Source organism: Qipengyuania triglochinis (genome assembly GCF_054655615.1).
Map to the genome: position 1 here is coordinate 56,904 of NZ_BAAHND010000001.1, position 53,559 is coordinate 110,462.

General features: G+C 61.2%; 60 protein-coding genes and 2 tRNA genes (1 of these 62 cut by a window edge). 33 read left to right on the plus strand and 29 right to left on the minus strand.

Annotation, left to right across the window (positions count from 1 at the left end; genetic code table 11):
- The 7 genes from thrC to ACYQ0G_RS00300 all read left to right on the plus strand — a co-directional run.
- Nucleotides 1-46, plus strand: the final stretch of a protein-coding gene (gene thrC, locus ACYQ0G_RS00270) for a threonine synthase (protein ID WP_460098147.1). Its footprint begins 1,346 nt before the window's first position; only the last 46 of its 1,392 coding nucleotides appear in the window; the start codon falls outside the window, past its left edge; the stop codon is at nt 44-46.
- Nucleotides 46-933: a class I SAM-dependent methyltransferase gene (locus tag ACYQ0G_RS00275; protein WP_460098149.1), complete on the plus strand. Its 888-nt coding sequence runs from the start codon at nt 46-48 to the stop codon at nt 931-933. Before thrC ends, ACYQ0G_RS00275 begins: the two co-directional genes overlap by 1 nt.
- 10 nt (nt 934-943) lie before the next feature.
- Nucleotides 944-1,315, plus strand: a complete 372-nt coding sequence (locus tag ACYQ0G_RS00280; RefSeq protein ID WP_460098150.1) for a dihydroneopterin aldolase — start codon at nt 944-946, stop codon at nt 1,313-1,315.
- Nucleotides 1,315-1,620, plus strand: coding sequence for a Rossmann fold domain-containing protein (locus tag ACYQ0G_RS00285; protein WP_460098152.1), 306 nt, complete (start codon nt 1,315-1,317; stop codon nt 1,618-1,620). The genes ACYQ0G_RS00280 and ACYQ0G_RS00285 overlap by 1 nt, the downstream gene beginning before the upstream one ends.
- Entirely contained in the window at nt 1,617-1,859 is a 243-nt protein-coding gene (locus tag ACYQ0G_RS00290) for a MoaD/ThiS family protein (RefSeq protein ID WP_460098154.1), read from the plus strand. The genes ACYQ0G_RS00285 and ACYQ0G_RS00290 overlap by 4 nt, the downstream gene beginning before the upstream one ends.
- A 46-nt stretch (nt 1,860-1,905) precedes the next feature.
- Complete coding sequence (locus ACYQ0G_RS00295; protein ID WP_460100566.1) at nt 1,906-2,319, plus strand: molybdenum cofactor biosynthesis protein MoaE; 414 nt, start codon at nt 1,906-1,908, stop codon at nt 2,317-2,319.
- A 76-nt stretch (nt 2,320-2,395) separates the two neighbouring features.
- Nucleotides 2,396-2,821, plus strand: a complete 426-nt coding sequence (locus tag ACYQ0G_RS00300; RefSeq protein ID WP_460098156.1) for a hypothetical protein — start codon at nt 2,396-2,398, stop codon at nt 2,819-2,821.
- Between the two features lie 7 nt (nt 2,822-2,828).
- Here ACYQ0G_RS00300 and ACYQ0G_RS00305 read toward each other — a convergent pair whose 3' ends face one another.
- Together ACYQ0G_RS00305 and ACYQ0G_RS00310 are read right to left on the minus strand one after the other, a co-directional pair.
- On the minus strand, nt 2,829-3,509 hold the full coding sequence (locus tag ACYQ0G_RS00305) for a Crp/Fnr family transcriptional regulator (protein WP_460098159.1): 681 nt from the start codon (nt 3,507-3,509) through the stop codon (nt 2,829-2,831).
- A complete protein-coding gene (locus ACYQ0G_RS00310; protein ID WP_460098161.1) occupies nt 3,506-4,024 on the minus strand; it encodes a hypothetical protein in 519 nt (172 codons plus the stop codon). Before ACYQ0G_RS00310 ends, ACYQ0G_RS00305 begins: the two co-directional genes overlap by 4 nt.
- 190 nt (nt 4,025-4,214) lie before the next feature.
- Between ACYQ0G_RS00310 and rplU the strand changes: the two genes are divergently transcribed.
- The 3 genes from rplU (at nt 4,215) to ACYQ0G_RS00325 (ending at nt 5,715) form a co-directional block, all read left to right on the plus strand.
- Entirely contained in the window at nt 4,215-4,685 is a 471-nt protein-coding gene (rplU, locus tag ACYQ0G_RS00315; protein ID WP_460098162.1) for a 50S ribosomal protein L21, read from the plus strand.
- 12 nt (nt 4,686-4,697) lie between these two features.
- A complete protein-coding gene (gene rpmA / locus ACYQ0G_RS00320) occupies nt 4,698-4,967 on the plus strand; it encodes a 50S ribosomal protein L27 (RefSeq protein WP_460098164.1) in 270 nt (89 codons plus the stop codon).
- Between the two features lie 208 nt (nt 4,968-5,175).
- Nucleotides 5,176-5,715 (plus strand): GNAT family N-acetyltransferase, encoded by a 540-nt coding sequence (locus ACYQ0G_RS00325; protein WP_460098165.1) that lies wholly within the window; start codon nt 5,176-5,178, stop codon nt 5,713-5,715.
- Nucleotides 5,716-5,780: 65 nt separating this feature from the next.
- Here the strand turns inward: ACYQ0G_RS00325 and ACYQ0G_RS00330 are convergent, their stop codons facing one another.
- On the minus strand, nt 5,781-6,665 hold the full coding sequence (locus ACYQ0G_RS00330) for a metal-dependent hydrolase (RefSeq protein ID WP_460098167.1): 885 nt from the start codon (nt 6,663-6,665) through the stop codon (nt 5,781-5,783).
- A gap of 99 nt (nt 6,666-6,764) precedes the next feature.
- Here ACYQ0G_RS00330 and ACYQ0G_RS00335 point away from each other — a divergent pair, with 99 nt between their 5' ends.
- Complete coding sequence (locus ACYQ0G_RS00335) at nt 6,765-7,355, plus strand: TetR/AcrR family transcriptional regulator (protein ID WP_460098168.1); 591 nt, start codon at nt 6,765-6,767, stop codon at nt 7,353-7,355.
- Nucleotides 7,356-7,366: 11 nt separating this feature from the next.
- Here the strand turns inward: ACYQ0G_RS00335 and ygfZ are convergent, their stop codons facing one another.
- Nucleotides 7,367-8,101 (minus strand): CAF17-like 4Fe-4S cluster assembly/insertion protein YgfZ, encoded by a 735-nt coding sequence (ygfZ, locus tag ACYQ0G_RS00340; RefSeq protein ID WP_460098169.1) that lies wholly within the window; start codon nt 8,099-8,101, stop codon nt 7,367-7,369.
- Between the two features lie 39 nt (nt 8,102-8,140).
- Here ygfZ and pyrC point away from each other — a divergent pair, with 39 nt between their 5' ends.
- Nucleotides 8,141-9,187: a dihydroorotase gene (pyrC, locus tag ACYQ0G_RS00345; RefSeq protein WP_460098171.1), complete on the plus strand. Its 1,047-nt coding sequence runs from the start codon at nt 8,141-8,143 to the stop codon at nt 9,185-9,187.
- Here the strand turns inward: pyrC and rarD are convergent.
- Nucleotides 9,165-10,073 (minus strand): EamA family transporter RarD, encoded by a 909-nt coding sequence (gene rarD / locus ACYQ0G_RS00350; RefSeq protein ID WP_460098173.1) that lies wholly within the window; start codon nt 10,071-10,073, stop codon nt 9,165-9,167. The genes pyrC and rarD overlap by 23 nt on opposite strands.
- A 180-nt stretch (nt 10,074-10,253) precedes the next feature.
- On the opposite strand from rarD, the gene ACYQ0G_RS00355 reads away from it, so the two are divergent.
- Nucleotides 10,254-10,715: a glycine zipper 2TM domain-containing protein gene (locus ACYQ0G_RS00355; protein WP_460098175.1), complete on the plus strand. Its 462-nt coding sequence runs from the start codon at nt 10,254-10,256 to the stop codon at nt 10,713-10,715.
- Nucleotides 10,716-10,826: 111 nt separating this feature from the next.
- On the opposite strand, the gene astD is transcribed toward ACYQ0G_RS00355, so the two are convergent.
- Together astD and ACYQ0G_RS00365 are read right to left on the minus strand one after the other, a co-directional pair.
- On the minus strand, nt 10,827-12,275 hold the full coding sequence (gene astD, locus ACYQ0G_RS00360) for a succinylglutamate-semialdehyde dehydrogenase (protein WP_460098177.1): 1,449 nt from the start codon (nt 12,273-12,275) through the stop codon (nt 10,827-10,829).
- Nucleotides 12,276-12,356: 81 nt separating this feature from the next.
- Complete coding sequence (locus ACYQ0G_RS00365) at nt 12,357-13,754, minus strand: protein adenylyltransferase SelO (protein ID WP_460100568.1); 1,398 nt, start codon at nt 13,752-13,754, stop codon at nt 12,357-12,359.
- Nucleotides 13,755-13,833: 79 nt separating this feature from the next.
- Here ACYQ0G_RS00365 and ACYQ0G_RS00370 point away from each other — a divergent pair, with 79 nt between their 5' ends.
- From ACYQ0G_RS00370 to ACYQ0G_RS00385, 4 genes are all read left to right on the plus strand, one after another.
- Nucleotides 13,834-14,703 (plus strand): alpha/beta fold hydrolase, encoded by an 870-nt coding sequence (locus tag ACYQ0G_RS00370; RefSeq protein ID WP_460098178.1) that lies wholly within the window; start codon nt 13,834-13,836, stop codon nt 14,701-14,703.
- Nucleotides 14,700-15,803 (plus strand): glycosyltransferase family 4 protein, encoded by a 1,104-nt coding sequence (locus ACYQ0G_RS00375; protein ID WP_460098180.1) that lies wholly within the window; start codon nt 14,700-14,702, stop codon nt 15,801-15,803. The genes ACYQ0G_RS00370 and ACYQ0G_RS00375 overlap by 4 nt, the downstream gene beginning before the upstream one ends.
- Nucleotides 15,804-15,939: 136 nt before the next feature.
- Nucleotides 15,940-16,713, plus strand: a complete 774-nt coding sequence (locus tag ACYQ0G_RS00380) for a tetratricopeptide repeat protein (protein WP_460098182.1) — start codon at nt 15,940-15,942, stop codon at nt 16,711-16,713.
- A gap of 17 nt (nt 16,714-16,730) precedes the next feature.
- Nucleotides 16,731-18,083 carry a PQQ-binding-like beta-propeller repeat protein gene (locus tag ACYQ0G_RS00385; RefSeq protein WP_460098183.1) on the plus strand — a complete coding sequence of 451 codons (1,353 nt, stop codon included), beginning with the start codon at nt 16,731-16,733 and terminating at the stop codon, nt 18,081-18,083.
- 18 nt (nt 18,084-18,101) lie between these two features.
- Here ACYQ0G_RS00385 and ACYQ0G_RS00390 read toward each other — a convergent pair whose 3' ends face one another.
- From ACYQ0G_RS00390 to ACYQ0G_RS00400, 3 genes are read right to left on the minus strand one after another with little or no spacing between them, the layout of a single operon-like run.
- The gene (locus ACYQ0G_RS00390; RefSeq protein WP_460098184.1) at nt 18,102-18,404 is read right to left on the minus strand and encodes a putative quinol monooxygenase; all 303 of its coding nucleotides are present in this window, start codon (nt 18,402-18,404) and stop codon (nt 18,102-18,104) included.
- 22 nt (nt 18,405-18,426) lie between these two features.
- Nucleotides 18,427-19,797, minus strand: a complete 1,371-nt coding sequence (locus ACYQ0G_RS00395; protein WP_460098185.1) for a glutamate--cysteine ligase — start codon at nt 19,795-19,797, stop codon at nt 18,427-18,429.
- 41 nt (nt 19,798-19,838) lie between these two features.
- Nucleotides 19,839-20,594, minus strand: coding sequence for a 16S rRNA (uracil(1498)-N(3))-methyltransferase (locus ACYQ0G_RS00400; protein WP_460098186.1), 756 nt, complete (start codon nt 20,592-20,594; stop codon nt 19,839-19,841).
- A 113-nt stretch (nt 20,595-20,707) separates the two neighbouring features.
- On the opposite strand from ACYQ0G_RS00400, the gene ubiA reads away from it, so the two are divergent.
- From ubiA to ACYQ0G_RS00415, 3 genes are read left to right on the plus strand one after another with little or no spacing between them, the layout of a single operon-like run.
- On the plus strand, nt 20,708-21,625 hold the full coding sequence (ubiA, locus tag ACYQ0G_RS00405) for a 4-hydroxybenzoate octaprenyltransferase (protein WP_460098187.1): 918 nt from the start codon (nt 20,708-20,710) through the stop codon (nt 21,623-21,625).
- Nucleotides 21,625-22,245 carry an SOS response-associated peptidase family protein gene (locus tag ACYQ0G_RS00410; RefSeq protein ID WP_460098188.1) on the plus strand — a complete coding sequence of 207 codons (621 nt, stop codon included), beginning with the start codon at nt 21,625-21,627 and terminating at the stop codon, nt 22,243-22,245. The genes ubiA and ACYQ0G_RS00410 overlap by 1 nt, the downstream gene beginning before the upstream one ends.
- A 1-nt stretch (nt 22,246) precedes the next feature.
- On the plus strand, nt 22,247-22,699 hold the full coding sequence (locus ACYQ0G_RS00415; RefSeq protein WP_460098189.1) for a tRNA (cytidine(34)-2'-O)-methyltransferase: 453 nt from the start codon (nt 22,247-22,249) through the stop codon (nt 22,697-22,699).
- A 59-nt stretch (nt 22,700-22,758) separates the two neighbouring features.
- Here ACYQ0G_RS00415 and ACYQ0G_RS00420 read toward each other — a convergent pair whose 3' ends face one another.
- The gene (locus tag ACYQ0G_RS00420; protein ID WP_460098191.1) at nt 22,759-23,130 is read right to left on the minus strand and encodes a VOC family protein; all 372 of its coding nucleotides are present in this window, start codon (nt 23,128-23,130) and stop codon (nt 22,759-22,761) included.
- Nucleotides 23,131-23,257: 127 nt separating this feature from the next.
- Between ACYQ0G_RS00420 and soxR the strand changes: the two genes are divergently transcribed.
- Together soxR and ACYQ0G_RS00430 are read left to right on the plus strand one after the other, a co-directional pair.
- The gene (gene soxR / locus ACYQ0G_RS00425; protein ID WP_460098193.1) at nt 23,258-23,695 is read left to right on the plus strand and encodes a redox-sensitive transcriptional activator SoxR; all 438 of its coding nucleotides are present in this window, start codon (nt 23,258-23,260) and stop codon (nt 23,693-23,695) included.
- A 48-nt stretch (nt 23,696-23,743) separates the two neighbouring features.
- Complete coding sequence (locus tag ACYQ0G_RS00430) at nt 23,744-24,328, plus strand: protein-methionine-sulfoxide reductase heme-binding subunit MsrQ (protein WP_460098195.1); 585 nt, start codon at nt 23,744-23,746, stop codon at nt 24,326-24,328.
- Here ACYQ0G_RS00430 and ACYQ0G_RS00435 read toward each other — a convergent pair.
- From ACYQ0G_RS00435 to ACYQ0G_RS00445, 3 genes are all read right to left on the minus strand, one after another.
- A complete protein-coding gene (locus tag ACYQ0G_RS00435) occupies nt 24,313-24,819 on the minus strand; it encodes a ComEA family DNA-binding protein (RefSeq protein ID WP_460098197.1) in 507 nt (168 codons plus the stop codon). The genes ACYQ0G_RS00430 and ACYQ0G_RS00435 overlap by 16 nt on opposite strands.
- A gap of 83 nt (nt 24,820-24,902) precedes the next feature.
- The gene (locus ACYQ0G_RS00440) at nt 24,903-25,430 is read right to left on the minus strand and encodes a SixA phosphatase family protein (RefSeq protein ID WP_460098198.1); all 528 of its coding nucleotides are present in this window, start codon (nt 25,428-25,430) and stop codon (nt 24,903-24,905) included.
- Nucleotides 25,427-28,177, minus strand: a complete 2,751-nt coding sequence (locus ACYQ0G_RS00445; protein WP_460098199.1) for an ATP-dependent DNA helicase — start codon at nt 28,175-28,177, stop codon at nt 25,427-25,429. Before ACYQ0G_RS00445 ends, ACYQ0G_RS00440 begins: the two co-directional genes overlap by 4 nt.
- Before the next feature lie 100 nt (nt 28,178-28,277).
- On the opposite strand from ACYQ0G_RS00445, the gene ACYQ0G_RS00450 reads away from it, so the two are divergent.
- Entirely contained in the window at nt 28,278-29,384 is a 1,107-nt protein-coding gene (locus ACYQ0G_RS00450) for a mechanosensitive ion channel family protein (RefSeq protein WP_460098201.1), read from the plus strand.
- 14 nt (nt 29,385-29,398) lie between these two features.
- On the opposite strand, the gene ACYQ0G_RS00455 is transcribed toward ACYQ0G_RS00450, so the two are convergent.
- Entirely contained in the window at nt 29,399-30,100 is a 702-nt protein-coding gene (locus tag ACYQ0G_RS00455; RefSeq protein ID WP_460098202.1) for a TetR/AcrR family transcriptional regulator, read from the minus strand.
- A 101-nt stretch (nt 30,101-30,201) separates the two neighbouring features.
- On the opposite strand from ACYQ0G_RS00455, the gene ACYQ0G_RS00460 reads away from it, so the two are divergent.
- From ACYQ0G_RS00460 to ACYQ0G_RS00470, 3 genes are all read left to right on the plus strand, one after another.
- Nucleotides 30,202-31,077 (plus strand): NmrA family NAD(P)-binding protein, encoded by an 876-nt coding sequence (locus ACYQ0G_RS00460; RefSeq protein ID WP_460098203.1) that lies wholly within the window; start codon nt 30,202-30,204, stop codon nt 31,075-31,077.
- 11 nt (nt 31,078-31,088) lie between these two features.
- Nucleotides 31,089-31,973: an oxidoreductase gene (locus ACYQ0G_RS00465; RefSeq protein WP_460098205.1), complete on the plus strand. Its 885-nt coding sequence runs from the start codon at nt 31,089-31,091 to the stop codon at nt 31,971-31,973.
- A gap of 355 nt (nt 31,974-32,328) precedes the next feature.
- Complete coding sequence (locus ACYQ0G_RS00470) at nt 32,329-33,957, plus strand: lysine--tRNA ligase (RefSeq protein WP_460098207.1); 1,629 nt, start codon at nt 32,329-32,331, stop codon at nt 33,955-33,957.
- A 27-nt stretch (nt 33,958-33,984) separates the two neighbouring features.
- Here the strand turns inward: ACYQ0G_RS00470 and ACYQ0G_RS00475 are convergent, their stop codons facing one another.
- The gene (locus ACYQ0G_RS00475; RefSeq protein WP_460098208.1) at nt 33,985-34,653 is read right to left on the minus strand and encodes a prolyl hydroxylase family protein; all 669 of its coding nucleotides are present in this window, start codon (nt 34,651-34,653) and stop codon (nt 33,985-33,987) included.
- 103 nt (nt 34,654-34,756) lie between these two features.
- On the opposite strand from ACYQ0G_RS00475, the gene ACYQ0G_RS00480 reads away from it, so the two are divergent.
- On the plus strand, nt 34,757-35,311 hold the full coding sequence (locus ACYQ0G_RS00480; RefSeq protein ID WP_460098210.1) for a cytochrome b: 555 nt from the start codon (nt 34,757-34,759) through the stop codon (nt 35,309-35,311).
- 63 nt (nt 35,312-35,374) lie between these two features.
- Here the strand turns inward: ACYQ0G_RS00480 and ACYQ0G_RS00485 are convergent, their stop codons facing one another.
- A complete protein-coding gene (locus tag ACYQ0G_RS00485; protein ID WP_460098212.1) occupies nt 35,375-36,247 on the minus strand; it encodes an RcnB family protein in 873 nt (290 codons plus the stop codon).
- Nucleotides 36,248-36,419: 172 nt separating this feature from the next.
- Here ACYQ0G_RS00485 and ACYQ0G_RS00490 point away from each other — a divergent pair, with 172 nt between their 5' ends.
- Nucleotides 36,420-36,989: a pyridoxamine 5'-phosphate oxidase family protein gene (locus tag ACYQ0G_RS00490; protein ID WP_460098213.1), complete on the plus strand. Its 570-nt coding sequence runs from the start codon at nt 36,420-36,422 to the stop codon at nt 36,987-36,989.
- A gap of 72 nt (nt 36,990-37,061) precedes the next feature.
- Complete coding sequence (locus tag ACYQ0G_RS00495) at nt 37,062-37,889, plus strand: substrate-binding domain-containing protein (protein ID WP_460098215.1); 828 nt, start codon at nt 37,062-37,064, stop codon at nt 37,887-37,889.
- A gap of 82 nt (nt 37,890-37,971) precedes the next feature.
- On the opposite strand, the gene ACYQ0G_RS00500 is transcribed toward ACYQ0G_RS00495, so the two are convergent.
- From ACYQ0G_RS00500 to ettA, 5 genes are all read right to left on the minus strand, one after another.
- Nucleotides 37,972-38,409 carry an FKBP-type peptidyl-prolyl cis-trans isomerase gene (locus ACYQ0G_RS00500; protein WP_460098217.1) on the minus strand — a complete coding sequence of 146 codons (438 nt, stop codon included), beginning with the start codon at nt 38,407-38,409 and terminating at the stop codon, nt 37,972-37,974.
- Between the two features lie 155 nt (nt 38,410-38,564).
- Nucleotides 38,565-38,831 carry an acylphosphatase gene (locus ACYQ0G_RS00505; RefSeq protein WP_460098218.1) on the minus strand — a complete coding sequence of 89 codons (267 nt, stop codon included), beginning with the start codon at nt 38,829-38,831 and terminating at the stop codon, nt 38,565-38,567.
- 74 nt (nt 38,832-38,905) lie between these two features.
- Nucleotides 38,906-40,669, minus strand: a complete 1,764-nt coding sequence (locus ACYQ0G_RS00510) for a methyl-accepting chemotaxis protein (protein ID WP_460098221.1) — start codon at nt 40,667-40,669, stop codon at nt 38,906-38,908.
- A 253-nt stretch (nt 40,670-40,922) separates the two neighbouring features.
- The gene (locus ACYQ0G_RS00515) at nt 40,923-41,879 is read right to left on the minus strand and encodes a hypothetical protein (protein WP_460098224.1); all 957 of its coding nucleotides are present in this window, start codon (nt 41,877-41,879) and stop codon (nt 40,923-40,925) included.
- A 193-nt stretch (nt 41,880-42,072) separates the two neighbouring features.
- Entirely contained in the window at nt 42,073-43,746 is a 1,674-nt protein-coding gene (gene ettA, locus ACYQ0G_RS00520) for an energy-dependent translational throttle protein EttA (protein ID WP_460098227.1), read from the minus strand.
- Nucleotides 43,747-43,883: 137 nt separating this feature from the next.
- Here ettA and ACYQ0G_RS00525 point away from each other — a divergent pair, with 137 nt between their 5' ends.
- On the plus strand, nt 43,884-45,245 hold the full coding sequence (locus ACYQ0G_RS00525; RefSeq protein ID WP_460098230.1) for a M20/M25/M40 family metallo-hydrolase: 1,362 nt from the start codon (nt 43,884-43,886) through the stop codon (nt 45,243-45,245).
- Between the two features lie 22 nt (nt 45,246-45,267).
- On the opposite strand, the gene ACYQ0G_RS00530 is transcribed toward ACYQ0G_RS00525, so the two are convergent.
- From ACYQ0G_RS00530 to ACYQ0G_RS00545, 4 genes are all read right to left on the minus strand, one after another.
- The gene (locus ACYQ0G_RS00530) at nt 45,268-46,536 is read right to left on the minus strand and encodes an MATE family efflux transporter (RefSeq protein ID WP_460098233.1); all 1,269 of its coding nucleotides are present in this window, start codon (nt 46,534-46,536) and stop codon (nt 45,268-45,270) included.
- Nucleotides 46,537-46,642: 106 nt separating this feature from the next.
- Nucleotides 46,643-46,719, minus strand: a tRNA-Pro gene (locus ACYQ0G_RS00535).
- A gap of 29 nt (nt 46,720-46,748) precedes the next feature.
- Nucleotides 46,749-46,825 (minus strand) — tRNA-Ile (locus tag ACYQ0G_RS00540).
- A gap of 80 nt (nt 46,826-46,905) precedes the next feature.
- Nucleotides 46,906-48,567, minus strand: coding sequence for a sensor histidine kinase (locus ACYQ0G_RS00545; RefSeq protein WP_460098236.1), 1,662 nt, complete (start codon nt 48,565-48,567; stop codon nt 46,906-46,908).
- Between the two features lie 237 nt (nt 48,568-48,804).
- Between ACYQ0G_RS00545 and ACYQ0G_RS00550 the strand changes: the two genes are divergently transcribed.
- Together ACYQ0G_RS00550 and ACYQ0G_RS00555 are read left to right on the plus strand one after the other, a co-directional pair.
- The gene (locus ACYQ0G_RS00550) at nt 48,805-49,266 is read left to right on the plus strand and encodes an Lrp/AsnC family transcriptional regulator (protein ID WP_221541934.1); all 462 of its coding nucleotides are present in this window, start codon (nt 48,805-48,807) and stop codon (nt 49,264-49,266) included.
- Nucleotides 49,263-49,691: a GFA family protein gene (locus ACYQ0G_RS00555; protein ID WP_460098239.1), complete on the plus strand. Its 429-nt coding sequence runs from the start codon at nt 49,263-49,265 to the stop codon at nt 49,689-49,691. Before ACYQ0G_RS00550 ends, ACYQ0G_RS00555 begins: the two co-directional genes overlap by 4 nt.
- 35 nt (nt 49,692-49,726) lie before the next feature.
- Here the strand turns inward: ACYQ0G_RS00555 and accC are convergent, their stop codons facing one another.
- The 3 genes from accC to aroQ all read right to left on the minus strand — a co-directional run bounded on the left by accC (nt 49,727) and on the right by aroQ (nt 52,079).
- Nucleotides 49,727-51,076, minus strand: coding sequence for an acetyl-CoA carboxylase biotin carboxylase subunit (accC, locus tag ACYQ0G_RS00560; protein ID WP_460098242.1), 1,350 nt, complete (start codon nt 51,074-51,076; stop codon nt 49,727-49,729).
- Nucleotides 51,077-51,086: 10 nt separating this feature from the next.
- Entirely contained in the window at nt 51,087-51,569 is a 483-nt protein-coding gene (gene accB, locus ACYQ0G_RS00565) for an acetyl-CoA carboxylase biotin carboxyl carrier protein (RefSeq protein WP_460098245.1), read from the minus strand.
- Nucleotides 51,570-51,644: 75 nt separating this feature from the next.
- Nucleotides 51,645-52,079, minus strand: a complete 435-nt coding sequence (aroQ, locus tag ACYQ0G_RS00570) for a type II 3-dehydroquinate dehydratase (protein WP_460098247.1) — start codon at nt 52,077-52,079, stop codon at nt 51,645-51,647.
- 276 nt (nt 52,080-52,355) lie between these two features.
- Here aroQ and ACYQ0G_RS00575 point away from each other — a divergent pair, with 276 nt between their 5' ends.
- Nucleotides 52,356-53,312: a DUF2268 domain-containing putative Zn-dependent protease gene (locus ACYQ0G_RS00575; protein ID WP_460098248.1), complete on the plus strand. Its 957-nt coding sequence runs from the start codon at nt 52,356-52,358 to the stop codon at nt 53,310-53,312.
- The last annotated feature ends 247 nt before the right edge of the window (nt 53,313-53,559 follow it).

Sequence of the window (53,559 nt, forward strand, 5' to 3'; positions counted from 1 at the left end):
AACGTACGAAGCAGTTCGCGATCACATTCTCGAAAAGGCCAGCTGATGGCCAGCCTCGAGCGAAATCCTGTCCTGATGGTCGGCGAGGGCTGGGACAGCTATCGCCTGCTCGACAGCGGGAATGGCCGTAAGTTCGAAGCCTATGGCGACTATCGTTTCGTCCGCCCCGAACCACAGGCGATGTGGTCGCCCCGGTTGGAGCATTGGGATGCACACGGCGAATTCGTTCCGGGGAGCGATGAGGATGGTGGCGGACGTTGGCATTTTGCCCAAGATGTTCCCGAGGCTGGCTGGGAACTGAGTTGGGGTGACGAAGTCCGCTTTACGGCTCAGTGCACGCCTTTCCGCCATCTTGGTTTCTTCCCCGACATGGCTCCGGTATGGAGCTGGATGGGCGAGCAGCTCGAAGGCCGGACCGATGCCGAGACGATGAACCTTTTCGGATATACCGGCGTCGGCACGCAAGCTCTCTCCAACTACGGCCGCGTCACCCACGTCGATGCCAGTAAGAAGTCGGTTGCCCAAGCCCGCGAGAACGCGGCGCTTGCAGCGCTGGACAACCGTCCGGTTCGCTGGCTGGTTGAAGATGCGATGAAATACACCGCGCGTGAAGTCCGGCGCGGACGGCGGTACGACGGTATCATTCTCGATCCACCCAAATTCGGCCGTGGTCCAGATGGAGAGGTATGGCGGCTGGAACAAGGATTGCCCGATCTTGTCTCCGACTGCCGCCAATTATTGGATGCGGAGAGCAATTTCCTTTTCCTGACAGTTTACGCTGTACGGATGAGCAGCCTGGCGCTGGGCGGTCTGTTAGAAGAGGTGTTCGCCGGGTTACCCGGCAAGATCGAGCATGGCGATCTCGCTGTTCAGGAGGATAGCGGGCGTTTGCTGCCTACAGCCATCTTCGCCCGTTGGTCGAATCCGCGCTAGGACGCAAATCATGAACGATTCGCTGATTCTCGAAGTTGCCGATTTCGAACACGATGTCCTGACCGGCATTTATTCCGAAGAGACGGGTAAGCCTCAGCCGTTGCGCTTCACGATCCAGGTGAGGATGAAACCGCTTCGCCGTTACGATGCGGATACGTCGCTGGACGATTCTAAGAATTACATGGATTTGAAGTTTGCTGCGTCGGAAGCGTTGCCCGCTGGGGTGCACTTCAAATTGATCGAAGCCGTTGCCGATCATGTTTGCGAAACGCTGTTTGTTCAGGACCAGCGCATCGAAGCAGTGACTGTGAAAATTGTGAAGCTGGCTATTGCCGAGGCAGGCGAGAAAATCGGCATTACGCTCCACCGCGAGCGTCGCTGATGCAGCGGATCACGGTAGAAGGGCTGCCGGATGATCCGCTTGCGGCAGCGGGAATGTTTCACCGGGACTGGGCGGAGCCGATTGAAAGAGCACTTTCCAGAGGGGAGGGCCTGATCATATCTATCACCCCTGCTGATCACACGCATCGCGAATGGCGCAGGGCAGCGGTCGCAATGCTGGCGCGGCGGCATACCCCGCTCAGGATCAATATGGTGGCTGGCGAAGTTAACCACGCCGGCGCGCTGTTCGATTATCTTGTTTCTGCGGCGGGCGTTACCGGCCAATATCTTGAGGCTGCAGCGTGAGCGCAACGGTCATTTTCCTCGGCCCTTTGTCCGACCTTGCGAGCGGCCCGGAGCTTGAGGTGGCAGCCCCTCTCGACTGGGCCGGTTTGTTAGAAGCGGTGGGGGAGGAGATTGCGCAGGAAATACGGGAAGACCGGGTAAACGTGGCCTGCAACGGACGCGTGCTGACCGACAAGAAGAGTCTTTTCGCTGAAGATGGGGATGAAGTTGCCCTATTACCTCCGGTGAGCGGTGGTTAGGCTCACTCTCTCTACACCGTTGGATGTGAGGGTTCTCACCAAGGGGATGTCAGTCGGCGAGGCGACGGCGGCCTTTAACGCGGCCTATCCGGAGGCGGGCGGTATTGCGTCCTTTTTGGGGAAGGTACGGCCCGGGAACGACGTACGAGCATTGGAGCTCACACATTATGAGCCGCTCACGAAGACCGGAATGGGAGATCTTGCGCGGTCTGCACTCGAACGTTTTACCCTCGATGGTATTCTGGCGTGGCATCGGGTCGGGGTCATGGTCCCCGGGGAATCGATCGTGCTGGTCGCCGCCGCAGCCCGCCATAGACGGGATGCTTTCGAAGCCGCCGATTTCCTGATGGATCATCTCAAATCCGCGGCATGGTTCTGGAAGCGCGAGCGCCGGAGCGACGGCTGGCACTGGATACAGCCCCGTTCTTCCGATCATCAGGACAGGGAAAGGTGGAAATAATCCTGCCCATTTGATCTCGATCAAGGATGCCGACTACCCAAACTCGCATACGGATCTCCGACAAAGGAGACCCGCAATGTCCAAGCATTTTACCCGCGAACTCGTCGAACAGCAGGCGATCATCGTTGCCGAGCCTCGGCCTCGCCACGAAGTGGACCGGTCGTTTGAATTGCCAAAGGGCCTCTACGCTGCGACCGTGTCGCTTTATCTCGGCTTTCTCTTGGTGATGGCAAGCGGGCTTTCTTCGCCTGGCCTGGTCATCCCGATGGCGATCTTCGCCCTGTTCATCATCGCAGGTTTCGGTGTTCCGGCGCTCTGGGCCAAGGTTGGTCCGCCCACTAAATCGAAGCAAATGAATTTCGCTAGACTTCGGCGCGAAGGCATCGCCACCTTGACCGGACGCCTTTCGGCGCGCGATGCGAGCGTGCAGATGCTGATCCTGCCGGTCATTATTTTCTGCTGGGGAGTATCGACGGTCCTTATCGCGTCCTTCGTACGCTAAGGGATACTCAGGGGAGAGGGAGAAGCGCGGGGTCGACGAGTTCGATCCCGCGCTTCCTGATCTTGCGGATAGCCCCGGCCCGCTCGAATCGGGTGAGCATGCGACTTACCGTCTCAATCGTGAGGCCAAGCATGTCTGCCAGCTCGCCACGTGATAATGGCAGTTCGAAGTAGGTGGCCGGATGACAGGGGGAATCGCTTGCTGCCCTGGCCATAGACAAGAGCATCCCTGCGACGCGCTCCCCCGCCGATGCATTGCCGGTAAGCGCGAGCAGCTCGCGACTGGCGAAGAGATCTTCCTGAGTGCGCCTCAGGAGAGCTTGGCCGAGCCTAGGGTAACGATCGATCGCCTGCGAAAAGGCTGGTCCGGCGAATACGCAAAGCTCGCTTTCGGCCAGCGCAACGACGTCGTGATGAACATAAGGCCCGAACATCTCGCCGACGAAACCGCTGGGATGCACTAGCGACAGAATGCGCTCACGTCCTTCCGCACTGGTGGAGGTGATCTTGAGCGCACCGCTTTTCAGCGTGGCGCAGGCCATTTCGCCGGTGCCAGCTGCAAATAGAACCTCGCCAGGGGCAAGGGTTCTGATCCGGCCGGCCTTGGCAAGCTCGTCTCGCTCATCCTCGCTCAATACGGCGCAGGCGGCGCGATCGCGCACTGGACATGTAGCACAGGCTAGACTCATCGGATTCGCGCGCGCAAGTCTTCCAGAATTGCGTCTTCTTCGCCAACCATCTCGATAACGCGCGCGCGAATCGTTTCGATGGCGGTCGCATCTTCTGCCCCCACTTTTGCTGAGGCGTAGAGCGTATCGAGTTCGCCAAGCGGAATTGCAGCACGGCTGCGTGCCGAATCGAGCTCTGCCAGAACCACCTGTGCCGCAGCCCAGCTGTCGCTGCCGACGCTGCTGCCGCGCGCAGCGGATACGGTTCGCGTGGCACGCGGACGGACTGCAAGAAAGTCACCATGTGCCTCGTCAGCCGCTACCAGTAGCGACTGGAGTCGCGCAGATAGGCCGCCGGTAAGATTTACCTCGACTGGGGGAACGTCGATCCGTGCTGGTTCGCCTGTATCGAACTGGCCCTTGGCTCGCTCGACATCTCGTACGGCGAGTGAGGGGTAGTCACCATTGCCGGTGGCGCATGCGCCGAGCATTAAAGTGAGGATAGCTAAAGGAGCTGCAGTTGCATATCGCGGCATGCGCGCCACATAGCATGCGACAGGCAGCGTGCCAGAGCGAAAGGCAAAAAAGGCGATGCTCCGGCGTTGACTTGGGCCAGCCTTTCGCTTAACGGCACGCTTCTTTCCGGGCCCACTAACAAGTGGGTCGACGGGCGCGCCGTAATTTCGCAAGGATGCGGCACAGCAATTTGAACGAGAGACACGTACCATGTTCGCAGTAGTGCGCACGGGCGGCAAGCAATACCGGGTTGCCGCCGGAGACAAGATCGCAGTTGAAAAACTGGCTGGCGAAGCCGGCGAAACCATCACGCTGGGCGACGTTCTGCTCGCTGGCGAAGGCGACAAGCTGGCTGACGCAGCGAAGACTGTCGTCTCGGCAGAGATCATTGCGCAAGCGAAGAGCGAAAAGGTTCTCGTCTTCAAGAAGCGGCGTCGTCACAACTATCGTCGCAAGAACGGCCACCGTCAGCAGATGACGCTTCTGCGCATCACTGCGGTCGGCGATTCGAAGGCTGAAAAAAAGGCTGCTCCCAAGAAGGAAGCAGCCAAGGCCGACGAGACGCCCAAGGCTGAAGCGAAAAAAGCCGCTCCCAAGAAGGATGCGGCTCCGAAGAAGGCTCCTGCCAAGAAGGCTCCTGCCAAGAAGGCAGACGCCAAGAAGACCGAAGCCAAGAAGTAAGGATACCGGACCATGGCACATAAAAAAGCAGGCGGTTCGTCGCGTAACGGTCGTGATTCGGCCGGTCGTCGTCTTGGTGTGAAGAAGTTCGGCAGCGAAAACGTTGTCGCTGGCAACATTATCGTGCGTCAGCGCGGCACGAAGTTCTACCCGGCCGTAAACGTCGGCATGGGCAAGGACCACACGCTGTTCGCGCTGACCGACGGCACTGTTCGATTCCACTCGGGCAAACTCGGCCGCAAATATGTATCCGTCGATCAAATGGCGGAAGCAGCCGAATAACCGGACGTTCCGATAACGGGATCGTCCAAGCGGGACGGTCCCAGTCGGTTTAACGAACCGGCAGACGAAGAGGGAGATGGGGCCGACCCGTCTCCCTCTTGTCGTTTCTCCCTCTTCACCATCGCAGGCGAAATAGCTTTTCGCCGCCACGCAATTGTCACGTGTCCGGCCTAGGAGCCCGGAGCGTGGATGAACCGGGAGAATACCGATGTTCCATGTTACTAAGCGGCTGCTGTTGCGGCCGGCCTGGCCAGAAGATGCTGAAGCGCTGTTTGGGGGGATCGCCGATAAAGGCGTCGTCCGTAACCTCGCACGCGCGCCTTGGCCTTACCTGCCGGAACATGCGCGTCAATTCGTGGCGATGGATCAAAATCCCCAGATGCCAAGCTTCCTGATCACCCTTCCGGGAGATGGCGGCTCGCGCATTATCGGCGGAGCGGGTCTTGGTAATTCGGGCGACGGCATCGAGCTTGGTTATTGGGTTGCGCGCCCCTTCTGGGGGCAAGGCTACGCTACCGAAGCAGCACGGGGCGTACTTGAAGTTGCCCGGCTCCTTGGTCACGACCGGATCGAAGGTGGTCATTTTGTCGATAATCCCGCGTCGGGCAGGGTTCTGCGCAAACTGGGGTTCCGACCAACCGGCAAAACGGTGAGGCGGCATAGCTGCGGGCGCGGTGAGGAAGCGGAATGCCTTACCTATGTCTTAGAATTGGCAGCTGACGCCGGGCCAAGCTTACAAGCAGCTTGAGCAGAAACGAAATAGCCCCCGCGACTCCGAGTCGTGGGGGCTTTTCGAAACCGGGCCGCTTTGTATTATTCGGCAGGGATGAGTGCGGCTTCGAACTCACCTTCATACCTGCCGATCAACGCACGATCATCATGGTCCCACGGATGAAACCCAGGCCTAAAATAGGCGAGCCATGCAGGGAAGATACGGCGGACGACACCGGGCGAAATGGTAAGGTACTTAAACAGGCCCCATCTTGCCTTCCAGCCGGTGATACCGTCCTGAGCAAGCAGTTCGAGCGAATCGGTCCAGCGATTACGGAAGAAATGATAGCTGACGATCAGCATCATCAGCGTCCGCAACTTATAGCGCTTCACCTTGGACCAATTCCTGGTCGCATGATTCCACGTGTCGAAAGCGACGCCCTTGTGCTCGATCTCTTCCACGGCATGCCATTCCCACATCGCGCGCACTTCAGGATCGGCATCATCGAAATGAGCAGGGTTGGCCAGAAATTCTGCGGCCATCATCGCGGTGTAATGTTCGAGCGCCATCGTGCTGGCCAGATTGAAGATGACCGGACGGTCTTTCGTCATGGCGAGCAATTCTTCCACGCGCTTGTCGATCACCTTGATATCGTAGCCATGGTCGGCAGCCAGTCGATTGAAGGCGATGTGTTCACGGGTGTGATTGATTTCCTGACGGACGAAAGCGCGAATTTCCGCTTCCAGCCGTGGTTCTGCTCCATCGCGGTGGGCTTTTACGGCTTCGATGAAGAAGGCTTCTCCACGCGGGAATGTAGCAGAGAGCGCATTGTGCCAAGCGGTGCCAAACGCGTCGCCGGCCCACCAGCGATCGGGCTTGGTCGCCCGATTGAAGCGCTCGTCACGCACGGTGATGGTCAAATCAGCGGGGGTGGGCGCGGAGGAAATCGGTTTGTTGGATGCCAGAGTGTTCAAGGCAATCTCCATGATCACTTACAGCAAAGTAAATAGTGCTTACTGACATTGGTGTCAATAATTCGGCCCGTAGGGTTGCGAAAGCGCGCCAATGCGATAACGATTCAGCGAATGGCCACTCGCAAGCGTCTGTCCCCCGAAGAATCACGTCTCGCCGCCCTTGAGGCTGCTCGCATTCTTCTCATCGAAACGGGGCCGCAGTCTGTCACGTTAAAAGCTGTGGCTTCGCGGATCGGGCGGACTCACGCCAATCTGCTGCACCATTTCGGTTCGGCAGCAGGGCTACAGAAAGAGCTCGCCCGCCATCTGGCAGAGACCGTCTGTTCGACGATTGCGGATGCCGTACGCGCAAGCAGAGCGGGGCTGGGCCATCCACGTGAAGTGGTCGATCTTGCTTTCGACGCGTTCGACAAGGAAGGAGCAGGGGCGCTCGCTAGCTGGATGATCCTGACCGGAAACGAAGATGCTTTGACGCCAATCGTGGAAACCATTCACGAATTGGTCGACGAAATTGCTCCCGAAGAGGCCTTACATTTGGACAAACCCCTCCAGGTGCACGAGGAAACACTCGGACTGGTTTTGATGGCGCTAGGCGATGCGCTGATCGGTACTGCTCTTTCGCGCTCGCTCGGTCTTCCGGATACCGCGGCTCGGGACCGGGCAGAACGAATGCTTACAGGGGCTTTGGAACCGCAAGCGTGACGGCGGCGCGATCAGTCTGACAACGAGTTAGCCAGCCATTCCGGTGCTCTATCGGGACCAATATCGGCAATGCGCAGATGGTCGACGGCGAGCCCAAGGTCATCGTATCCCACCTTGCGGCGCTTTTCGTCCGACTGATTGAGTGGAACGACAATAAGCCGCCGATTTACCTTGCTGCGCCAGTTCATGCGCGCAGTATTTTCCTGACCGATATAACAGCCTTTATCGAACGCGACTCCGTGCAGCTCGACTGCATTGGTTTCCAGCCAAAGGATGTCCGCCAGTTCGCCCCGGCCTTCTGGTACTCCCAAGGACAAGCGATGAGCACGATAGGCATCGTCGGCAGATTCGTCTTCGTTACTCGCCGGGGCGAGCCAGCGCTGACCGAGCGCTGCCAACCGAGGATCAGGTGCACCTCCATCGCCTGGGTGGTCCTGCCAGTGAACCGCAACACTCTCGTCCACCTTGATGTCGATCTTGCGGCGCAGCCGATATAGCGACAGTCTTTTCGCCAGTTCTTCTGCATGGTCGGCTTCGCAATCGAGTAGAAGCGCCCCTTCGGCAGCAGGCCAGACGATCATGTCGAACATCGCCTTGCCCTGGGGGGTCAGCAATCCGGCATATACCGGCAGTGCCTTGGTCACGTCATTCGTAAGAAGACCTTGGAGGAAAGCTGGCACATCCTCGCCTTCGCCCTGAGGGCTGACACGGATCACGGCGCGGTTCATCAGGCGTGTTGCTGTCATGGGTGACAGATAGGTCCCCTGCGGCCATAGGCAACCATCATGACCAAGCCTGCCGACTCGCTAACCATTCGCCGCCCTGACGATTGGCACCTGCATTTTCGCGATGGCGCTACTATGCGCGCCGTGGTTCCGCACACTGCGCGGCAGTTTGCTCGTGCGATTGTGATGCCCAATCTTGCGCCTCCTGTCACGACGACCAAGCTGGCAGAGAGTTATCGCGAGCGAATTTTGGAAGCCGTCCCGGATGGTGTGGACTTTACGCCACTAATGACGGCGTATCTTACCGATGAAACGGTTGCCGATGACCTCGCTGCTGGTTTTGCCGGCGGAGTGCTGACCGCGGCGAAACTGTATCCGGCAGGCGCCACAACCAACTCGTCACACGGCGTAACCGATATCGCCAAGATCGAAGCGGTTCTGGAACGCATGGCTGCGATCGGTATGCCACTATGCGTGCATGGCGAAGTCACTCACCCCGATATCGATATCTTCGATCGCGAGGCGGTTTTCATAGAGCGCATCTTGGCTCCGTTGATCGATCGTATGCCCGACCTGAAGGTTATCTTCGAACATATAACCACCAGGCAGGCAGTCGATTTCGTCGATGCGGCAGGCCCGAACGTGGGAGCTACCATCACTCCCCAGCATCTGCATATCAATCGGAACGCGATCCTTGTCGGCGGCATCCGACCACACATGTTCTGCCTGCCTGTGGCCAAGCGCGAGGAGCATCGGCTGGCGCTACGTAAGGCTGCAACGTCGGGTTCGCAAAAATACTTCCTGGGCACTGATAGCGCGCCCCATCACCGCCATGCGAAGGAAAGCGATTGTGGCTGTGCGGGGATATTCAATGCACCCTACGCCTTGGAAAGCTATGTCACGGTTTTTGATGAAGAAGAGGCGCTCCAGCACTTCGAGGGCTTTGCCAGCCTGAATGGACCTGCATTCTACGGCCTTCCAGTAAACGAAGAGACGATTACGCTGGAAAAGGTGGATGTTACCGTGCCTGCCGAAGTCGATGGCGGCGAGGCGCCCGTGGTACCCTTCCATGCTGGCGAGATGCTCAAATGGCGGTTGGCTTCCTGACCCGGGAGCGGGACCACAGGTCCCAAACGAAGATGGCCGCCGCAGCCCAAATGCATGCGAAGCACGCGGCCTGAGCAGGTTTCAAATCTTCGCCGAACACGGTGAGACCGAGAACGAAGACGATGCTGGGTGCCAGGAACTGGATGAAGCCCAGCGTTGAATAAGGAAGACGTCTTGCGGCAATGGCGAACATCAACAGCGGGATCGCGGTCAATACGCCACCCAGCATGATTGCAAGGCTTAAGCCGATACTCTGTGCGAAGCCGGACCCCGCCGGAAGACCAGCATAGTACCAGGTCACACCTGCTGCCGGGATAAGCAGAAGCAATGATTCGATCGTAAGTCCAGGCAGCGCCCCCACATCAAGCTGCTTGCGGATCAAGCCATAGGTTCCGAAGCTGAGCGCCAGCGTCAGACTGATCCATAGCGTGGTGAGCGCGCCGCCCATGAGCAAAGACACACCGACCCCGGCAAGTCCCACTGCCAGCCATTGCAGCCGGGAAAGCTTTTCCTTGAGCAGGAGCGTGCCAAGAAGAACATTGACGAGCGGATTGATGTAGTAGCCCAGGCTTGCTGCGTAGACATTGCCGTTTTGGATCGCCCAGACATAGACCACCCAGTTTACCGCGATGAGCGTCGCAGAAACGAGCAGCCATCCCATCGTTTTTGGGCTGCCAAGTGCCTCACGCAATTGCGGAAGCTGTTTGCGGACGAGAACGATCACGATGCAGAGCGGGAGTGTCCAGATGATCCGCCAGCCTACGAATTCTAGCGCTGGAACCTGTCGCACCAGAATGAGGTAAAGCGGCAGAAATCCCCAGATGACATAGGCGCCAATTGCTGCGCCGAGGCCGGTCTTTGGGTGCTCTTTTGCTGTCGGTTCCATGAATTGGTGGCGAGTAGGCCCGCTGCCATATTGCCGCAAGCTTCATCTCGCCCCGGCTAGATGCACGGCTCAACGAAAAATCGATTTTCTTCAGGTTGGTTGCTTTCCGTTCAGAAAAGGACGCCTAATCATGAACGTCAGACAGGGAAACGAGTCGAACACGGCCGAAAGGAATTACCAATGCCAAAACTCATTAAGACCATCTCAATCGCCCTAGCCGCCACCGGCCTTTCCTTGGGCGTTCCGGCAGCCGCGGCGGTACCGACGCATTCTTCTCCTCAGGCGCATGCTGCCGTTACCGGAAATATGGTCTATGAGCATGGCAGGAAATGGAAACGCCACCGCGACTATCGGGGCGACCGCCGTTATGGCGAGCGCCGCCCCTATTATTCAGGTTACGATCGCAATTGGGGTCAGCCGGTTCGCCGCGATACCCGTATCTGGCGTGGCCGGGACGATCGCTACTATTGTCGCAAGGATGACGGCACGACCGGCCTCCTTGTCGGTGCCGGAGTAGGCGCCTTGCTTGGCCACGAAGTCGCGGGCCAGAATGGCGACCGTACCCTCGGCGCTATCCTCGGCGGAGCCGCCGGTGCGCTTCTTGGCCGCACTATCGATAGATCCAGCACGCGCTGCGGTTGATTTAGACGAGCTTCAGGCTGTGCCCACCCGCAGCCTGGAGGCGGCCTTCGGGTCGCAGTGGGCGTCGTCCGAACCCTTGCAAAAAGGGGCGGGCGGCGCCCTTTCTATTGCCTAGGTGTGAGCGTCCTTCGATTTGCGAACCGGCTGGTTGGTATCCTTCAATCCCACACCAATGCTGGCGCGCGGTTGTTCCATTTCGGTGCTCGCCACCGGGTAGGCACAATAGTCGGCTGCATAGAATGCGGCTGGGCGGTGATTACCGGAGAGTCCGATTCCGCCGAACGGAGCCGCGGAGGATGCCCCGTTTGTCGGCTTGTTCCAGTTAACGATGCCAGCCCGGATCTCTGCCCAGAACCGATCGAAGTCCTGAGGGTTTCCGCCGATTAAGGATGCCGACAGGCCATAGCGAGTGTTGTTGGCTTCGGCGATCGCCGCGTCGAAATCCGGCACCCGGATAACCTGCAGAAGCGGACCGAACAATTCGACATCGGGCCGGTCGGCGATTGCGGTCACATCGATTATCCCCGGGGTGAGGAAAGGCAGATCGGACTGCGGGCGGGTCATAGCAAGAATGTCCTGACCCCCATGCTCAAGCAGAGCCTCGCGACTCTCGACCAGTAGTTCGGCAGCCTCGTTATCGATGACGGTGCCCATGAATGGCTGGGGATCGGCGAAGGGTTCATCCACCAGCAAGCGCTCTGCCAAGATTTTTACTGCGGGAATGATCTGGTCGTAAAAACTGTCAGGGACAATTAGCCGCCGCGCCGCGGTGCACCGTTGGCCGGCAGTGGTGAAAGCGGACTGGATTATCGTAACCGCAGCATCCTCGATCTTCGGCGTTTCAAGCATTACAATGGGATTGTTGCCGCCCATCTCGAGGGCAACGATCTTGCCTGGGTCGCTCGCCAGCTTCTTGTTGATCGCAATCCCCGCCGGGGCGGAGCCCGTGAACAACAGCCCATCAATTGCAGGATGGGCAACCAGCGCCTTGCCGATATCCGCCCCGCCGTGAACACATTGGACCACGTCTTCCGGTATCCCGGCCTCGTGGAACAGCTTGGTTAGAAATTCGCCGACGGCCGGCGTCTTTTCGCTCGGCTTGAACACCACAACATTGCCTGCAATCAGGGCTGGTACGATATGGCCGTTGGGAAGATGTGCGGGGAAGTTATAGGGGCCAAGGACGGCCATCACGCCGTGAGGCTTGTGGCGTAAGGCGGCACTGCCCTGTAGCGCGCTGTCGAGTTTCTTCTGCCCGGTACGCTCCGCGAAAGCTGTGATTGAAATCTCGATCTTGTTCTTCACCGCCTCGACCTCGGTGCGAGCTTCCCACAAAGGCTTGCCCGTCTCACGCGCAATCAATTCGGCGAAGGGGTCTGCGTGTTTCAGGACTTCATTGGCAAAGCGGCGTAATAACTCCATCCGCCGAGCAGTGGATTCCCGCGCCCAGGCTGTCTTTGCCGCAAGAGCGCGTTCCATCGCTTGTTCGACATTGCCTACCTTGCCGCGCCAGATCTGATTGCCGGTTGCCGGTTCGGTCGAAATCATTTTGTCTGACACTGGAATATCCTGTCCTTAAACCCGTTATCTTGCTTTTACTGGCCTATGTGCTTCCACATAGGCGGCGTCAAATCGCGAACGCTAGCTGTTTGCTGCCGGTTCCGGAGCAGGGCCATGGGCGTCTCCCATCCGGCGAAGCCTGGCCACCTTACCATGCAGCGGCTGCCAATCGTCACGCTGATCGATCGCGGACCAGATCGCTTCGACCTCCTCGACAAGCATGCTCTCGGGATCAGCTTGCGACCAATAGGCGTGCTCGCTTTTTACCGAACGATAGCGTGCGAGAATTTCTCCGAGCTCACCCGTCGCATTCCGGCCTCCGCGATGACGATGGAAGAAGGCATCTGGCTGTTCGCCATTCTGAGAAAGCAGTGCCTCGCATGCCCCGACCAGCTTGCCATCCTCTTCGACCCCACGGCTTTCGACGCCAAGACGCCAGCACCAGCGCTTTCCAACGGCGGCCATGTAGAGTGGCCCAAACCGCTCCATCGCGGCGATTAGCGGCGGCGCGTCCGTGATAAGGCGCAGCGCAATCGCAAGCTGGCCGCAATTCCAGTGCAGCGCTTCAGGCTGGCGGCCAAATGCATAAAGCCCGGTGTGGTCGAAATATGCGGCTGTGAAGCCCGGGTCCCATTTAGGCAGAAAGCGCCACGGCCCATAGTCGAAGCTTTCGCCCGAGACATTCATATTGTCCGTGTTGAGGACGCCATGAACAAAGCCGGCCACCATCCAGCTGGCAGCAAGGTCGGCAAGCCGTTCCACTACGAGATGCATCAGCCTGACAGCAGGTTGGTCAGCTCCCGGAGCGTCCGCAGAGGCAGGCGGGCCGGGGAATTGCGTGAGGCAGTAATCGACCAATTGCTCCATGTGAGCGCTTTCTTCAAGCGCGAGCAGCCGCTGAAATGTGCCGATGCGGATATGTCCATGACTTAGCCGAGTCATCACCGCCGAGCGCGTGGGAGAGGGTTCGTCACCGCGGACAAGTTCTTCGCCGGTTTCAACAATGCTGAAGGTCTTTGAGGTATTGACGCCGAGGGCTTCCAGCATTTCGGTGGCCAGTATTTCCCGCACACCGCCTTTAAGGGTAAGTCGCCCGTCGCCAGCTCTGCTCCAGGGGGTCTGGCCGGAGCCTTTCGTTCCTAGATCGAGCAGGCGCTCATCTCCATCCCGCATTTGAGCAAAGAGGAAGCCTCGCCCGTCTCCAAGATCGGGATTGTACACGCGAAACTGGTGTCCGTGGTACCGCAAGGCGAGCGGAACAGGCAGATTGTCCGCCAGGGGCGCGAAGCTACCGAAATGCTTCAACCACTCCTCGTCCGAAAAACTGTCGAGGCCTACCGCCTGTGCCCAGCGATCATTGCGGAAGCGCAAGGTAGTCTCTGGAAATGGGGCCGGAGCAACTTCATCGCCGAGCCATCCGGCAAGGTCGAGGATCGGTGTCTCAGGGCGATAGGGGGAAGGGTTGGGTGCACTCGGCATCTGCTTGGGATGGGCGTCGTGCAGGCTGCATGCAAGTCGTCTCTCGAAATTTGCGTGAAGCCGCGCTACCGGAGCGGTCATGGAAAGCGATTATAGCGAACGCAGCTGGCAGAGCCCCGATGGGCTGGAGCTGTACTTCCGGGATTATGCCGATAACCAAAGTGGCAAAATCCCTGTCGTATGTCTGCACGGTCTCACTCGGAACAGCCGGGATTTCGACAATCTGGCCCCGCACATCGTGAGCCAGGGACACCGCGTAATCGTGCCGGATATGCGCGGCCGCGGGCAGAGCGCCTACGCGGACGATAGCGCGACTTATGCGGTCCCTAACTACATTTCCGACGTGATGGCACTTCTGGCACAGGAAGGGATCGACCGGTTTGTTTCGATAGGCACCTCGATGGGCGGCATCATGACCATGTTGATGGCCCAGTTCGTGCCGGGAAAGATTGCCGGTGCGGTACTCAACGATATCGGTCCGGTCGTGGACCCGCAGGGAATCGAAGGCATCCGCACATATCTGGGGAAGGGCGGTAGTTTCCCGACATGGATGCATGCTGCGCGCAGTCTTGAGGAGGCGCACGGAGAGGCGCACCCTTCCTTCGATACCAACGACTGGATCGGCATGGCGAAGCGGACCATGACCCTGTGCAACAACGGCCGAATAGCCTTCGACTACGACATGAAGATCGCCGAACCTTTCAACGAAGCGGATAAGAGCGCCGTGCCGCCCGATCTGTGGCCCGGATTCGAAGCGCTGGCGGACAAGCCCCTGGTTCTGGTTCGCGGCTCACTGTCGACGCTCCTCAGTAAAGAAACATTGTCCGAGATGCAGCGCCGTGCCCCTCATGCCGACACCGTGATCGTGCCGGAAGTGGGGCATGCCCCCACTCTTGACGAGCCGGAAGTGCGCAGTGCCATTGATGCCCTGTTGGCCAGCGTCGGATGAGTTCCTCGTCAGGCGATCTGCCGCCACATCTTCTCCATGTGCTGCCCACAGCAGAGTCGGTCGAACTGATCGGCGCGTTCGGTGGCAAGCTTCGGCACACTTTGGTTACATTGGATGGGACGCTGCCAGAGGGGCTGCAGGCCACTTCCTATATCAAACCGGCCAACAATTTTCCCGCTCTCGAAGGCCTGCCGCTTCCCGGACGCATGCAGAAGATGGCGCGCGCGATGACAGCGTTCGATCTGGTTCTGACTCACGGACTCGGCGCTCTCGACGTCGCCATGGCGCACACCATGTTCAAAGATGTGATGAATCTGCCCGCGCTGATCCATCATGAGCATGATCCTGACCAGAAGCGCAGTTTGAAGCGCACGTGGTATCGGCGGATCGCTCTCGGGAAGTCTGCAGGAATTGTTGTACCGAGTGAACGGCTGGAAGAAGCCGCACTGGTCGACTGGCAGCAGCCCATGGGGCGGGTGAAGCGGATCAGCCCGGGGATCGACACCAAAGCTTTTGCGAAAAAACCCAAGCGCGATGGTTTTCGCCTGATCAAGCATCCCGGTGAGATGTGGGTCGGTGTATGGGCTGACAGTGCCGATCAGGAAGGGGTGTCCATGCTGTTTCGCGCCTTCGCCGAAATGGAAACTGACTGGCAGCTCATCGTTCTGGGCGAGAATATCCAGACCGCTGCACTGGACGCGGAAATCGACCGGCTTGAATTGGTGGATCGGGTCTATTTCCCCGGCATTCCTCGCGACGCCACGAAGGTCATCGGCTTGTTCGATATCTTTGTTAAGACTACGCCTTGCCGAGAGTTTCCAGTCCATCTGGTCGAAGCGATGGCTGCAGCGGTACCGGTACTCGCAGTACGCGACGGCGAAGCGGATCAGTTGCTCGCCGAAGCCAATCGCGAATGGTTGTTCGATGCCAACGCCGAAAGCACGCTGGCGGCCAATCTGCGCAGCCTTGCACAGGACAAGCCGCTACGAAGTGCAATCGGCGAAGCGAACCGGTTGCGTGCAGTGCAGGAACTCGATCGCGCGAAAACCATCGCTACTTTCCGCCGCCTATATGCCAGCGCTATGAAGCGTGAATTTTAGGCGTTTAAGTTTTTCATGGTGCATTCACGCGGACGGGGACAGGCAAGGGCGCGATTTGTCCTAGGCATTGCCCATTCGCGGCGGGGTGCCTAAAGACCCGCGCAACCGAATTTCAAGGACCGGAGACCGCGCCGCAGTGGCACGCACACCCAAGACCGAACTGAGCCGCGAAGAAAAACGGGCGAAAGCCGATGCGGCCGAACAGGAAGCCCTGATGCGCGAGGTGGACGATGCTGTCCGCCAGGGCGATCTCGAAAGCTTCATGGGCACATATGGCAAGGCGCTTTTTGCGGTTGTTGTCCTCGGCCTCGCTGCATTCGGCGGCTACCTTTACTGGCACAACCAGCAGGAAGCCGAAATCGAACGGTCGAGCGAGCAGCTCGTAACCGTGATGGATCAGCTCGATGCCGGAAATATCGATGCAACGGCTGGTCGTCTTGAAGATTTCGAAGGGACGGGCACCCCGGCCGTGAGCGCCAAGATGCTCGCTGCCGGCATTGCCGCAGAGCAGGGTGACAGTGAGAAAGCTGGCAAGCTGTTCGGCGAAGTGGCGAACGATGCAGCAGCTCCCCAGGCGCTGCGAGATCTGGCCACTGTCCGGCGCACTGCGACCTTGTTCGACAGCATGAAGCCGGAAGACGTCATCGCCGCCGTGAAGCCGTTGGCCGTGCCAGGCGAACCCTTCTTCGCCAGTGCGGGCGAGTTGCTGGCCCATGCCTATCTTGCGCAGGACAAGCGTAGCGAAGCGGGCGCCCTGTTCGCGCAGATTTCCCGCGATGAGAACACGCCCGAATCGGCACGGGCACGCATGCTCAACATGGCCGGCATTCTGGGTGTGGATGCTGTCGACGATGTTCAGGACCTGCTCGATACACAGCGGGTTAACGATCCCTCGCCCAGCGGCGAGTGACACGAAACGGAAATTTGATGAGCCAGACCATGAACAAGACCATCTTGCGCAGCGCGCTTCTTTCAGCCGGGACGCTCGCCCTTGCGGCTTGCAGCGGCGGCCTGTTCGGCGGGGGTGACGGCAAGAAGACCACTCCGACGCTGGGCGAACGCCAGCCGATCCTCTCGCGCATCGAGAGCGGGGCTAAGGTCGATCCGGCGCTAGCGGGAACTGCCGTTGTTCTTCCGGCTGCGCAGACAAACGCTTCATGGGGACAAGCGGGCGGTACGGCGAGCAAGAGCTATGGCCAACTCGCGCTTTCAGCGACGCCTACCCAAGCCTTTACCGCACAGATCGCCGGAGCCAGCAACAAGCGGCGTCTTGGCGCGCCCCCGGTTGTCGGCGGCGGCAAACTGTTCGCCGTCGGAACCGATGGCCAGGTTACCGCCTTCGACGCGCAGAGCGGTTCACGCATCTGGACCTATCAAGCCGATCTGACCGACGATATGCGTCCATCCGCTTTTGGCGGAGGGGTCAGCTTCGACAATGACAAGATTTACGGCACCGATGGTGCAGGTAATGTCTTCGCACTCGATGCCAGCAATGGTGCCCAGCTCTGGAAGGTGAAGCCCGGCGGTCCCTTGCGCGGATCGCCGACCGTGGCTTTCGGCAATATCTTCGTGATGAGCCAGGACAATCAGCTGTTCGCTCTCAATGCGACCGATGGCAAACTGGCGTGGCAGGAATCCGGATCGACCACGATGGCCGGCGTATTCGGCGTGGCAGCTCCTGCGGCTGGTAACGGCACCGTGGTCAGTGGATATACCTCTGGCGAACTGGTGGCCTACAGATACGAAAACGGCCGCAGCCTATGGGCAGATGCCTTGGCACGGACATCGATCTCGACGCAGGTCGGGGCTTTATCCGATATCGATGCCGATCCCATCATCGACAATGGGCAAGTGTTCGCGCTTGGTCAGGGCGGCCGCATGGCTGCTTACGAACTCGTCACGGGCCAGCGCCTGTGGGAACTCAACGTAGCCGGTATCAGCACACCTGCTATCGCCGGTGACTGGATTTTCGCTCTCACCGACGATGCACGCATGATGGCGATCGCCCGTAGCACCGGTAAGGTGCGCTGGCTGACGCAGCTCGCGCGTTTCGAGAACGAGAAAAAGAAGAAGAACCCGATCTTCTGGCAGGGGCCGGTGCTTGCGGGCGGCAATCTATGGGCCGTGAACTCTGATGGCGAAATCTGGACGGTCAGCACCGGCGAAGGTTCTGCCTCGCTCTATCGGGAGCTGGGCGAGTCGATCAGTCTGCCGCCGGTGGTGGCCAACGGCACGCTTTACGTGCTGGACGACAGCGGGCGGATTACCGCTTTCCGCTGATGCTGACGCCGAAGCGGGTCAGTCGAGAGGCTGACCCTCGTCGGTTTCATAAACCCTGAAATCGCGGGACAATGGCGGATTAGCCGCCATGAACTTCTGGAATTCCGCCATATGTGCGGAACGACCATGCGCATCCAGCGCCGCCTGATCGCGCCAGCGTTCGAACAGGATAAGCCGATCGGGATCGGCAAGATCGCGCGCAAAGGCGTAGTCAAGGCAACCGTCTTCTGCCCGGCTGGCGCGGACCATATCGACCAGCGCTTTCTGCATCGCCGCATCGATCGTGCGGCCCAGATTGATGGTGCCGTTGATCTGGATCATTCCGCGCAGTCCTTTTTATCGATTAGAAGCTGTATTTATACACCCGGCTGATGTCGCCGTTCCATTCGCCGTTGTAGCGATCGAGCAGGACCTGAGCAGGGACCTTCCCGGTCGCGACAATTTCGTCGAGCGTTTCCAGGAAACCGGTCTCGTTATCGCCCGAAGAATTCAGGCGCCCGCGGGCAGCAAGGCCTGACCGGGCGATCGCAAGGACTTCTTTCGCGAGATCGCGCAACTTGCCGCCGCCCGGTATCGCAGCGCCCAGCGCTTCCTTGGGGACGGCGTTACGGAGCGTCTCACGCTCTTCCATTGTCCAGTCCTTGACGAGATTCCATGCCGCATCGAGTGCGTTCTGGTCATAGAGCAGGCCCACCCAGAATGCGGGCAGGGCGCAAATCCGGCTCCACGGGCCACCATCGGCACCGCGCATCTCGAGGAAGCTTTTCAAGCGCACTTCCGGGAAGGCCGTGGAAAGGTGGTCCCACCAATCGCTCTCTGTCGGTTTTTCGCCCGGCAGGACTTCGAGCTTGCCTTCGAGAAAATCGCGGAAGCTGAGACCGGCTGCGTCGATATATTGCCCGTCCCGGAAGACGAAATACATCGGCACATCGAGCATGTAATCAGCCCAGCGTTCGTAGCCGAAGCCATCTTCGAAAACGAAGGGCAGCATGCCGGTACGATGGGGGTCGGTGTCCGACCAGATATGGCTGCGATAGGAGAGGTAGCCGTTGGGCTTGCCTTCGGTGAAAGGCGAGTTGGCGAACAGCGCCGTGGCGAGCGGTTGAAGCGCAAGTCCGGTGCGGAACTTCTGCACCATGTCCGCCTCGCTCGAATAGTCGAGATTGACCTGGATGGTGCAAGTGCGCAGCATCATGTCGAGGCCAAGCGAGCCCACGCGCGGCATGTGCCGCTTCATGATGTCATAGCGCCCCTTGGGCATCATCGGCAGCTCTTCGCGCGTCTTGTCCGGCCACATGCCGAGACCGAGGAAGCCGACCTGGCAATTCTCGCCCACCTTCTTGACCTGATCGAGGTGACGGCCGGTTTCGGCGCAGGTCTGGTGCAGGTTTTCCAGCGGTGCGCCCGACAGTTCCAGCTGGCCTGCGGGTTCGAGGCTTACCGTCCCGTCTTCGCCGGACATGGCGATGACCTTGCCGCCTTCCTCAACCGGCTTCCAGCCGAACTCCTGCAAGCTCAGGAGGATGTCACGGATACCGCCGGGTTCATCATAGGATGGGGCGCGGTGATCGCTTTTATGGAAGACCAGCTTTTCGTGCTCGGTGCCGATGCGCCAGGCCTCTTTCGGCTTCTCGCCGCCTCGCATCGGCGCAACCAGTTGGTCGCGGCTTTCGATGATCGGATCGTCTTTGGCAGAGGTGTCACGCGTGCTCATAAGGCTCGCGTTAGGCAAGCCGTCCTTGCGAGGAAAGTAATTTATTCCTCGCCGATCCAGTCGCCCGCTTCGGCCATCCACACGGCTATTCCTGCCAGCGCCGCCGTTTCGCCGCGCAGGATGCGCGGGCCGAGGCTGATGGCGCGTGCGGCAGGATGGGCGCGAATTGCGGCGCGTTCCTGATCGGTAAAGCCTCCTTCGGGTCCGGTAAGTAGGGCGGCCGGGCCATCGGCGTAGCAAAAGGCGTCGGCCGCCGCTTCGCCGCCTTCTTCATCGGCAAAGAAAAGGATCCGCTCTTTCGGCCAGTCGCGCAGCAGCGCATCCAGTTTCTGCGGCTCGCCAACATCGGGTAAAGCCGTACGCGCGCATTGCTCGGCAGCTTCGGTGACGATCGTATTGGCGCGCTCGGGATTGAGCTTGTCGGCCACGCACCGGCTGGTGACGACCGGCTGGATTCGGTCCACGCCAAGCTCCGTGGCCTTTTCCAGGACCATATCGAAGCGGTCTTTCTTGAGCAGGGCGGCGCATAGCCAGAAGTCGGGCACTTCTTCACGCGGCCGCAGATGTTGCTGCGGTTTCAGGAGGACATGACGCTTGCCAGCATCCACGACTTCGGCAGCCCATTCGCCGGTCTTGTTGTCGCAGATGATCACCGTATCGCCCGGCGCGATCCGCATGACTTTGCTAAGGTAATGCGCCTGATTGCCCTCGACCCGGACGTCTACCCCTTCGGAAAGAGATTCATCGACGAAAAGGCGAGGGGCGCTCTTGGGCGGCCAGGCGGGGGTGGCGGACATGGGCGCGCTCCTAGCTCAGATGTGCAGGATGACGAAAGGAGGAATTCCACCTTTCGTGAGGGCGGGTGCGAGCAGGGATGACGGGACTGGAGGACGGCGCTAGGAGCGATACGATGTCCGAACCCGCCGCTCCTACCGATATCGTCCCCGACACAGAACATCGCGGCCTGATCGCGCGCCTGCCGCAGCGGCCACGCGATCTGGCGCAACTGGCGCGGTTCGATCGGCCGATCGGCTGGTGGCTGCTTTTCTGGCCCTGCGTATGGGGTGTCTGGCTCGCAGGTGCAGGCTGGCAGTGGGCACTGCTCGGCTGGATGCTGCTGGGAAGCATAGCGATGCGCGGGGCCGGCTGTGTCTACAACGACATCGTCGATGCCAAGCTGGACCGACAAGTTGCGCGCACTGCCAGCCGCCCGGTCGCCAGCGGACGAGTGTCGAAGAAGCTGGCCTGGGGCTGGCTTCTCGCCCTGAGTTTCGTGGGGCTGGTGGTTTTGCTGCAACTGCGCATCGAGGCACAGATCGTGGCCTTGGCGAGCCTCGTGCTGGTGGCTGCCTATCCCTTCATGAAACGTATCACCTGGTGGCCACAGGCCTGGCTCGGCCTCGTTTTTACATGGGGGCTGCTGGTGGGCTGGACCGAGCTGCGGACCGACAATCTTGACGCGCTTGCCGCCATGTACGCGGGGGCCGCGCTGTGGGTGATCGGCTACGACACGATCTATGCTATGCAGGACCGCGAGGATGACGCCTTGGTGGGTATCCGTTCGTCCGCGCTGAGGCTTGGAGGGCAGGTGCAGGGCGGCGTTGCCTTGTTCTACGCTGGCGCGGTCGTCTTATGGGCGCTGGCCTTCTGGCTCTATCGCGCGGATTGGATTGCCCTGCTGGCGCTAGTTCCAGCAGCGGGTCATCTCGCCTGGCAGGTTGCGACGCTCGACGGTTCGGATGCAGGCAATCCGCTCGAAAGGTTCCGCTCCAATCGCTGGGCTGGCGCGCTGGTGGCAGCGGCGTGCTTCGTGGTGGGGAATGCCTGATGTGCAATCTCTACCGAATGACCAAGAACAAGAACGAGGTCGCCGCCTGGTTCAGCGCCGCGAACGAACTGGGCGGGGCGAACTTCGGTGACGAGGTTTTTCCGGGCTATCCCGGCGCAGTGGTGGCGAAAGGCAAGCTCACGCAAATGAATTGGGGCTTCCCCCTCGTGATGACGGGCAAGAGCGGCCAGACGCTGAAACCCAAGCCGGTCAACAATGCACGGACCGACAAGCTCGGCACCGCCTTCTGGCGCTCCAGCTTCGAGGATCGGCGCTGCCTGATCCCGGTAACGGCCTGGGCCGAGGCAGAAGGCGCGGCAGGCAGCAAGACCCGCACCTGGCTAACGCGTCCCAATGCGGAGCTGTTTGCGATCGCAGGCATCTGGCGCAATTCGGATGAGTGGGGGCCGTGCTATTCCATGGTGATGACCGACGCCTGCGGTGCTGCGGCAGAATGCCACACCCGCATGCCTGTCCTCCTGGCCGATACCGACCTCGCGCGATGGACCGGCGGTACACCTGATGAGGCCTTTACCCTGTGTCAGCCTTGGGAAGGCGATCTTGCACTCGACCGGACGCCGGAGCCATGGTCAGGCCGCGGACAGATGGGATTGCTTTGACATGCGAATAGCTTTGTTCGAACCCGAAATCGCCGGGAATGTCGGCGCAGTCATGCGGCTTGGTGCATGCATGGGCGCAGGCGTCGACCTGATCGAGCCGCTTGGCTTCCCTTGGGACGACAAGCGCGTGCGCCGTGCGGCCATGGATTATATCGACCACGTCGAAGTGGTCCGTCACTCATCCTTCGAAGCATTCCGCGAAGCCCGGCAGGGCAGCCGCCTCGTGCTCTTCACCACGCGCGCCACGCAATCGTCCTACGATTTCGAATATCGGGCGGATGACATATTGCTGTTCGGCAAGGAAAGCGCTGGGGTAACCGACGATGTGCGCGCATCGGTCGACGCGAGTGTGCGCCTCCCGATGCGGGGGCAGGTGCGTTCGCTCAACCTCGCGACGAGTGCGGCAATCGCCCTGACCGAGGCGTTGCGCCAGACCGGGACCCTTCCGGCTTAGCATCACGCTGAGGCTTCCCGGCGGGAGACACCGCAAACAGGGGACGGCGCAGGATCATCTCATTCATAGCTGATCACCTCGAATTCGATGCCGTCCCAGTCGAAGAAATAGAACCGCCTGCCCGGCTCGTAATCATCATGGCCGAATGGCTCGAGACCGTGTCGTTTGACGGTGGCTTCCGCGGCATCGAGATCGGAAACCGTGAAGGCCAGATGGTTGAGCGGGTTGCCCTTGGCGTATCCTCCCGACACGTGATCGCCGGTATACAAAGCGATATAATCGTGTTCCGCACCGACATGGACCGAGCGGCCGTATTTCATCGAAGGGCCGCGCCAGCGCTCTTTCCAGCCCAGCATTTCGATCAACAAAGCGGCGCTGCGTTCGGGATCGGTTACCGAGATATTGGCGTGTTCAAGGCGTCCGGTAGGCATTGTGCATCTCCTTTGTTTTGCGCCGTGCCCCTCCCGGTTGGAGAGGCTGCGGCGAAAGCGATGCACAACTCTATGCAACCTCAAGCTGACTTGAGGTCAAGCATGAATGTATCTATCAGCGTGATTGATGAAAGCGAACGACCTTCTGCCCATTGGCGATCTTGCCCGCCGCACCGGCCTCTCCGTGTCAGCGATCAGATATTACGAGGAGAAGGGGCTGGTCGAAGCGCTGCGCACGCGCGGCAACCAGCGCCGCTTTCTGCGGAGCGACATCCGGCGGTTAAGTTTTATCCTCATTGCCCAGCAACTTGGTCTGTCCCTCGACGAAATCGAGGAATCTCTGGCCGCGTTGCCGCAGGGGCGAACCCCCAATGCCGCCGACTGGAAAAACATCAGTGGCGAGATACGCCGCCGGATCGATGCGCGGATCGCTTCGCTCGAGAAGATGCGCGAGGATCTGGACGGTTGTATCGGCTGCGGCTGCCTGTCGCTGAAAAAATGCGCGCTCTACAATCCGCAAGACGAATGGGGAAAGACGGGCAGCGGGCCGCGGGTCTTGCGATAGGGCGGCCATGGCAGCATAGCGCCGTCCCCATGCACGATCGGAAGTGAATTGACGTCAGCTCTGAAATCCCGCCCGTTTCTCTGGTTCGTCCTGGCCCTGCCGGGGCTGTGGATCGTATGGCGCTGGGTCTTCAGGCCCGACGCTTATGGCTATGGTCATGCAATCGGCGATACGGGGGACTGGGCGGCGTGGCTGTTGCTGGTGACTTTGGCGGTGACGCCGGTTCGCCTGCTCTTCCGCCGGCAGAAATGGGCGCAGTGGCTGATGAAACGCCGCCGCGATCTGGGCGTGGCGAGCTTCGGCTATGCGCTGATGCATACCGTCATCTATCTCTGGAAGAAGGGCTCGGCAGAGCTTGTGCTGGCAGAACTGGACCAGACATTCATCGTGGTGGGCTGGCTGGCGTTCGCTCTGTTCCTGCCCCTGGCAATCACATCGAACGATGCTTCCATGCGGGCGCTGAAGCGGCGCTGGAAGACGCTGCACCGGCTGGTTTATCCGGCGGCGATACTCACCTTCCTGCACTGGGTATGGTCGGCTTTCGACCCGACCACGGCCTGGATCCACGTGGGCATCCTGGCCGCGATCGAGCTGATCCGGATTGGTATCCAGCTACGTCAGAGAGTGACGTAATTGCGGAAGCGGGCAACTTCCGCTTCGTCGACATACTTGCCGATTTCGCGATCGAATTCGTTCATGTCCTCGTAGGGGCGATATTCCATGAACTCGTGTTCCATCTTCTCGGTCATGCCGGGGATGAGCTTGATGTCGGCTTCGCTGGCGGTGTTGAGGTTGACCGGCACGAACAGCGTTTCACGAACTGTTGCAGCCTGTTCTTCGGTAAGGCTGCCCATCAGGACTTCGTTGAAAGCGCTGACATTGTCATAGGGCTGGCCGGCCACGATGGCGGCTGCCAGTTCGGGGGTTACGCCGTCCATTGCAGCAAGCTGCTCTTCAGTCGCCGTATTGGCGTCCATCACCGTGCCTTCAGTCGCAGTGTCGGCCACATCCGCTGCAGGAGCGTCTACCGTTGTGGTGTCGTCGGTCGCTTCTTCATTGGCGCCCGAGCAGGCGGCAAGGGCGAGGGCGGAACCCGCAAGGGCGGCGAAAGTCAGTTTACGCATAGTCATTCCTCTTATTGCGAAGGGCTCGCATTAGCAGGTTGAATGCGTATTGAAAGCGAAGTCTTTCCCTCTGGCCCGGCTTTTCAGAATTCGGGGCCGAGTTCGGGATCCAGATCGCGCGGGCGGGCGAAATGGACCAGCTTTCCGCATCCTTCGCGAAGCTGCGACCAATCATCGATATCGAGTTTGAATACGGCGAAACTGGCGGTGGGGAATTTCACCTTCGCTTCATCGAACAGGGCGTTTTCGTTCTTCGGCGCGACAAGTTCGAACACCATATCGCCGAGGCCCGGATTATGGCCTGCCACGAGCAGCGATCCGGCCTCTTCGGCGGTCTCGCCGATGACATCCATGATGGTTTCCGTGCTGGCGAGATAGAGACGATCATTCCATTCGGGCTCGGGTCCGATGGCGGCCTGCTCCAGCGTGGTCTTCACGCGCTGCGCCGGACTTGCGACCAACCTGTCCCACTTCACGCCGTGATCGCGGATATGCTGGCCGATCAGTTCCGCGCCCTTGCAGCCGCGCTGGTTCAGACCGCGGTCGAAATCGCGCTTGTCGCTCTGGCCCCAGTCGGACTTGGCGTGCCGCAGCAACCCGAGGATCTTCACGATTCTTCCTTTTCCGCTTGAGCCGGTTCGGCAGTAGAATCGCCTCCAACACCGTTCGCCACGCGCTGTAAAGCTTCCGCAAGCGTCAGGCGTATGACGGGTGTGCCTTCGGGAAAGGCCGACAATAGCCGGCTGGGGAAGGCAGGGGACAGAACGATGAAATGGCCCGAATCCTCGCGGCTGCGAATCAGGCGGCCGAACGCCTGTGCCAGCCGGGCGCGGATGATCCGGTCGTCGAAACGCTTGGCTCCGCCTTCTTCCTCTGCCGCCGCGGCACGGCGGGCGCGGTGCAGGATGGTGGGGCGGGGCCACGGTACGCTTTCCATGACAACGCAGCGCAGGCTGCGGCCGGGAACGTCGACCCCGTCCCGCAAGGCATCGGTTCCGAGCAGGCTGGCGCGCGCATCGTCGCGGAAAATGTCGGTCAGCGTGCCCGTGTCGATCGGATCGACATGCTGGGCATAGAGCGGCAGGCCTTCGCGGGCGAGACGGTCGGCGATACGGCCATAGACCGCCCGCATCCGGCGGATCGCTGTGAACAGGCCCAGAACGCCGCCATCGCATGCCTCGATAAGCCGGGCATAGGCACCTGCGAGCGCGGGAATGTCCCCCCGCTTGATATCGGTGACGATCAGCACTTCGGCACGGCCCGCATAGTCGAAAGGGCTGTCCGCTTGCGCGGTCCTGGGCTTGAGTTCGAGATGCGGCGCGCCGCTTTTGGTGATGGCATGGGGCCAGTCGGGCCCGGTCTCGTCACGGTCGGTCAGCGTAGCGCTGGTGAGCATCACGCCATGCGCTGGCTCCAGCACGACCTTGGCGAATGGCTTCATCGGGTCGAGCCAGTGGCGATAAAGCCCGATATCGAATTCGCGTGCGTCGTTGCGATCGACCGCCAGCCAGTCGACGAATTCCGGATCCGCCGGTCCGCCCAGCCGCGAAAGAAGCGCTTCCCATGCCGCGATCAGATCGATGCGCCAGCTGAGCGAATGCCGCGCACCTTCGATCCGCGCGCGGCCCTGACCGTCCAGCCAGTCGGGCGCATCTTCCAGCACGGCCTCCAGCCGCCCGGCCAGCTTGAGTAGCGGCGTGCGCAGCTGCGCCAGCGCCTGCGCGGCCGTGCCAGCCGCCTCGACCAGTTCACCGGGAAGCTGCGAGGTTTCGGTCTCGATGCCGTAGCCTGCCTCTTGCCCGCTCTCATCGCGTGCGTAGGTCGTGGCGCGGACCTGTGCGAGCAGCGCCTCCAGCGGCCCCGAGGGCGCGTTTTCCGCCAGCCGACCCAGCCAGCCGTCGGAGGGCAGGGCATCGGCAGCCTCCACCGCAGCTTCAACAGCCTCGCCGCCGGCTTCGTCATAGCTGGCCACATCGGCAAGCCGCGCCGCCAGACCGCGCCGCCGCCCACGCGAATTGCGCTCCGGCCCGATGATCCAGCGCCTCAGCTCGATCGCCTCCTGGCCGGTCAGCGCGGCGGAAAAGGTGCTGTCGGCCGCATCGAACACGTGGTGCCCTTCGTCGAAGACAATGCGGGTAGGACGGCTGGCAAGATCGCGCCCTCGCGCCGCATTGACCATCACCAGCGCATGGTTGGCGATGACCAGATCGGCCTGCGCCGCATTGCGTGCACTGCGCTCGATGAAGCACTTCCGGTAATGCGGGCACCCGGCATAAACGCATTCGCCGCGCTGGTCGGTGAGGGCGGCAATCCCGCGCTTGCGGAACAGCGTGCCGAGCCAGCCGGGCAAGTCCCCGCCGATCATGTCGCCATCCTGCGAATAGGCGGCCCAGCGCGCCACCAGATGCGCCAGGATCGCGGGCCGTCCGGAAAAGCCGCCTTGCAGCGCATCTTCCAGATTGAGCAGGCAGAGATAGTTCTCGCGCCCCTTGCGCACCACTACGGGCGGCGAGCCATCGGGGCGGGTGGCAGGCCAGGCCCGCGTGCTTTCGCGGCGGAGCTGCCGCTGGAGGTTCTTGGTAAAGGTGCTGACCCACACCGTCCCGCCCGACGCGCTCGCCCAGAGCGAAGCCGGGGCGAGATAGCCCAGCGTCTTGCCGATCCCTGTCCCCGCCTGCGCCAGCAAGACATGCGGGCGCTTCTGCCGGTCGCGCGGTGAAAAGACGTGTCCCGCCCCGCGCGCGAACAGCCGCTGGCCCTCGCGCCGTTCCGCGCCTTCGCCGGTCAGCCGTTCGAGATGCGCCTCGATCTCGGGTTCCTCGATCAGGACCTGCGAGGGCTGGGGGCGTTCGGGCGTTTCCTCCCATTCGGGCAGCCGGGTGAACAGCCACTTCTCCGCCCGCTCCGGCTTGCGGATATGCGGGGCGAGCACATTGGCCCACGGCCAGCGCAGCCGGGTAAGCGATTGCAGCGAAGACCAGGCCCCTTCGCGCTCGGCCCAGTCATCGCTTTCGCAAGTGGTAATCAGCGCCCCGGCGGCCTTCTGCAACAGCAGCGGCACGCCCGCGTCATCGTCCGGTTCGTCCAGCCCCAGCGCATGCGCCAGCCCCTTGGGCGTGGGGACGCAAAATCTCGCCGGATGGACGAAGGCGAACAGCTCCAGCAAATCCAGCCCCGAAAGGTCAGGATAACCCAGCCGGCTCGCCACCAAAGGCGCGTTCATCAGCAGCAGCGGCGTATCGGCCGCGGCCATCACCGCTTCGCCCTTGGAACAGCCGCGCGTCGCGCCATTGGCGTCGCGCAGCCAGGTTCCGGCATGGCTGGCGTGGAGGGAGGGTAGGGGAAGCGGCTGGCTCACGAAAGCGCGTTAGAACACAAACGGAACGGGGGGCAAGAGGCGCACGAGCGAAGTTTCTTTCGCACTTGCAGCATTAACGTCGATCCCATAGCCTTCGCCCATGCCTGACTGGATAAATACCCATCTCGCCTTCCTGCCATGGTGGGTCGCCGTCGGCCTCGTCGCAATCGTCACAATCGCTGCTGCGCTGCTCCTTCACGCCGCCGCCTTCGGCCTGCTGCGGCGCTTTGCCCGTTCGAGCGAGAGCCAGTCCGACAATATCGTGGTGCGCAGGCTGGCGCAGCCCAGCCGCTGGGCGCTGATCATGCTCGCGCTGGTGGCGGTATCCTCGATCTTTCCCGTGCTGAACGAGATCTGGGACCGGATCGGCGGCGTGGTCATGCCGCTGTTCGTGGGCTGGATGGTGCTCGCGATCCTGCATGCGCTGGTCGAGGTGGCGATCCTGCGCAACGACGATTCCATGGAGGACAACCGCCGCGCGCGGCGGCGGCGGACGAAACTCGCCCTGTTCAACCGTATCGCCACCTTCATCATCGTCTTCGTGGTGATCGGCCTGATGCTGCTCGCGATCCCGGGCGTGCGCGACATCGGCGTGACGCTGGTGGCATCGGCAGGCCTCGCCGGTCTCGCGGTTGGCGCAGCGGCCCAGCCAGCGCTCAAATCGCTGATCGCCGGGGTGCAGATGGCGCTGACCGAGCCGGTGATCGTGGGCGATGCCGTGATAATCGCGGGCGAATGGGGCTGGATCGAGGAAATCCGCACGACCTATGTCGTGGTCAAGGTGTGGGACGAACGGCGGCTGGTAGTGCCGACCTCCAAGTTCCTCGACGAGACCTTCCAGAACTGGACCAAGACCACGGCGCAGCTGATGGGCACGATCATGCTCTATGTCGATCCGGTCACCCGGCTCGATCCCATCCGCGCCAAATTCGAGGAGCTCGTCGAAAGCAATACGCGCTGGGATGGGCGGGTGAAGCACATGCAGGTGACCGAACTGACGCGCGACGCCATCGAGGTGCGGTTCCTCGTAACAGCCAAGGATTCCCCGACGCTCTATGACCTGCGCTGCGATATCCGCGAAGCGCTCATCCAGTGGCTGGCGGCGGAAATGCCCGAAGCCATCGTACGCAGTCGCCTGGCCCCGGTCGCCCCGCTGGATATTACCGGCTTTCCCTCAGGCGAAGCGCTGCAGCAGATGGCGCGGTAAGCGACTCCCCCTCCTCAGCGCTCGATCAGCCGCTCCAGCCATTCGCCCAAAAGCGCCCGTTCCGCCGGTGACAGCGCTTCCGCATTGTCGAGGTGCGCGCGCAGGGCGATGGCGTGAGACACCGGGCCGGATGCTTGCGAAGCTGCCGTCTCGTCCACGATCGCAGCAATCGCCGCGTCACGGCTCAGGGCGAGCATCTGCTCGTCCCGTCCCTCGGGCGGCAAGGCCAGAAAGGTGGTCACGATGCCGACTGCGGACGCATGGACGAGAGCGACAGCACGCTCTTCCGCGATGCGAAGCCGGCCAGCCTGCGCGATCTGCGCCACGCGGCGGCGCAGGGCGGCCATCCCGGCCAGCGACGCAGGCGACTGCGCCAAGGGCGAACCGATCTCGTTCATGATCGCGAATACCTCCGGATTCTCGAGCCCGAAGGCGACATAGCGGCTCCACCCCCGCCGCAGCTCCTCGACCGGATCGGGATGCGGCTGATCGGCTTCCTTTTCCGCCACGAACCGCGCCAGCCTGTCTTGCGCCACGGCGTCGAGCAGCCCGCGCTTATCGCCGAAGATGCGGTAGAGCGTGGGCGGCTGGATCGACGCTTTCGCCGCGACCGCGCGCGTCGTCAGCGCAGCGGTTCCACCGCTTGCGATCAGCTCGGCAGCAGCATCGAGCACGGCCCGCCTCGTATCGGTATCGGTGGCTTCGTCCATCGTCATGACCAATCATTATCGACGATACGGGAACAATGATAGCGCCGATTGCGTATAGCTGTTATCACTGATAACGCAGAAGCGATATCACTGGAAGGAATGCAGTCATGATCTTGGTCACAGGTGCCAACGGCCATCTTGGCCGCGCAATCGTCGAACATCTTTCGCAGCGCACAGCTCCGGCGCAGATTATCGCTGCTTCGCGCGATCTGGATTCGCTCTCGCGGCCCGATGGCGTCGCCGTGCGGCGCGCGGACTTCGCCGATCCGGCCAGTCTGCCCGGCGCTTTCGCCGGGATGGAGCGGATCGAGATCGTCTCGGTCGACAAGCTCGGAGAGGAGGCGCGCAGATTGCACCGCAATGCGATCGTCGCGGCCAGCGACGCAGGCGTCGAACGCATCTTCTACACCTCCCATGCCGGCGCTCGCGAAGGATCGCCCTTTCCGCCCGCCGACCAGCACGCCAGGAGCGAAGCGGACCTCGAGGCAAGCGGCACGCCGTTCACGGCTCTGCGGCATGGCTTCTATGCCGAGAGCTGCCTGCAGATGATCGGCGAGGATCTGAAGAGCAACGAATTGCGCGTGCCAGAGGATGGCCTGGTCTGCTGGACCGCCCGCGAAGACTTGGCACAGGCGGATGCGGCGCTCCTAGCGGGCGAGGCGATTTTCGACGGGGCGACTCCGCCGCTCACGGCGTCGCGCGCATGGACGATGGCCGATATTGCCGAGCTTGCCTCGCAGATCACCGGCCGCGAGGTTCGCCATACCATCGTATCGGACGCGGAATGGAAAGCGGCGAAGGTCGATGCCGGCGTGCCCGAACACTACGCCGAAATGCTGCTGGGCACCTTCCGCGCCTCTCGCCGGGGTGACTTCAGCACGGTGGACCCGGCGCTTGAAACCCTCCTTGGCCGCAAACCTACACCGCTGCGCGACGTGCTCGCGGCCGCGCTGGCTCCGGCCCCCCAAACCAATCACGCATAAAGGAATTGCCAATGCTTACGACAGAGAACGCCATCGCCAATTCGGGCACCTTCGCATTGGGCCACCGCACCATCCACCGGATGGGCTACGGCGCGATGCAGCTTGCCGGACCGCATGTTTTCGGCCCGCCGAAGGACCGCGAGGGCGCGATTGCCGTGCTACGCGAAGCACTCGCGCTCGGCATCGACCATATCGACACGAGCGACTTCTACGGCCCGCACCACACCAACCGCGTGATCCGCGAAGCGCTCGCCCCTTTTCCCGAAGGGCTGACGATCGTGACCAAGCTCGGCGCGCGCCGCGATGACGAAGGCGCCTGGCTCCCGGCGATGGAGTCGCAGGAACTGATTGATGCGGTCGAAAGCAATTGCGACAATCTCGGGATCGAGCGGATCGAGATTGCAAACCTGCGGCTGATGTTCGGCAAAGGCGACGCGGGGCCCACTCCCGGCGATGTGAGGCCGATGCTCGAATCCCTCATCGCGCTGAAGGATCGTGGCCGGATCGGCGCGCTGGGGATTAGCAACGCTTTGCCCGAACAGGTCGACGCGGCGCGATCCATGACCGAGATCGTCTGCGTGCAGAACATGTACAATCTCGCCAATCGCGGCGACGACGATCTGATCGATCACCTTGCGCAGGAAGGCATTGCCTATGTCCCGTTCTTCCCGCTCGGCGGCTTCGATCCCCTGCAGTCGGACACACTGGAAAGTGTGGCAAAAGACCTCGACGCAACACCAATGCAGGTCGCGCTCGCCTGGCTGCTGCAGCGCTCGCCCAATATCCTGCTGATCCCCGGCACGAGCTCGGTCGACCACCTGCGCCAGAACGTCGCGGCAGCCAATCTGCATCTTCCTGAGGAAGCTGTGGCCACGCTGGACGGAATAGGGAAGTAGCCGCCTGCTTTCCGCCTAAAGTCGGCTTCCGGGTTCCGCTAAGCGCTTCTGTGAGACACTGGGATTCTCGCACAAAGCGGCCCGGACGCCGATGTTCGAAAGGATGCGGCGTGCTGGCTCCCGTACGGCCATGACCCGCACCTATCCACTTTCCTACACGCACAGCGCCGACTAGCCACGAGCGCATGAATCGGCCCGCATCCCATTCTTCCATCACCGCTTCAGGGAGCTTCTCAACCGCCCCCGATTTTCCCCTCTGGACCGTGCTCCATGTGCTCCATCCTGTAGGACTTGCCGAGGGGCAATCCAACATTTGGCACTTGCAACCACAGCGGTCAGCGGCAAGAGGGTGCGCATGAGCATGACCGACCTTATCGAAGCCGCCCGCGTGTCCAAGGCCTGGCCGTTCCAGGAGGCACAGCGGCTGCTCAAACGCTATCCCAGCGGGGCCAAGCCCGATGGATCGCCGGTCGTGTTCGAGACGGGTTATGGCCCCAGCGGCCTGCCGCATATCGGCACGTTCCAGGAAGTGCTGCGCACCACGCTCGTCCGCCGCGCGTTCGAGGCGATGATCGGGGCAAAGCCCGAAGACGGTAAGACGCGCCTGATCGCCTTCAGCGATGATATGGATGGCCTGCGCAAGGTGCCCGACAATGTGCCCAACCAAGCGCTGTTGCAGGAGAACCTGCACCTGCCGCTCTCGCGCGTGCCCAATCCGTTCGAGACCGATTACGACAGCTTCGCCGCGCACAACAATGCGCAGTTGCGGACCTTTCTCGACCAGTTCGGCTTCCAGTACGAGTTCATCGCGGCGAGCGACCGGTACAATTCCGGCGCTTTCGACGATGCGCTGCGTCAGGTGCTGCGCACCAACGACGCCATCCTCGACATCATGCTGCCGACGCTGCGCGAGGAACGCCGCCAGACATACTCACCGGTCCTTCCGGTCAGCCCGAAGACGGGCCGGGTGTTGCAGGTGCCGGTGGAAGTCGTCGACGCCGAAGCGGGTACGATCCGCTTTACCGACGAAGACGGCACGGTAGTCGAACAGTCGGCGCTGGGGGGCATGTCCAAGCTGCAATGGAAGGTCGACTGGGCGATGCGCTGGTATGCGCTGGGCGTCGATTACGAGATGTACGGCAAGGATCTGACCGACAGCGGCGTGCAGTCGGGAAAGATCGTGCAGGCGCTGGGCGGGCGCAAGCCCGAAGGGCTGATCTACGAGCTGTTCCTCGACGAGAGGGGCGAGAAGATCTCCAAGTCCAAGGGCAATGGCCTGACCATCGAGCAATGGCTCGACTACGGCAGCGAAGAGAGCCTGGGCTTCTACATCTTCCCCAATCCCAAGAGCGCCAAGCAGCTCCACGTCGGCGTCATCCCGCGCGCGGTGGACGATTACTGGCAGTTCCGCGAACGGCTGGCCGAACAACCGCTCGACAAGCAGCTGGGCAATCCCGTGTGGCACCTTGCGCGCGCCAATGGCGGATTCGATGGGGCGGAAGCGCCCGGGGCGGGCGACAGCCTGCCGGTGACCTATGGCCTGCTGCTGAACCTTGCCAGCGTGCTGGGCGCGGAAGCGAGCGAGGAATCGCTGCGGGACTATCTCGAAAGCTACATCGGCGCTGGCCGGATCACCCCCGAACTGGACGTGCTGATCGGCACCGCAGTCGCCTATACGCGCGACTACATCGTGCCGACGCTGTCCAAGCGTGCGCCGACCGCGAATGAGGCCGAGGCGCTGAAGGCGCTCGACGCCTATCTCGCCGATGCTCCGGCCGACACCAGTGCGGAGGATCTGCAGACGCAGGTCTATGAAATCGGCAAGCGCGAGGAATACGGTTTCGAGAACCTGCGGGACTGGTTCAAGGCGCTGTACCAGACGCTGCTCGGCAGCGATCAGGGGCCGCGCATGGGCAGCTTCATCGCGCTCTACGGGATCGAGAACAGCCGCAAGCTCATCGCCGAGGCGCTGGCGAAGGGCTGACGCCCGCCAGCACCTTGTTCATGGGCCCTATTTGTGGGCGCGCGTGCGGTACCACTTGGTGAGCACGTATTTCGAACCCTCGATCACCGGCGTGCCGGCATGCATGGTATCGAGGTTCGGTTCGCCTTCGGGCGTGGCGTTGTTCCAGATCAGGAGCACGCCGGGCTTCGGCTCGATCGAGGCGCCGACATGGGTGAAATGCGTGTGACCGCCCTGCGGCACCTTGTTGAGGAAGGCCATCGCCGTCCAACACCGCTGGCCGCCACGCTTGCGCTCTTCCTTCCAGTATTCCTGGTCGGTGTAGAACCAGTCGTTATGCGGCTTGAACTCCTGACCCGGAAGATAGCGCTGGCCTTGGATCGCCTCGCCATTGACGGCCGGCAGGCCTAGCAGATCGTCGATCCGGCGCGACACGCCTTTGACGAAGGGATCGTTGGGATGGAAGTTGCCCGAATAGGAAGTGCGGAACTTCTCGATATAGGCGGTTTCGTGAAGCTCGCTGGGCCGCGCAACAACGTCGATCATGGTGATGAAGCGGCGGCATTCCTCGGGGCTGAGGAAATTGGCGACGGCGAAAATCTCGGCCTTGTCGGTCGGCACCTTGTAGATGTCCGGATCGCTTTCGAGGCGCTGGCGGACCTTGGCACCTAGGCGCTTGAGGGCATCCTGGTCGGGAATCGTGCTTGTCTTCGTCATGACCGAAATTCTTAGCGGCAGCGCGCCTCACATCAACCCATCGCTTGCGAGCGAAAGAGACTGCGCTACTGTCCACCGACAAAGTTGGGAAAGGAATCTACAGATGGACAATGTCACTTCCGCGCGCCGGTATTCGATCGGGGCGATGATCTTCCACTGGGTCATCGCGGTGGCGGTCATCGTGAATTGGCGGCTCGCGGAAAATGCGCATCACGCGCAATCACCTGCGGATCGTTCAGCCATCTTCGCCGATCACAAGGCGCTGGGAATCCTGATCCTTGCCCTGACAATTGGCCGTCTGCTGTGGCGCTGGACGCACCCCGTGCCGCCTCTCCCGTCAGATCTCGCGAAGTGGGAAAAGACCCTGGCGCGCATAGTGCACGTGGTTTTCTATGTCCTTCTCATTGCCCTTCCTCTGGGCGGCTGGATCGCTAACTCGCTCGCCGGGCGCGAGATCGACATGTTCGGCCTGTTCACCATCCCGGCGCTTCCCGTGGGCGGCAATCCCGAAGCGGCGAAATCGATCTTCAGCATTCATGCCACCGGGGGCAGCATTTTCATCTACCTGATCGCGCTCCACATTCTCGGCGCGCTCAAGCATACGTTCTTCGACAAGAATGGAGGTATCTTTCGTATGTTGCCATTCGGAAAGGTCTGACCGGAGTAAAGAAGACCCCGCCGATCGCTCGACGGGGTCTTCGAAGTTTTCTTGCCGGACTGATTACCAGAAGAAGTCGTAGATCACATCGACCACTTCGCCGCTGTAGACATCGACCAGCAGCACATCGTCGTAATACCGCACCCAGCGATAGGGTCCGTAGACTTCGGGCAGGCGATAGCGCCAGGGATCATTAACCCAATAGCGATTGCCGAAGAACTGGCTACCCAGACGGAAACCGATATTCAGTCGGCGATAGCGGTAATCGCGATAGGGGGCGTAATATCGGCCCAGGCGGTAGAGGCTCCGGTTCTGGGCACGGTGATGGCTCCAGTTGTAGCGATTGTTCTGCCGCCACCTGCGCTGGTCCCACCGGTCGTAATCGCGCCAGCGGCTGCCGTCATAATATCGGGAGCGGTGGTCGTCGCGGCGGGCTTCGCGATAACCCTGGCGATATGCGTCCCGACGGTCCCGGCGATCTTCGCGGGAATCCTGTCGCCTGTCGCGGTAGCTTCGGTTGCGATGACCAGTATAGGTCTGGTTTCGATCACCGCCATAGCTCCGGTCGCGGCGGTTATCCTCACCGCGATTGTTGCGCTGGCCCCACTGCCTGGTCCGTTCGGCGCCGCGCTGGCTTTGCTCTTCGCGAGCACGCTGAGCGGCCTCGCGCACGGCATTGTCCCTAACGGACCGAAAATCGCCTCTTGTGTTCTCGTCACCGCGCGAACCGCGTTCCTGCCGACGCTGGTCTCTCCGTTCACCGCGCCGTTCTTGCCTGCGCTCCCCCCGGTCCTGGTTTCGGTCGGCGCGATCGCGCTGGCTATATTGGCTAGATGCCGCCTCGGCAGCCGCCGCAGGAGATGGCAGTGCCGTGAAGGCAAGGGTGATGGCCAGCGCGCCGATCGCGCCACCGCTCATTAGTCTGATCAATGTCATGGAGCCTATCCTCATTTTTCGAGAGCCGCTCCACACCTGCGGCCGTTTTCGATTGGCCCTATGTATCAGCTGAGGCTGACTTCATTCTGAACCATGCCAGATGGCTTCTGTTCAGGGAAAGGTGAAAAATAATGAATAAGGACCGCATGTTCCGATCGGACGTTAGCTGTCCATGCCACTGACACTCGATAACGTTCGCCGAGATATTGAAGACCGCCTTCAGGACGCCGCGAGCAATCGCCGTTCACCGATGCACACGCCCGTGGTCGCTACCGCAGATGCGGATGCGCGAATTATGGTTCTTCGAGAGTTCGACCGGGAGGAGTGGACCCTGAGGTTTCACACTGATTCCCGTTCGCCCAAGATAGAGGTCATCGATAAGGACGCAGCGGTGGCCGTGCTGTTCTACGACAGGGAAGAAAAGGTCCAGATCCGATGCCGGGGGCGGGCTCGCATCGAAAGTGATACTCCGCTCGCTACTTCGGCGTGGGAAGCCAGCGACACTTACGCGCGCCGTTGTTATCTGGGCGCACCTCCGGGGGAAAAGCGGGACCATCCCTCAAGCGGTTTGCCCGAGGATGTCGAGGGCAAGCGCCCGACCGAAGAGGAACTGGCGCCCGCGCGCACGAATTTTGCGGTCCTTATCGTGACGATTGAGAGCGCCGACTGGTACTGGCTGTCGAACGATGGGCATAAACGAGCGATCTTTACCAATAATAAGGGTAGCTGGGTTACTCCCTGATCAAGCCTATTCGCCGCTCCTGAAGAATGAGCGGAATTGGTAGCGCTATCCAAATAGGGAGAGAGAAGCGAGATGAGAGCCGGCGACCGCATTCTTATGCTGTTCGACAATACCAACCGTGACTATGTTTCGCGCCTGCACTCGGGAGCAAGCCGGCAGGCTGGCACGATGGGCGTGAAGATCCAGATGGAAAACCTTCACAACACGGGCCGCGAAGCTCGTGAGGCGATTTCCGAGGAAGGCATCGGCGGGGTAATTCTTACCGCCCCTCTGTCCGATGATCGCCATCTGATGTTGCAGATCGAAAAGCTTGGCATTCCGTTCGCACGCATCGCGCCTATGCTCGATCCGGGACGCGGCATTACCATCGTTATGGATGAATATGAGGCAGTGCTCACTGTCACGCGTCTGTTGTTGGAGGCAGGCCATCGCAAGGTCGGCATCATTCGCGGCCCGCGCTCGCACCTGTCCAGTATGCGGCGCTACAATGGCTTCACCGCCGCTCTCGGGTCGAAGGGGGCAAAGCTCGATCCTTCGCTCGTCGTCGAGGGCGATTACACGCGTGAATCGGGTATGGAAGTGGGTGCCAAGCTGCTCGCGGCCGAACCGACTGCCGTTTTCGCCAGCAATGACGCGATGGCTGCCGGCTTCGTCGATGCAGCGCGGCGGGCGGGGAAGTCCGTGCCGCAATCGCTGTCCATCGTCGGGTTCGACGACGATCCGATCGCCAAGTCGATGAACCCGCCGCTGACGTCTGTGCGCCAGCCATTGGAAGAGATGGGAGCGAAGTCTTGCGAATTGCTGGCCAAATGCATCGCCGGCAAGGGGGATGCGAAGGGCCACGCCGAAATTCCCTTCGAGCTGGCCGAGCGCAGCTCAGTTGCTCCGCCTCCGGCCTGATCGATCTAACCTGACCCACACAAAAAGGGCGGCTGAAGGGATATCCCCTCAGCCGCCCTTCTTCGTAATTCCGCCTTGAAGCTTAGGCAGCCTGCTTGATATCGCGCAGGGTCACATCGAACGTCACGTCTTCACCCGCGAGCGGGTGGTTGCCGTCGGCCTTGATCGCCTCGTCGCCCACTTCGAGGATGTAGAGCGTCATTGGCTGGCCATCCGGGCTCTGCGCGTTCAGCGCCATGCCCGGCTGCGGGGCGGGCTCGGGCGGCAGGTTGGCGCGCGGAATGTCGATCACCAGTTCTTCGCTGCGCGGACCGAAAGCATTGTCGCTGGCGATATCGACGCTCTTGCTGTCGCCGACTTCCATATTGGTCAGCGCTTCCTCGATCTGCGGGAAGATCTGGCCGGCGCCGAGCTGGACCTGCTGGGGGCCTGCTTCCTCGGTATTGCCGACAACTTCGCCGTCGCCGCGCTTGAGGACGTAGTCGATGGTTACGGTGTCACCGTTGCTGGGAGTAGTCATGGATATCCTCTGAATTTCGTGTTCGCGGCGCGGGGGAGGTGCGCCGTCAGGAACAGCACCCGCGAACCGGGAGCCTCCCGACCCATGTGGGAACCGAGGCGCGATGAGTCAAATACAGTCCAGTATAGGCGTCGCAGATCCCGTCATGGATAGAGCTAGCGCCGCTCGAAGCTTGTGAACCCTTTGCAGTCGACCTCGCGGCAATCGATCCGCTCCACACGGGCGCGGGTAGGGCCTTCCCCCATCGCTTCGATCAGGCGTTTGACCGCATGCAGCTCGCCTTCGACATGCGCCTCCACGGTCCCCTCGGGCAGATTGCGCACCCAGCCATGAAGCCCAAGTTCGCGTGCGGTTTCCACGGTCCAGGCGCGATAAAACACGCCCTGGACCGTGCCGAGGAGAAGGAGGTGTCGTGCAACCATGATTGCAACATAGCGTATAACCGCGCGATTTGCATGGTGGCAAAGGCCGCATCTCCCTCGGCGTCGAAGGCGGATCAGTGCAGCAGGGCAGGCCTCACGTCCTGTACATTCGTGGTAGGGACCGGGGCACCGGCGTGGGTGCGGAAGTGCCCGGCTTCCTCGGCTAGCACAGTCACTTCGGACGCCAGCTGGCGCGAGGCCGCCGAAGTTTCTTCGACCATGGCCGCATTCTGCTGCGTCGAGTTGTCCATGTCGCTGACAGCCGTGACGATTTCCGAAATTGCCGAGGCTTGTGCCTGATTGTCTGCTGCCATCGTTTCGAGCAGTTGATTCACATTGCCGACGCTCGAGGAAATCTGTTCGAGCGCCTCATCCACTCGCTTCACGGTTCCAACGGCATTACCCACTTCTTCCTGCGTGGTGGTGAGCTGCTCGCGTGCCGAGCCCGCTTCTTCTTCCGCCCGCATCGCGAGCGCTGAGACGAGATCGGCGACCACTGCGAAGCCGCGTCCCGCTTCACCCGCCCGGCCAGCTTCGACCGCAGCGTTCATCGCGAGCACGCGAGTCTGGAAAGCGATTTTGTCCAGCCCTTCGATCACCGTGTCGATGCCTTCGGCGCTTTCCTGAACACGGCCCATCGCCTGCATGGCCTGCTCGGCCAGCGAGCGTCCATCGTGTACGACCCCATTGGCTTCGTTGGCGCTTTTTGCTGTATCCTTGGCAGCGGCAGCGCCGCGGGAAATACGGTCATTCATTTGAGCGAGCGCTGCCGAGGTCTGTTCGAGGCTGGCGGCATTCGACTCGGTACGACGCGCCAGTGATTCGGAACTCTGCGCGATCTCGCCGGAGCTCATGCGGATCGAAGTAGTTCCCTTGACCACGTTTTCGATCAGCGTGCGCAGTGATTTGACGGCGTCATTGTAGTTCGATTTCAAAGCGGCATAGGCAGGGGGATAGTCAGCGGTCACCTCGGCCGTCAGATCGCCTGCGGCGAGCGCCGATAGCCCGTCGGCGAGTGTATCGGTGACCATCTTCTGCTCGCGCGCAGTGATTGCTGCTGCGGCTCGTTCCTTCTCGAGAACCGCGTTCAGGAAGGCGTCGACAGCGCGCGCCATGTCACCGATCTCGTCTTTCTGTTCGAGGTGGGGTAACTGCCCATCGCCCGACTTGGCGAGGCCATGCACCACATTCGACAGATTGGTGATCGGGTGGACAACCTTGCGGGTGACGATGAAGATGGAGAAAGCAATCGCCACGACAGCCAGAATGGCGAGCACAACTACAATGGTCAGCGAGAAATTAGTGTCTTCCAAGGCACGCTCTGTCACCGAGCTCGCGATGTCGATCTGCATTCCGGATAATTCCGTAATCGTCTCCGAAAGCGGATCGATGGTCTGATAGAGATCGCGCTCGACGAACCGCCTCAGCGCTTCGGAGTTACCAGAGTCCAGAATCGCTTCGAGCTTGACGACCGCGGCGTCCGCGGTCGCCATCTGCGCTTCGGCCTGCTTCGCAAGCCGCTCTTCTTCACCATCGATGCTGGTGGCGCGATAAGACTTCCATGCTTCGTCGATCGCGGTGGTGCCTGCCCGAACGTTATCTGCCGCTTCGTCGTAGCCGACATTCCCGTTCAAGGCCTTGTGTGCGTTGTCGACGATGAGAACGGCATAGGTATCGGCGACTGTCTTCAGGTCTTCAAGCGGCTCGACACGATCGACCAGGATGGTCGAAAGCGCCGCCTCATTTGTGCGCGCTGTGTGATAGAAGGCGGCGGCTAAGGCGAGCAGGGCGGCGCTAAGTATGGCCAGGCAGGCAAAAAGCTTACGCTTAAGGGTCATCCGGAGGTCTCATCTCACGTTGCAGGAGGGATCGCTAAGACCCCATTCTAGACAGCAGAAGGACGGTTCCGGATCGCCGATCGGATTTTCTTGTTTCGGTGACAGATTATTCGATATGCAGACAACTTCACTGTTGCCCGCTTAAAGACAATTCCTTGCTTTCGGCGTCACCGATCATGAAAATCGTCTTGGGTACTCTTTGTATTAATGGGTGCCGGTGCAAGCTACGCGCGGTTAGGCACGTATCGATCCTCTATCGATTCAACCAAGGCGCATCTGGCGACCAGAATATGATGTCTGCGCCCAAGTAGTCGCGAGCGAAGGCGATGAATTCCTCCCGCGTGAAGGTCTCGCCCGTTTCGGGATTGGTATAGGTAAGGGTCGGTTCCTGGATCGCCATGGCGATGAGCGGAAGGGTTTCCTTGTGCTTGTTGAACCAGGGATAGCTGTTTTTCATCTGGCCTTGTCGATACGGCACGATATCCGGCCCTCCGACACCAAGCCCGAGCGTGTCAGCCATGGCGAACGCCCGCTCCATGTAACGGTGATCGTTATTCCATTCGCAGGGCCAGAAGTTGATATATTGGACAACCTGCGTCTTGCTAAAGGCGGCACGCAGCGCAGCCATATTGTCCAGTGCCGCGAAGAAATACTCGTCGCAGGAGAAAACGCCCGGTTGTTCTTCCCCGCCGATTGGATCGTAAGCGCTTTCGGGAAGGTTTATCCCGTAAAGCCGCCCATCGAACCGCTCGGCCAATTCAACCAGCAGGCTTTGAAATCGCGATCGCACGTAAGGGTTCCACTGCTTCGTGGTCCAGCCCTGGCCGACGGGCTCGCCTTCTCCGGGATTGTCGAATTGCCGTGCGAGCCCACCATCGTACTTGGGATCGCTAAGAATATAATCGGGTACGCGCCGCGCGGTTGGCGAAAAGAAGCGGTCCTGAACTTGGACGAACAGCTGGCGATCTTGGCGATCAAGTGTCGCGAGATCATCTTCGATGTCCGTGAAATCGTAGATGCCTTCTTCCGGCTCGAGAGCGCGCCAGGAATAGACCTTTTGCACGCCCTCGACATCAGGTCGTGCGATTAGCTGGGAATGCTCATCCAGATCATCGCCGCCGAGAAAGACGAAGTTCCTTGGTTCTTCAGCGGAGGCGTTGACTGCCAGCCCCAGTAAAAGAACGAGACCCAGTAATGCGCGAATGAACATAGCGACCGTCCCTCCTTGAAGAGGAAGTATTCGCATGACACTCAGCGTGTTGTAAAACAGATTTCAAATTGTGCCAGAGTACTTACGCTTTTAAAACGCTTGGTGATCCAGAGCGCTTTCATAGATCTGGCACGCAACCATCCCGAATCATAATCCGGCATTCCCACCTGTGCGGGAATGCCGGAATTAGCGTTTACCGAGTCAGCTTCTTGTAGCTCACCCGGCTCGGACGGTCCGCCGCATCGCCGAGACGGCGGCGCTTGTCTTCTTCGTAGGCTTCGAAGTTGCCCTCGAACCATTCGACGTGGCTATCGCCTTCGAAGGCGAGGATGTGGGTGGCCAGACGGTCGAGGAAAAAGCGGTCATGGCTGATGACCACGGCGCAGCCGGCGAAGTTCTCGATCGCCTCTTCCAGCGCGCCCAGCGTTTCCACGTCGAGGTCGTTGGTCGGTTCGTCCAGCAGTAGGACGTTGCCACCCTCCTTCAGCATCTTGGCCATATGCACGCGGTTGCGTTCACCGCCCGACAGCTTGCCGACGTTCTTCTGTTGGTCCGCACCCTTGAAGTTGAACGCGCCGACATAGGCACGGGTCGAGGCATCGTGGCCGTTGACTTTCATGTAGTCGAGGCCGTCGGAGATCTCTTCCCAGACATTGTTCTTGGGGTTCAGATGGTCGCGGCTCTGGTCGACATAGCCGAGGTGGACGGTCGAACCGATTTCCACGGTACCGCTGTCGGGTTCTTCCTTGCCGGTCAGGATCTTGAACAGCGTGGACTTACCCGCGCCGTTGGGGCCGATCACACCGACGATGCCGCCCGGGGGGAGCATGAAGCTGAGGTTTTCGAACAACAGCTTGTCGCCATAGGCCTTGGTGATGTTGTTGGCCTCGATCACCTTGCCGCCCAGACGTTCGGGCACTTGGATGACGATCTGCGCCTTGCCGGGCTTGCGGTTCTGCTGCTCTTCCTGGAGCTGTTCGAACTTGCGCACACGCGCCTTGGACTTGGTCTGGCGCGCGCTGGGCGTCTGCCGGATCCATTCGAGTTCGCGGGACAGCGCCTTTGAGCGGCCCGAATCCTCGCGGCTTTCCTGCTCGAGACGCTTGGCCTTCTTCTCCAGATAGGTCGAATAATTGCCTTCGTAGGGATAGTAGGATCCGCGGTCGAGTTCGAGGATCCATTCCACCACGTTATCGAGGAAGTAGCGATCGTGGGTGATCATCAGCACCGCACCCGCATATTCTTTTAGGTGGTTTTCCAGCCACTGGACCGACTCTGCGTCCAGGTGGTTGGTCGGTTCGTCCAGCAGCAGGATGGAAGGCTTCTGGATCAGCAGGCGGGTAAGCGCGACACGGCGCTTCTCGCCGCCCGAAAGATCGGTGACGGGCCAGTCGCCCGGCGGGCAGCGCAGCGCTTCCATCGCGACTTCGAGCTGGTTGTCGAGCGTCCAGCCGTCGACCGCGTCGATCTTGTCCTGCAATTCGGCCATCTCGGTGCTCAGCGCGTCGAAATCGGCGCCTTCCTCGCCCATTTCCATACCGATCGCATTGAAGCGTTCGACCATGTCGGCGGTTTCGCGCGCACCGTCCTTGACGTTTTCGAGCACGGTCTTGCTTTCGTCGAGCTCGGGCTCCTGCTCCAGATAGCCGACAGTGATGTTTTCGCCCGGCCATGCTTCGCCGGTGAAATCCTTGTCGATGCCGGCCATGATCTTGATCAGCGTCGACTTACCCGCGCCGTTGGGACCCACGATGCCGATCTTCGCGCCCTGATAGAACTGCAGGTTGATGTTGCTGAGCACCGGCTTCGGAGCACCGGGGAAAGTCTTGGTCATGTCCTTCATGACAAAGGCGTATTGCGCGGCCATCGGGCGAATCCTTGGAATTGATCTGAAAGAATGGGAAAGTTGGTGGCGCAGATAGTCGCCACAGCGCCAATGGGCAAGGTTCAGGGTAGATAAGACAGGGCTTGGCTTTGCCGCTGGGAATGATAGCAAGCCGCTCCATGACCAGATCGCTCATCGCGCTTGCCGCACTTTCGCTCTCCGTTCCCGCAGCCGCCGACCGTGCCGACCACGCGCTGGAAAGCGATACGATCGCCTGGGATTTCGTCGAAGGACTGACGACGGAAATCGGCCCGCGCATGCCGGGCACCGAGCAGGAGGCGCGGGCACGCGTCTGGGCCATGGACTGGCTGCGCGCCAACGGCTTCACCAATGTCGAGAACGAACCGTTCGATATGGAGACCTGGGTGCGCGGCACCGAAATGGCGGAGGTGGTTGCCCCTTACGCGCAGCCGATGGCGATTACCGCGCTATCGACCACGGCTTCCACCGGACCGCAGGGGATCGAGGCGGAGGTGGTCTACTTCCCTTCCTATGCCGATCTGCAAGCTGCCGCACCGGGTAGCCTGAAGGGCAAGATCGCTTTCGTCAGTCACCGGATGCGTGCCGCGCAGGATGGATCGCACTATGGCTTCGCCGGACCTGCGCGCTGGACGGCGCCGTCGCTCGCAGCCAGCAAGGGCGCGGTGGCAACCGTCATCCGCTCGGTCGGCACCGACAATCACCGTGTTCCGCATACCGGGACGACGACCTTTGCCGAAGGTGTCAGCCCCACGCCCGCAGGCGCGCTGTCCAATCCCGATGCCGATAATCTGGAGCGCATGTTCGCCCGCGCGAATGGCGAACCAATCCGCATGAAGCTGGTGATGACGCCGCGCGATCTGGGCATCACGAAAAGCGGCAATGTGGTCGGTGAGATCGTGGGCCGCGATCCGTCGCTGCCGCCCGTTCTGCTCGCCTGCCATCTCGACAGCTGGGACCTCGGAACCGGCGCGATCGACGATGGTGCCGGCTGCGCAATCGCGGCTGCTGCGGCTAGGCATGTCGCCGAGCAGGGCCAGCCCTTGCGCACCATCCGGGTACTGTTCGCCGGTGCCGAGGAAACAGGGCTGTGGGGATCGAGCGCCTATGCCGCTGCCCACGCGGGCGAACCGATCTTCGTCGGGCTGGAAAGCGATTTCGGCGCGGACCGGATATGGCGACTGGAAACCAACTTCACCCGGACCGATCCCGAACTCTTCGGCCAGCTGGCCAGTTCGGTGCAGCGCTTCGGCGTCGCACCTGCGGGCGGCGTGGCGACCGGCGGTGCCGATCTCAATGTGGTTCGCGAACAGAATGGCGCGTTGATCGACCTGCAGCAGGACGGGACGCGTTACTTCGACCTGCATCACACGGCCGATGACACGCTCGACAAGATCGATCCGGTGCAGTTGCGGCAAAATGTCGCCGTGTGGACGGCAGTGGTCGGGGTGATGGCTAACCACGCACAGTCGATCCGCCGCGAAGAGGCGAGCGAGCAGTAAGCTCCTCGCCCTCGGCACAGGTTCAGGCGGAAAATTCCCGGTTTATCAGGCGCGGCAGCAGCGCCAGTTGAAATGCTGCGCGCGCCAGCAGGAACAGGCTGAACGAGAGCCACAGGCCATGGCTGCCAAGCGGCCAGCTCAGCCACAGGGCCACTGCGTAAACCAAGCCCGCGCCGATCATCGTTAGCAGCAGGGACCGCGTCCAGCTGGCACCCACATAGATGCCGTCCAGCACGAAGCCCGCAAGGCCCGCAAACGGTATCACGATCAGCCACGGGGCCAGGTCCTGCGCCTGCAGGAGAACCGCTTCGGTCGCGGCGAAGCTGGCAAGGATCGGGTCCGCCAGCAGCGCGAAACCAGCTGCAAGAAGCGCCGCTGCCGCCATGCCGCGCCACAGGATCGCGCGGATATAGCCGGTAAAGCCCTTGCGATCGGCGGCACCGGCGCGTTCGCCGTTGAGGACCTGCGCGGCATTCTCGAATCCGTCGAGCAGTAAGGCGGTGAAGATGAACAGCTGGTAGAGGATGCCATTGGCGGCCAGCACCACCGCGCCGCGCTCTGCCGAAAGGCGGGTCAGCCCGGCCATGGCAACGACCAGCACCAGCGTGCGCAGGAAAAGGTCGCGATTGACGGAGAGGAAGGGCCGCAGGCCGGACAGGCTGGCAATCCCGCCCCGCCGCGCGCTTTCCAGGAGAGATTTGGCAGAGGCGCCGCCCAGCAATATGGCCGTCAGCAGCGCCAGCTTGGCGAATTCGGCAATGAAGCTCGACCAGCCGATCCCGGCGATTCCCCATTCCAGCCCGAGGGCGAACCACAGGCCCAGCCCGACATTGAGCAGATTGTAGAGCACTTCGACCGCCAGCACGGTCTTCATACGCCGCTGGCCAACGAGAAAGCCGATCGCAGCGAAATTGGCCATGACCGCCGGGGCGCTCCAGTAGCGGATATCCGCGTAAACATTCGCTGCCTCGCGCACCGCGCCAGTCGCGCCAAGGGCATCGAGCGCGAGTGGGAGCACGAGCGGTTTTGCCAGCAGGAGCAGCATCGCGATCGACAGCCCGACCAGCAAGCCGCGCAGCAGCACCATTGCCTGCGCCTGCGCGCCCGAGCGTGTGCCTGCCTGCGCCACCAGCCCGGTGGTGCCGGTCTTGAGGAAGTTCATGACAGTGAAGAGCACGGCAAACAGCCGCGCACCAACGTCGACCGCCCCTTGCGTGGGCGCATCGCCCAGCTGGCCGACGATCCACATGTCGCCGATGCCGATCAGCGCCGTGGCGACATTGGTCACCATCGCCGGCAGGGCGATCGCCCAGATGGCCCGCGTATCGAGCCGCGTTTCGGAAGACAGGAGGGCGGGGCCGGCGGTCAGGTCAGGCTCCTTGCGATCGATCGACGTGTGGTCGGGGAGACAAGATTCGAACTTGCGACCCCCTGTACCCAAAACAGGTGCGCTACCAGGCTGCGCCACTCCCCGACATTACGTCGATCTTCAAGCCGGACGGTTGGTAGGCCCGGCAGGACTCGAACCCGCGACCTAGCCGTTATGAGCGGCCAGCTCTAACCAACTGAGCTACGGGCCCCCAAGGAACCGTCCGTGAAGGCTCGAACCGCCGCCTAGCCGCGTGCGCCGTGAAGGGCAAGCCGCGAAAACACGCTTTTATCATCCTTCTTCATTTTGCGGTATGGAAACACGGTTCGCCGCAACGCGCAGCGGCAGCGAAAGCATCAGGCAATCGTCATGGCGCACGAGATCGCCGCCTGCCGATCGCGCCTCGGCCCGGGCTAGGCGGAGAGAAAAGCCGATTCCGAAGATTCCCGCGCTCAACGCGCCGCTGCCGCTCCGGGCCTCGACTGCAAAAATATCGACAGGATCGCGCAAAATGGCCGGTATGTCTGCGGCCAGTTCAAGTTGGCTACCTTCGGTTGCCAGATCGATTTTGATCGTTTCACCTGCGGCGACAGACCCGGCCAGTGTCGCCAGCATTCGCCATGCCAGCCGTTCGGCTTCGGTTTCGGCCAAACTCACCGGTGCGCGAAGATCGCCGAGGTCGGCTTCGATTCGCGCAACCTTCGGGCGCAGCACGGACTGCAACTGAGTCAGTTGAGTGCGCGCGACCTGCGCAAAATCGCACGTGCCCGGTTCGAGCTCGATCGTGCCTGCTTCCAGTCTCGCAAGGCGTTCCAGTTCCTCGAGACCTGCAAGGATATGAGCCGCATCGCCCGCGATGGTTGCGGCGATGGAACGATATTCGTGTGGCACCGGGCCGATGACCTGCTGCTGGATCATTTCCGCATAACCCTGCATCGCGTTCACCGGTGTGCGCAGCTCGTGAAGCAATTGCCTGAGACGATCCGCCTGCTCGCCGCTCGGATCCCCGGCATCCACTGGCCGGCGGAATAGCCCCTCATAGCCCAGAAACCGCCCGTTGCCCGTGTCGAATCGGGGATTGGCGTCGACCACCCAATCTCCTTCGATCAGCGGGGCACCGCGCAAAGCCACGAGGGTGTCGCGCATCTGCTTGCGCCGGGCGATCGCCTCGACGGTTCTTCCGGAGCCGAGCTTCTTAAGGTCAATTCCGAAGACCATGGGGAGGATGGCCGCTTCAGCCCATTCGATGCGACCTTCCGAATTGGCTTCGAAGAAAAAGTGGTCGAGATATTCCGGCGGCCTGGGTCTCTCGCGCCGCGTGCGAGGCTTTGCCGGCACCCCGGTTTGCGAAGGCGGCGTGCGTTCCTGCGAAAACGCTTCGATACGGGCGAGAAGGGCTTTTACGTCATCCTTGCCGGGAAGGGTCTTGGCCGGATCCTTGGCGGGCTGGGCCGACGCGGCTGGTGCTGGTGCGGCGGGCGCTTCGCGCTTGGGCACCTCTTGCACTGGCTCGGGAAGGGGCAGCGCCCTGTCCGATACGCCGAGCTGGTCGAGCACCCTCATCGCCTCCAGCGGCAAATCCTTGCGATAACGCAGAAAGCCCCGCGATCGGATTGGCAGCGCGGGGATGAGTTCGACCCATTCGCCGGGTGTCAGCTGCGCGCGCGAAAGTGCCGCCGCCGCGATATGCGGATGCTCTTCGCCGAACCATTTCACCAGGTCGGGATTGCGGAAGCGCCAGCCGTGTTCCCCGACCAGTGCCACCCGCTCCTGCAAAGGGATCTCGTCAGCCAACGCGATCAGACGGAGATAGGCTGCCGCTTCGAGCGCGGAATCCCCGCCCTCTGCCCGCTCGCCGAGCAGGTCGATCAGCTGCCGAAACTGCGTCTTCGCCGCACGCTCGCCGGATGCGCGCAGGCGCAGCACAGTGGCAAGGCGGTCGTCGAAATGCATTCTTTCTCCATGATCGCCGAACCGGCCGGTTAATTCCGCAGTGCACAATCGGCCCAGTGCTCTTAGCAGCAATTGGTAAACGGTCGTTTACGCAAAACCGTCCCGGTCGCCGTTGCAAAAGCATTCAATTGCTGGCAAACAAAATAATGTTAGCCATTCGGATCATTACGCCCCACCAACATTTCGTGTGCGGCTTATCTTTCGATAGGCGTATCTCTGGCTTGAGGAAAGACTGGCATGGCCAATATGGACGATATTGATCGTCGTTTGCTCGCCGAATTACAGGACGAGGGAAGAATAACCAATGTCGAGCTGGCGCATCGCGTCGGCCTGACCGCGCCGCCCTGCCTGCGCCGTGTGCGTGCGCTGGAGGAAGAGGGCGTCATCCGCGGCTATCACGCCGAACTCGACCCCTCGAAGCTCGGTTTCTCGATCACCGTTTTCGCCATGGTCAGCCTGAAGAGCCAGGCCGAAGATTCGCTGCGCGAATTCGAAGTGGCGATGAAGGATCTGCCAGAGGTGCGCGAAGTGCACATGCTCAATGGCGAGATCGATTTCATCATCAAGATCGTCAGCCGCGACCTGCAGAGCTTCCAAGAATTCCTGACCAGCAAGCTGACGCCCGCTCCCAATGTGGCCAGCGTGAAGACCTCGCTGACTATCCGCACCAGCAAGAACGATCCGGGCGTTCCGCTTTGATCGATGCGGTCTCGGGCCAGTGCCTGTGCGGCGCCGTGACGGTCGACCTGACCGGCGCCAACAGCACTCTCGAGATATGCCAATGCACCATGTGCCGCCGATGGGGCGGCGCTTTCTATGCCGCGATGACCGCCGAAAAAGCGGCGGTTACGGGCGAGGATAGCGTCACCGTCTACAATTCCAGCGCTTGGGCCGAGCGCGCCTCGTGCGGCACCTGCGGCAGCAGCTTGTGGTTCCGCTTCCTGCCCACGGGCAACCGCAGCTTTTCTGCCGGGCTGTTCGAAGATGCCGCGCAACTGCCGGTCGAAAAAGAGATCTTCGTCGACGAACGCGCCGACTGGTGCCGGATCGAGGGCGAACACCGCCGCATGACAGGCGACGAGATCATCGCCGAAGCCAAGGCCGCTGGGTTCACCTTCGATTAGATTGGGCTAGCAGCGCGGCTAGCCGCGAGGCCCTTTCAGACCTCGCGTTCCTTCAGCCATTCTTCCAGCCATTTGATCGAATAGTCGCCGCTCTTCACGTCGTCCTGTTCGAGCAGGGCCTGGTGCAGGGGCACGCTGGTCTTCACGCCTTCGATCACCATTTCTTCCAGCGCGCGCTTCAGGCGCATCATGCACCGTTCGCGGTCGCGGCCGTAGACGATGAGCTTGGCGATCATGCTGTCGTAATAGGGCGGGATCGAATAGCCGGCGTAGATGCCGCTATCCACGCGCACATGCATGCCGCCTGCCGCATGGTAATAGGTGATCTTGCCGGGGCTGGGCGCGAAGGTGAACGGGTCTTCCGCATTGATGCGGCATTCGATCGCATGACCGGTGAAGGTGATGTCCTCCTGCTTGCAGGACAGGTTCTTGCCGTCGGCCACGCGGATCTGTTCGCGCACCAGATCGATGCCGGTGATCATCTCGGTCACCGGATGTTCGACCTGCAGGCGGGTGTTCATCTCGATGAAATAGAACTCGCCGTTTTCCCACAGGAATTCGATCGTGCCCGCACCGCGATAGGCCATGTCGCGCATGGCCGAGGCGCAGACTTCGCCCATCCGCATCCGCTCTTCTTGGGTGATCACGGGCGAGGGCGCTTCTTCGAGCACCTTCTGATGGCGGCGCTGCAGCGAACAGTCACGTTCGCCCAGATGCACGGCATTGCCGCGCCCGTCACCGAACACCTGGAATTCGATATGGCGCGGATTGCCGAGATACTTCTCGATATAGACGGTGGCATCGCCGAAGGCGGCCTTCGCCTCGCTACCGGCCTGCTGCATCAGCGTTTCGAGCTGGTCTTCGCTTTCGCAGACCTTCATCCCGCGGCCGCCGCCGCCAGATGCCGCCTTGATGATGACGGGATACCCGATGTCCGCGCAGATCCGGCGCGCTTCGTCGTAATCCGAGACGGCACCATCGCTGCCCGGCACCAGCGGGAGTCCGAGCTTGCCAGCGGTCCGCTTGGCTTCGACCTTGTCGCCCATGGTGCGGATATGTTCGGGCTTGGGCCCGATCCAGGCAATGTCGTGCGCTTCCACGATCTCGGCGAATTTGGCGTTTTCCGACAGGAAGCCATAACCCGGGTGGATCGCATCGGCCTGCGCGATTTCGGCGGCCGAAATGATGTTGGCGACGTTGAGATAGCTGTCGCCAGCCGCCGGCGGGCCGATGCACACGGCATGATCGGCCAGGCGCACATGCATGGCATCGGCATCGGCGGTGGAATGCACCGCCACCGTCTCGATACCCATTTCATGTGCGGCGCGATGGATACGCAGCGCGATTTCGCCGCGATTGGCGATCAATATGCGTGAAATGCCCACGATCTGTACCTTATCCGACGACGACGAGCGGCTGGTCGAATTCCACCGGCTGCGCGTTTTCGACCAGGATCGATTTGACCGTGCCCGCCTTGTCGGCAGTGATCGGGTTCATGACCTTCATGGCTTCCACGATGAGGAGGGTCTGACCTTCCTTCACGCTGTCGCCGACCTTCACGAAGTCGGGCGCGCCCGGCTCCGCAGCGAGATAGACCGTGCCGACCATGGGCGATTTGATCGCACCGGCCGTGTCGGCCACTTCGGGCGCAGCATCGGCTGCGGGTGCTGCCGGGGCGGCGGGCGCCGCCGCTGCCATGGGGGCAGGGGCTACCGCAGCCATGGCCACGCCGCCGCCGCGCGATACGCGGATCTTGCGGTCGCCATCTTCCACTTCGATTTCGGTGAGCCCGGTTTCGCCCAGCATCTCTGCCAGTTCGCGTACGAGCGAGGTGTCGACATTCATGCCGGAGTTACCGGCGCCTTTGCGATCGGCCATGAAATGGTCCCTTGTTAGTTTTCGCTCGCGCCTATGCTACCCCTCGCCGCGCAAGACAAGGGGCTGGGCAGGGTTTTAGAGAGCCGCGGCCTTCTCCAACGCTACGGAATAGCTGCGCGCGCCGAGGCCTTTCACGCAATCCGCGGCGGCCATCCCGACATAGGACAGGTGGCGAAATTCCTCGCGCGTCTCCGGATCTGACAGGTGAACCTCGATCACCGGCACCGCGATCGCCTTGATCGCATCGAGCAGCGCGATCGAGGTGTGGGTATAGGCCGCAGCGTTCAGCAGCACGGCCTTGGCCTGCTGGCGGTTGGCGTCATGCAGCCAGTCGATCAGCTGGCCTTCGTGATTGGTCTGGTGAAAACTGATTGCCAGCCCCAGCCCCTCGGCCTGTTTGGCCAACATTTCCTCGATATCGGCCAGCGTCTGATGCCCGTAAATCTCCGGCTCGCGCTGGCCGAGGAGGTTGAGATTGGGGCCGTTGAGAACGAATACGGTGTCGGTCATGCCCGCGCTATGAAAGCAGGGCGCGACGGCTTCAACATGTTTCGGTTTGGACGGGGGGCTAGCGGGGTGGAGGGCCGGGCTCGAGAAGCCGAGGGAAGGTCCAGAGACTGAGCAGGAAGAGGGGGTAGATCGCAAGCTGTTGCGGATGTTCAATCCCATGATACCTCTGCGAGGCATTTAGAAAAGGGGGCACCAATGACTCGCAGCCGACACATAAGATGGTCCGGCGTTTTTTCGGCGGCCCTGTTTTTGTGCTCCTGCTCCACGACCCATCGGGTGGACTCCGACCGAGGACGAGACCTGGTTATCACGGAGGATATCGACAGGTTCTGGGAAGCCTATGACGCGGTGCGCGCGGAAACCGACGAACGCCGCCAGCAGGAATTGGTATCCGAGCTGTATCTGGATCGCGGCAGTCCCGGTTTGCATGCGATGAACAGAGCGCGATCGTATCGGAGTTCTGAATATCTCTACGCAATGCAGAACTACACCCAGTATCTCGACGCGGTTCGGGCAAATACGCTGGAAGCAAGCCGATATAGCCGACAGATTTCCGATGCCCTTGAGAAATTCAGGGCGGTCTATCCGGATGCCCGCGATGTACCTGTTTATTTCGTGATCGGCGCGTTCCGGGCCGGCGGCACCGCAAACGACGGTAAGCTTCTGATCGGTGCGGAGCTGGCGATGGCATCGAGCAACACCCCGACGCACGAGTTTGGCGAAAAGCTGGCCCACCTTCCCGCCTACATACAAAGCGGCCCTATCGATAATCTCATCGACCTGAACGTGCATGAATATGTGCATACGCAGCAGCGCTCGACAGGTGGCGTTGATTTGCTGTCGCAGGCTCTGTTCGAAGGCGTTGCGGAATATCTCTCCACAGCCGCGATCGGTCGTCCGTCCCGGCAGCCGGCAATCGCCTATGGGACAGAAAATCGCGCCGCCGTGCTGGCCGCGTTCCAACGGGATATCGCTCTGTCGGATTGGGATGACTGGATCTGGAACGATGCGGACAATCCATTCGCCACGCGCGATCTCGGATATTTCGTCGGCTATGCAATTGCTCGCTCCTACGTCGAAGCCGCGCCAAACAAATCTGCTGCTATCAGTCGCCTGATCGAACTGGACTATTCCAGCGCATGCGAAGTTGCCGACGTGGTCGACACCGCTGCGGTTTTCGATGAAGATGTCGCGCGCATGCGTCCGGATACCGACTATGGCACCTGTGGCTAGGCGACGCCGGTCCTATTGAGGCGCCTTAGCAGTGGGTGTCTATTGCTCAGCTAAAGACCGGAGTGCGGGTGTAGCGCCAGTGCCAACTTTGCGCCTCATGCAAGCTTCTACAGGTGTGGAAGGCATTGCCTGAAAGCGGTTACGATCTTTTTCGTTATTTCAGCTGCGATGGCTGTTGTGGGACGCCATTGCGGAAACTTTGTTGGATGCACCCTAAAATCTCGGCGTCATAATGCGACGTCGACAG

Bases quoted from the DNA above. Each gene is read 5' to 3' on its own strand.
- ACYQ0G_RS00330 (WP_460098167.1), bottom strand. From the start codon at position 6,665: ATGGAGATTGCCTTGAACACTCTGGCATCCAACAAACCGATTTCCTCC.
- ACYQ0G_RS00410 (WP_460098188.1), top strand. From the start codon at position 21,625: ATGTGCAATCTCTACCGAATGACCAAGAACAAGAACGAGGTCGCCGCC.
- ACYQ0G_RS00275 (WP_460098149.1), top strand. From the start codon at position 46: ATGGCCAGCCTCGAGCGAAATCCTGTCCTGATGGTCGGCGAGGGCTGG.
- rarD (WP_460098173.1), bottom strand. From the start codon at position 10,073: ATGGAACCGACAGCAAAAGAGCACCCAAAGACCGGCCTCGGCGCAGCA.
- rpmA (WP_460098164.1), top strand. From the start codon at position 4,698: ATGGCACATAAAAAAGCAGGCGGTTCGTCGCGTAACGGTCGTGATTCG.
- ACYQ0G_RS00530 (WP_460098233.1), bottom strand. From the start codon at position 46,536: ATGGTGACCAATGTCGCCACGGCGCTGATCGGCATCGGCGACATGTGG.
- ACYQ0G_RS00495 (WP_460098215.1), top strand. From the start codon at position 37,062: ATGAGAGCCGGCGACCGCATTCTTATGCTGTTCGACAATACCAACCGT.
- ACYQ0G_RS00505 (WP_460098218.1), bottom strand. From the start codon at position 38,831: ATGGTTGCACGACACCTCCTTCTCCTCGGCACGGTCCAGGGCGTGTTT.
- ACYQ0G_RS00285 (WP_460098152.1), top strand. From the start codon at position 1,315: ATGCAGCGGATCACGGTAGAAGGGCTGCCGGATGATCCGCTTGCGGCA.
- ACYQ0G_RS00390 (WP_460098184.1), bottom strand. From the start codon at position 18,404: ATGATCCAGATCAACGGCACCATCAATCTGGGCCGCACGATCGATGCG.
- accB (WP_460098245.1), bottom strand. From the start codon at position 51,569: ATGGCCGATCGCAAAGGCGCCGGTAACTCCGGCATGAATGTCGACACC.
- aroQ (WP_460098247.1), bottom strand. From the start codon at position 52,079: ATGACCGACACCGTATTCGTTCTCAACGGCCCCAATCTCAACCTCCTC.
- ACYQ0G_RS00395 (WP_460098185.1), bottom strand. From the start codon at position 19,797: ATGAGCACGCGTGACACCTCTGCCAAAGACGATCCGATCATCGAAAGC.
- ACYQ0G_RS00545 (WP_460098236.1), bottom strand. From the start codon at position 48,567: ATGCATTTCGACGACCGCCTTGCCACTGTGCTGCGCCTGCGCGCATCC.
- ACYQ0G_RS00470 (WP_460098207.1), top strand. From the start codon at position 32,329: ATGAGCATGACCGACCTTATCGAAGCCGCCCGCGTGTCCAAGGCCTGG.
- ACYQ0G_RS00460 (WP_460098203.1), top strand. From the start codon at position 30,202: ATGATCTTGGTCACAGGTGCCAACGGCCATCTTGGCCGCGCAATCGTC.
- ACYQ0G_RS00525 (WP_460098230.1), top strand. From the start codon at position 43,884: ATGACCAGATCGCTCATCGCGCTTGCCGCACTTTCGCTCTCCGTTCCC.
- ACYQ0G_RS00310 (WP_460098161.1), bottom strand. From the start codon at position 4,024: ATGCCGCGATATGCAACTGCAGCTCCTTTAGCTATCCTCACTTTAATG.
- soxR (WP_460098193.1), top strand. From the start codon at position 23,258: ATGAAAGCGAACGACCTTCTGCCCATTGGCGATCTTGCCCGCCGCACC.
- ACYQ0G_RS00280 (WP_460098150.1), top strand. From the start codon at position 944: ATGAACGATTCGCTGATTCTCGAAGTTGCCGATTTCGAACACGATGTC.
- ACYQ0G_RS00355 (WP_460098175.1), top strand. From the start codon at position 10,254: ATGCCAAAACTCATTAAGACCATCTCAATCGCCCTAGCCGCCACCGGC.
- ACYQ0G_RS00455 (WP_460098202.1), bottom strand. From the start codon at position 30,100: ATGACGATGGACGAAGCCACCGATACCGATACGAGGCGGGCCGTGCTC.
- ACYQ0G_RS00370 (WP_460098178.1), top strand. From the start codon at position 13,834: ATGGAAAGCGATTATAGCGAACGCAGCTGGCAGAGCCCCGATGGGCTG.
- ACYQ0G_RS00490 (WP_460098213.1), top strand. From the start codon at position 36,420: ATGCCACTGACACTCGATAACGTTCGCCGAGATATTGAAGACCGCCTT.
- ACYQ0G_RS00550 (WP_221541934.1), top strand. From the start codon at position 48,805: ATGGCCAATATGGACGATATTGATCGTCGTTTGCTCGCCGAATTACAG.
- ACYQ0G_RS00450 (WP_460098201.1), top strand. From the start codon at position 28,278: ATGCCTGACTGGATAAATACCCATCTCGCCTTCCTGCCATGGTGGGTC.
- ACYQ0G_RS00500 (WP_460098217.1), bottom strand. From the start codon at position 38,409: ATGACTACTCCCAGCAACGGTGACACCGTAACCATCGACTACGTCCTC.
- ACYQ0G_RS00300 (WP_460098156.1), top strand. From the start codon at position 2,396: ATGTCCAAGCATTTTACCCGCGAACTCGTCGAACAGCAGGCGATCATC.
- ettA (WP_460098227.1), bottom strand. From the start codon at position 43,746: ATGGCCGCGCAATACGCCTTTGTCATGAAGGACATGACCAAGACTTTC.
- ACYQ0G_RS00420 (WP_460098191.1), bottom strand. From the start codon at position 23,130: ATGCCTACCGGACGCCTTGAACACGCCAATATCTCGGTAACCGATCCC.
- ACYQ0G_RS00400 (WP_460098186.1), bottom strand. From the start codon at position 20,594: ATGTCCGCCACCCCCGCCTGGCCGCCCAAGAGCGCCCCTCGCCTTTTC.
- ACYQ0G_RS00465 (WP_460098205.1), top strand. From the start codon at position 31,089: ATGCTTACGACAGAGAACGCCATCGCCAATTCGGGCACCTTCGCATTG.
- ACYQ0G_RS00375 (WP_460098180.1), top strand. From the start codon at position 14,700: ATGAGTTCCTCGTCAGGCGATCTGCCGCCACATCTTCTCCATGTGCTG.
- ACYQ0G_RS00415 (WP_460098189.1), top strand. From the start codon at position 22,247: ATGCGAATAGCTTTGTTCGAACCCGAAATCGCCGGGAATGTCGGCGCA.
- ACYQ0G_RS00475 (WP_460098208.1), bottom strand. From the start codon at position 34,653: ATGACGAAGACAAGCACGATTCCCGACCAGGATGCCCTCAAGCGCCTA.
- ACYQ0G_RS00515 (WP_460098224.1), bottom strand. From the start codon at position 41,879: ATGTTCATTCGCGCATTACTGGGTCTCGTTCTTTTACTGGGGCTGGCA.
- ACYQ0G_RS00435 (WP_460098197.1), bottom strand. From the start codon at position 24,819: ATGCGTAAACTGACTTTCGCCGCCCTTGCGGGTTCCGCCCTCGCCCTT.
- pyrC (WP_460098171.1), top strand. From the start codon at position 8,141: ATGACCAAGCCTGCCGACTCGCTAACCATTCGCCGCCCTGACGATTGG.
- ACYQ0G_RS00510 (WP_460098221.1), bottom strand. From the start codon at position 40,669: ATGACCCTTAAGCGTAAGCTTTTTGCCTGCCTGGCCATACTTAGCGCC.
- ygfZ (WP_460098169.1), bottom strand. From the start codon at position 8,101: ATGACAGCAACACGCCTGATGAACCGCGCCGTGATCCGTGTCAGCCCT.
- ACYQ0G_RS00295 (WP_460100566.1), top strand. From the start codon at position 1,906: ATGTCAGTCGGCGAGGCGACGGCGGCCTTTAACGCGGCCTATCCGGAG.
- rplU (WP_460098162.1), top strand. From the start codon at position 4,215: ATGTTCGCAGTAGTGCGCACGGGCGGCAAGCAATACCGGGTTGCCGCC.
- ACYQ0G_RS00325 (WP_460098165.1), top strand. From the start codon at position 5,176: ATGTTCCATGTTACTAAGCGGCTGCTGTTGCGGCCGGCCTGGCCAGAA.
- ubiA (WP_460098187.1), top strand. From the start codon at position 20,708: ATGTCCGAACCCGCCGCTCCTACCGATATCGTCCCCGACACAGAACAT.
- ACYQ0G_RS00305 (WP_460098159.1), bottom strand. From the start codon at position 3,509: ATGAGTCTAGCCTGTGCTACATGTCCAGTGCGCGATCGCGCCGCCTGC.
- ACYQ0G_RS00365 (WP_460100568.1), bottom strand. From the start codon at position 13,754: ATGCCGAGTGCACCCAACCCTTCCCCCTATCGCCCTGAGACACCGATC.
- ACYQ0G_RS00335 (WP_460098168.1), top strand. From the start codon at position 6,765: ATGGCCACTCGCAAGCGTCTGTCCCCCGAAGAATCACGTCTCGCCGCC.
- ACYQ0G_RS00385 (WP_460098183.1), top strand. From the start codon at position 16,731: ATGAGCCAGACCATGAACAAGACCATCTTGCGCAGCGCGCTTCTTTCA.
- ACYQ0G_RS00480 (WP_460098210.1), top strand. From the start codon at position 34,757: ATGGACAATGTCACTTCCGCGCGCCGGTATTCGATCGGGGCGATGATC.
- ACYQ0G_RS00485 (WP_460098212.1), bottom strand. From the start codon at position 36,247: ATGACATTGATCAGACTAATGAGCGGTGGCGCGATCGGCGCGCTGGCC.